This window comes from Rhizobacter sp., from assembly GCF_035702065.1.
Classification (GTDB): domain Bacteria; phylum Pseudomonadota; class Gammaproteobacteria; order Burkholderiales; family Burkholderiaceae_C; genus Rhizobacter.
The window spans coordinates 1-44,074 of the sequence record NZ_DASSRA010000258.1 but is presented as its reverse complement, the minus strand read 5'-3'; the positions used below and the strand labels follow the sequence as shown (position 1 = coordinate 44,074).

Annotated in this window: 35 protein-coding genes and 3 tRNA genes; 17 read left to right on the top strand and 21 right to left on the bottom strand. The window is 65.9% G+C overall.

The window, feature by feature from the left end:
- A partial coding sequence (locus tag VFL64_RS11965) for a PAS domain S-box protein (RefSeq protein WP_489540601.1) occupies positions 1-3,269 on the bottom strand: 3,269 nt, incomplete at its 3' end.
- 104 nt (positions 3,270-3,373) lie between these two features.
- Here VFL64_RS11965 and VFL64_RS11960 point away from each other — a divergent pair.
- Complete coding sequence (locus tag VFL64_RS11960) at positions 3,374-4,054, top strand: HAD family hydrolase (RefSeq protein WP_489540600.1); 681 nt, start codon at positions 3,374-3,376, stop codon at positions 4,052-4,054.
- On the opposite strand, the gene VFL64_RS11955 is transcribed toward VFL64_RS11960, so the two are convergent.
- The 6 genes from VFL64_RS11955 to argA all read right to left on the bottom strand — a co-directional run bounded on the left by VFL64_RS11955 (position 4,051) and on the right by argA (position 11,527).
- A complete protein-coding gene (locus tag VFL64_RS11955) occupies positions 4,051-4,995 on the bottom strand; it encodes an adenylate/guanylate cyclase domain-containing protein (RefSeq protein ID WP_489540599.1) in 945 nt (314 codons plus the stop codon). The two genes, VFL64_RS11960 and VFL64_RS11955, sit on opposite strands and share 4 nt — an antisense overlap.
- A gap of 74 nt (positions 4,996-5,069) precedes the next feature.
- The gene (gene rpoD / locus VFL64_RS11950; RefSeq protein WP_489540598.1) at positions 5,070-7,280 is read right to left on the bottom strand and encodes an RNA polymerase sigma factor RpoD; all 2,211 of its coding nucleotides are present in this window, start codon (positions 7,278-7,280) and stop codon (positions 5,070-5,072) included.
- Between the two features lie 247 nt (positions 7,281-7,527).
- Positions 7,528-9,363: a DNA primase gene (gene dnaG / locus VFL64_RS11945; RefSeq protein ID WP_489540597.1), complete on the bottom strand. Its 1,836-nt coding sequence runs from the start codon at positions 9,361-9,363 to the stop codon at positions 7,528-7,530.
- A gap of 71 nt (positions 9,364-9,434) precedes the next feature.
- Positions 9,435-9,743, bottom strand: coding sequence for an H-NS histone family protein (locus VFL64_RS11940; RefSeq protein WP_489540596.1), 309 nt, complete (start codon positions 9,741-9,743; stop codon positions 9,435-9,437).
- A 124-nt stretch (positions 9,744-9,867) separates the two neighbouring features.
- The gene (locus tag VFL64_RS11935) at positions 9,868-10,143 is read right to left on the bottom strand and encodes an oxidative damage protection protein (RefSeq protein ID WP_480313756.1); all 276 of its coding nucleotides are present in this window, start codon (positions 10,141-10,143) and stop codon (positions 9,868-9,870) included.
- A 43-nt stretch (positions 10,144-10,186) separates the two neighbouring features.
- Positions 10,187-11,527 (bottom strand): amino-acid N-acetyltransferase, encoded by a 1,341-nt coding sequence (gene argA, locus VFL64_RS11930; RefSeq protein ID WP_489540595.1) that lies wholly within the window; start codon positions 11,525-11,527, stop codon positions 10,187-10,189.
- 54 nt (positions 11,528-11,581) lie between these two features.
- Between argA and hrpA the strand changes: the two genes are divergently transcribed.
- The 3 genes from hrpA to VFL64_RS11915 all read left to right on the top strand — a co-directional run bounded on the left by hrpA (position 11,582) and on the right by VFL64_RS11915 (position 15,638).
- Positions 11,582-15,415: an ATP-dependent RNA helicase HrpA gene (gene hrpA / locus VFL64_RS11925; protein WP_489540594.1), complete on the top strand. Its 3,834-nt coding sequence runs from the start codon at positions 11,582-11,584 to the stop codon at positions 15,413-15,415.
- 47 nt (positions 15,416-15,462) lie between these two features.
- Positions 15,463-15,539: transfer RNA gene (locus tag VFL64_RS11920), tRNA-Pro, on the top strand.
- 22 nt (positions 15,540-15,561) lie between these two features.
- Positions 15,562-15,638, top strand: a tRNA-Arg gene (locus VFL64_RS11915).
- 14 nt (positions 15,639-15,652) lie between these two features.
- Here the strand turns inward: VFL64_RS11915 and VFL64_RS11910 are convergent.
- Positions 15,653-16,957 carry a protein kinase domain-containing protein gene (locus VFL64_RS11910; RefSeq protein ID WP_489540593.1) on the bottom strand — a complete coding sequence of 435 codons (1,305 nt, stop codon included), beginning with the start codon at positions 16,955-16,957 and terminating at the stop codon, positions 15,653-15,655.
- 190 nt (positions 16,958-17,147) lie between these two features.
- Positions 17,148-17,840, bottom strand: a complete 693-nt coding sequence (locus tag VFL64_RS11905; protein WP_489540602.1) for a glutathione binding-like protein — start codon at positions 17,838-17,840, stop codon at positions 17,148-17,150.
- A 62-nt stretch (positions 17,841-17,902) separates the two neighbouring features.
- On the opposite strand from VFL64_RS11905, the gene VFL64_RS11900 reads away from it, so the two are divergent.
- Positions 17,903-18,646: a hypothetical protein gene (locus VFL64_RS11900; RefSeq protein WP_489540592.1), complete on the top strand. Its 744-nt coding sequence runs from the start codon at positions 17,903-17,905 to the stop codon at positions 18,644-18,646.
- Positions 18,647-18,668: 22 nt separating this feature from the next.
- On the opposite strand, the gene VFL64_RS11895 is transcribed toward VFL64_RS11900, so the two are convergent.
- From VFL64_RS11895 to VFL64_RS11885, 3 genes are all read right to left on the bottom strand, one after another.
- The gene (locus tag VFL64_RS11895; protein ID WP_489540591.1) at positions 18,669-19,907 is read right to left on the bottom strand and encodes an acyl-CoA dehydrogenase family protein; all 1,239 of its coding nucleotides are present in this window, start codon (positions 19,905-19,907) and stop codon (positions 18,669-18,671) included.
- 98 nt (positions 19,908-20,005) lie between these two features.
- On the bottom strand, positions 20,006-20,710 hold the full coding sequence (locus VFL64_RS11890) for a Crp/Fnr family transcriptional regulator (protein WP_489540590.1): 705 nt from the start codon (positions 20,708-20,710) through the stop codon (positions 20,006-20,008).
- Between the two features lie 40 nt (positions 20,711-20,750).
- On the bottom strand, positions 20,751-21,530 hold the full coding sequence (locus tag VFL64_RS11885) for an oxepin-CoA hydrolase, alternative type (protein ID WP_489540589.1): 780 nt from the start codon (positions 21,528-21,530) through the stop codon (positions 20,751-20,753).
- Positions 21,531-21,668: 138 nt separating this feature from the next.
- On the opposite strand from VFL64_RS11885, the gene VFL64_RS11880 reads away from it, so the two are divergent.
- Positions 21,669-23,540 (top strand): type IV pilus assembly protein FimV, encoded by a 1,872-nt coding sequence (locus VFL64_RS11880; protein ID WP_489540588.1) that lies wholly within the window; start codon positions 21,669-21,671, stop codon positions 23,538-23,540.
- On the opposite strand, the gene VFL64_RS11875 is transcribed toward VFL64_RS11880, so the two are convergent.
- From VFL64_RS11875 to lptF, 5 genes are all read right to left on the bottom strand, one after another.
- A complete protein-coding gene (locus VFL64_RS11875; RefSeq protein WP_489540587.1) occupies positions 23,521-24,690 on the bottom strand; it encodes a pyridoxal phosphate-dependent aminotransferase in 1,170 nt (389 codons plus the stop codon). The genes VFL64_RS11880 and VFL64_RS11875 overlap by 20 nt on opposite strands.
- The gene (locus tag VFL64_RS11870; RefSeq protein WP_489540586.1) at positions 24,687-25,646 is read right to left on the bottom strand and encodes a CysB family HTH-type transcriptional regulator; all 960 of its coding nucleotides are present in this window, start codon (positions 25,644-25,646) and stop codon (positions 24,687-24,689) included. Before VFL64_RS11870 ends, VFL64_RS11875 begins: the two co-directional genes overlap by 4 nt.
- A 34-nt stretch (positions 25,647-25,680) precedes the next feature.
- Positions 25,681-26,082 (bottom strand): sirohydrochlorin chelatase, encoded by a 402-nt coding sequence (locus tag VFL64_RS11865; RefSeq protein WP_489540585.1) that lies wholly within the window; start codon positions 26,080-26,082, stop codon positions 25,681-25,683.
- A gap of 106 nt (positions 26,083-26,188) precedes the next feature.
- Positions 26,189-27,301: an LPS export ABC transporter permease LptG gene (gene lptG, locus VFL64_RS11860; protein ID WP_489540584.1), complete on the bottom strand. Its 1,113-nt coding sequence runs from the start codon at positions 27,299-27,301 to the stop codon at positions 26,189-26,191.
- The gene (gene lptF / locus VFL64_RS11855; protein ID WP_489540583.1) at positions 27,298-28,404 is read right to left on the bottom strand and encodes an LPS export ABC transporter permease LptF; all 1,107 of its coding nucleotides are present in this window, start codon (positions 28,402-28,404) and stop codon (positions 27,298-27,300) included. Before lptF ends, lptG begins: the two co-directional genes overlap by 4 nt.
- Before the next feature lie 26 nt (positions 28,405-28,430).
- Here lptF and VFL64_RS11850 point away from each other — a divergent pair, with 26 nt between their 5' ends.
- The 5 genes from VFL64_RS11850 (at position 28,431) to VFL64_RS11830 (ending at position 32,948) form a co-directional block, all read left to right on the top strand.
- Complete coding sequence (locus VFL64_RS11850; RefSeq protein ID WP_489540582.1) at positions 28,431-29,891, top strand: leucyl aminopeptidase; 1,461 nt, start codon at positions 28,431-28,433, stop codon at positions 29,889-29,891.
- 20 nt (positions 29,892-29,911) lie between these two features.
- Positions 29,912-30,355, top strand: coding sequence for a DNA polymerase III subunit chi (locus VFL64_RS11845; RefSeq protein WP_489540581.1), 444 nt, complete (start codon positions 29,912-29,914; stop codon positions 30,353-30,355).
- Entirely contained in the window at positions 30,352-30,762 is a 411-nt protein-coding gene (locus VFL64_RS11840) for a hypothetical protein (RefSeq protein ID WP_489540580.1), read from the top strand. The genes VFL64_RS11845 and VFL64_RS11840 overlap by 4 nt, the downstream gene beginning before the upstream one ends.
- 136 nt (positions 30,763-30,898) lie before the next feature.
- Positions 30,899-32,104, top strand: coding sequence for a branched-chain amino acid ABC transporter substrate-binding protein (locus VFL64_RS11835; RefSeq protein ID WP_489540579.1), 1,206 nt, complete (start codon positions 30,899-30,901; stop codon positions 32,102-32,104).
- 34 nt (positions 32,105-32,138) lie between these two features.
- On the top strand, positions 32,139-32,948 hold the full coding sequence (locus tag VFL64_RS11830; protein WP_489540578.1) for an META domain-containing protein: 810 nt from the start codon (positions 32,139-32,141) through the stop codon (positions 32,946-32,948).
- A 35-nt stretch (positions 32,949-32,983) separates the two neighbouring features.
- Here the strand turns inward: VFL64_RS11830 and VFL64_RS11825 are convergent.
- The 3 genes from VFL64_RS11825 to VFL64_RS11815 all read right to left on the bottom strand — a co-directional run bounded on the left by VFL64_RS11825 (position 32,984) and on the right by VFL64_RS11815 (position 34,480).
- A tRNA-Ser gene (locus VFL64_RS11825) sits at positions 32,984-33,074 on the bottom strand.
- Between the two features lie 41 nt (positions 33,075-33,115).
- Positions 33,116-34,027: an SPFH domain-containing protein gene (locus VFL64_RS11820; protein ID WP_489540577.1), complete on the bottom strand. Its 912-nt coding sequence runs from the start codon at positions 34,025-34,027 to the stop codon at positions 33,116-33,118.
- Between the two features lie 12 nt (positions 34,028-34,039).
- Complete coding sequence (locus tag VFL64_RS11815; protein WP_489540576.1) at positions 34,040-34,480, bottom strand: NfeD family protein; 441 nt, start codon at positions 34,478-34,480, stop codon at positions 34,040-34,042.
- Positions 34,481-34,655: 175 nt separating this feature from the next.
- Here VFL64_RS11815 and VFL64_RS11810 point away from each other — a divergent pair, with 175 nt between their 5' ends.
- The gene (locus tag VFL64_RS11810; RefSeq protein WP_489540575.1) at positions 34,656-36,917 is read left to right on the top strand and encodes an Orn/Lys/Arg family decarboxylase; all 2,262 of its coding nucleotides are present in this window, start codon (positions 34,656-34,658) and stop codon (positions 36,915-36,917) included.
- A 16-nt stretch (positions 36,918-36,933) separates the two neighbouring features.
- Here the strand turns inward: VFL64_RS11810 and fabI are convergent, their stop codons facing one another.
- Positions 36,934-37,713, bottom strand: coding sequence for an enoyl-ACP reductase FabI (fabI, locus tag VFL64_RS11805; protein ID WP_489540574.1), 780 nt, complete (start codon positions 37,711-37,713; stop codon positions 36,934-36,936).
- 318 nt (positions 37,714-38,031) lie between these two features.
- Here fabI and rimP point away from each other — a divergent pair, with 318 nt between their 5' ends.
- From rimP to truB, 5 genes are all read left to right on the top strand, one after another.
- On the top strand, positions 38,032-38,571 hold the full coding sequence (gene rimP, locus VFL64_RS11800; RefSeq protein ID WP_489540573.1) for a ribosome maturation factor RimP: 540 nt from the start codon (positions 38,032-38,034) through the stop codon (positions 38,569-38,571).
- Complete coding sequence (gene nusA / locus VFL64_RS11795) at positions 38,568-40,046, top strand: transcription termination factor NusA (protein ID WP_489540572.1); 1,479 nt, start codon at positions 38,568-38,570, stop codon at positions 40,044-40,046. The genes rimP and nusA overlap by 4 nt, the downstream gene beginning before the upstream one ends.
- Positions 40,047-40,119: 73 nt before the next feature.
- The gene (gene infB, locus VFL64_RS11790) at positions 40,120-42,966 is read left to right on the top strand and encodes a translation initiation factor IF-2 (RefSeq protein ID WP_489540571.1); all 2,847 of its coding nucleotides are present in this window, start codon (positions 40,120-40,122) and stop codon (positions 42,964-42,966) included.
- Between the two features lie 81 nt (positions 42,967-43,047).
- On the top strand, positions 43,048-43,413 hold the full coding sequence (gene rbfA, locus VFL64_RS11785; protein WP_489540570.1) for a 30S ribosome-binding factor RbfA: 366 nt from the start codon (positions 43,048-43,050) through the stop codon (positions 43,411-43,413).
- 8 nt (positions 43,414-43,421) lie between these two features.
- Positions 43,422-44,074, top strand: a 653-nt coding sequence (truB, locus tag VFL64_RS11780) for a tRNA pseudouridine(55) synthase TruB (protein ID WP_489540569.1), incomplete at its 3' end; no start/stop codon positions are given.

Below are 44,074 nucleotides of genomic sequence, written 5' to 3'. Positions count from 1 at the left end.
GTCAGCCGACCACCTGTCACGTTCTCCACCCGCCAGCGCACCAGGCCGCCCTGGCGGTTGTACTTGACGGCGTTGGAGGCGACGTTCAGCAGCACCTGGCGCAGACGCTGCATGTCGGCATGCACCCAGGTGCCCGGCATGACCTGGTTGTCGAACTGCACCTGCCGCGCCTGCGCGGTGGGCGTCAGCAGCTCCATCGAACGCGTCACGGCCTCGCACAGATCCACCGCACCGACGTTCAGGGAGAGCGCGCCGTCTTCAATCTTCTGCAGGTCGAGCACGTCGTTGATCAGGCTCAGCAGGTGTTCGCCGGCATCCAGCACGTGGTTGGAGTACTCGTGCACGACCTTGGCGTCGAGCGTGCCCTGGTTCAGGCCCAGCAGCTGCGAGAAGCCGATCACCGCGTTGAGCGGCGTGCGCATCTCGTGGCTCATGCGGGAGAGGAACTCGCTCTTGGCCTGGCTGGCCAGCTCGGCGGCCTGCTTGTCGCGCAGCATCTGTTCGGCCTGCTTGTTGCGGGTGATGTCGGTCTGCGTACCGACCATGCGCAATGCCCGCCCGTCCGGGCCGTAGCTCACGACCTTGCCGCGGTCGCGTATCCATATGTCGTGGCCCTGGCGATGGCGCACGCGGTATTCGATGTCGTAGAGGGGCGTCTGCCCGCGCAGGTGACGCCGGACTTCGGTCGCGATGCGGGACAGGTCGTCAGGGTGGGTCCGCGAGCGCCACTCATGCTCGGCGTCGCCGATCTCGTGCTCGGCGTAGCCGCGCATCTCCTTCCAGCGGGTCGAGTAGAAGAAGCGGTTGCTGCGAATGTCCCAATCCCAGACGCCGTCGCCGGGGCCGTCGAGGGCGAGCTTCCAGCGTTCCTCGGCCACCGCGAGCGCCTGCTCGGCGGCGCGTTGCTGCGTGATGTCGCGGAAGGTCAGCACCACCGAGAAGGTGCTGCCCTCGGGCCGCAGCTGGAGCGGGTGGGCGTTCAGCGCCACCCAGCGCAACTCGCCGTCGGGCCGGCGCAGCGCATGGAGCTGGTTCATCAGCGGCCGGTTGCCGTGCACGACCCGCAGGACCGGGTGCTGCTCCAGCGACAGGGGTTTCTCGTCGGGGCCGAGAAACTCGAAGGGCCAGGCCCCTGACTGGTTCACCACCGCGGCTTGGTCGATGCCGAGGATGTCGCAACCAGCCGGGTTGACGGCACTGATGGACAAGCCCGGCGTGACCACCAGCAGGCCGTCGCTGATGGCCGAAGCGACCGAGCGGTAGAGCTCTTCGCTCAGGCGCAACTTGTCGGCAGAGCGGCTTTGCTCGGTCACGTCGCGCTGGACGCCGATGTAGTGGGTGAGATGGCCCGAGGCATCGCGCACCGGTGCCACGTGCAAGGCGTTGCTGAACACCGTGCCGTCCTTGCGCACGTTGTGCAAGGTGACGGTGGCCGCACGGCCTTCGCTCAGCGCCTCGCGCAGCGAATTGGCCACGGGCTGGTCGCGCAGGTGGCCTTGCAGGAAGCGGCAGTTCCGGCCTATCACTTCGCTGCGGGTGTAGCCGGTGAGTCGCTCGAACGCCGGGTTGACGTAGATCAGCGGCATGTCGGGCTGGGTGGCGTCGGCCACGCTGATGGGCAGCGAGGCATCGGCTTCGAGCGCGCGCTGCATGATGAGCACATCGCGCTCCAGGTGGCGCAGTTCCGTGAGGTCGCGCGTGACGTAAAGCACCTGCGCGTTGGGCATGGGCGAGATGCGCGCCTCGAAGATGCGGCTCACCCCATCGGGCATGGTGAGGTCGTAGTCGATGCGTTGCACTTGTCCGCTGGCGAGGGCACGCTTGATGGTGGCCACGGCCCGCTCGGCCAGCGCCTGGGGCACACCGGCCGCGAACGGCTTGCCACGCACATCCTCCCATCGCTGGACCAGTAACGGATGCGTTTCAGAGCTGCACTTGAGGTAGTGGCCCTCGGCATCGAGCACGAACCACAGGTCGGGCACGGCCTCGAGCACGGCGCTGAGCTGGGCGCGCGACTCGCGCAGCTGCAGCTGCTGCTCCGCGAGGGCCAGCTCGGCCCGCTTGCGGTCGGTGATGTCGACCGAAAGGTGCACCACGCTGCCGTCGGGCAGCAGGCGGTCGCTGACGATCACCCAGCGGTCGCGCCAGCGCATCTCGTGCCGCTCGCCGCGCGGAGTGGGCAGGCTCAAGCGCCAGCGCACGAAGGCGTCGCGGTCGGGCCAATCGGGGTAGAAGCCCGCCGTTGCCATCTGCTCTACGAGCTGGGGCCAGGTCTTCAGGTTGTCGAGGTAAGGGCCGATGCTGCGACGCCACAGCGTGTTGGCCAGCACGATGCGGCCTTCGGCGTCGCTGATCATCACGCCTGCCGTGATGCTGTTGAGCGCGTCGCGCAGCAGGGCCTCGGCCTTGCGGGCGGCCTGCTGGGCCTGCATGCGTTCGGTGATGTTGCTGGTGGTGCCACGGTAGCCACAGAAGCGCCCATCGGCATCGAACACCGGGGTGCCGCTGATGCTTACGGTGATGCGGCCGGTGGTGGTTTCGCGGTCGAAGATCACGTCGCGGAAGGGCTCCCGCCGGGCGCGCGCCTCCTTGTAGCGCTGCAAGGAGGCGGTGGTGTCGTCTTCGCGGGGGATGTTGATCTCGGCCAGCGTGTGGCCCAGCACCCGGTCCGATGGCAGCCCGGTGTGCGCCTCGACGCCCGACGAGACCCAGCGCACGCGGCCGGTCTCGTCGCTTTCCCACAGCCAGTCGCTGCTCGACAGGCTGGCCACGCGCACGCGTTCGGCATGCAGGCGCCAGCGCTCTTCCTTGAGGCCGGCTTCAAGCAGCGAGGCAGCCATCTGCGCCACGTCGCGCAGGCTGCGCAGTTGTGCTGCATCGAACGCTCGGGCGGTGGCGTCCATCGCGCAGACCAGGCCGATGACGTGCCCATCGACCACGATGCGCATGGCGGCCAGCGCCTGGACATGGCCGGCTTCGGTGAGCCATCGGTGATCGGCCAAGGCCTGCGTCCCGGCGCCGAGAACGAAGCCTTCGGGGGCGAGCAGGGCGTCCAGAAAGGCCGGCGAAGGACGAGACAGCTCGCGGTGCTGCAGGCCGATCCAGGCCTTCAGCTGCAACGCGGTGTCGTCCAGCAAGCCGAGCCAGGCAATGGGGCAGTGCAGGTGCTCGGCCAGCAGGCGCACCAGCGACTCGAAGGTCGTCTGGGGCGGGGAGGAAAGCGCGCGCAGCGCGCTCAGCGTTTGCTGCCGGCCGGCGTCATCGGACACGGGATTCATCCATCACTACCGAAATTGCGCCCTCAGTGTGCGAAGCACTGTAGCGGAGAGAATGCTCGGTGACGACCCTGGTTCCCCCGCAACAACGACAACTGATGCACACACTTCCGCTCGCGTTGACCCTGGATCTGGACGACACGCTGTGGCCGATCTGGCCAACGATCGATCGCGCCGAGGGGGTGCTTCACGCCTGGCTGACCGAACACGCACCGGCGACGGCGGCGCGCTTCGACCGGGCTGCGCTGCGAACCCTGCGCAACGAGGTGGCCGTGGAAAGCCCAGATCGCCTGCACGACCTGAGCGCGCTGCGGCAAGAGAGCCTGCGCCGCGCACTGCAGCACGCGGGCGATGACGAGGCGCTCGCTGCGCCGGCCTTCGAGGTCTTCTTCGCGGCGCGGCAGGACGTCGTGCTCTACGACGAGGTGCTGGCCGTGCTCGAACGCCTTTCGCAGCGTTTTCCGCTGATGGCCTTGACCAATGGCAATGCCGATCTCGATCGGATCGGCTTGTCGCGCTTCTTTCGCGGCAGCGTCACTGCGCGCAACCTGGGTGTGGCCAAGCCCGACCAGCGCATCTTCCACCATGCCTGCGAGCGACTGGGCTGCGCTCCGGGCCAGGTGCTGCACATCGGCGACGACTACGAGCTCGACGTGGTGGGCGCTGTGAATGCCGGTCTGCAGGCCGTGTGGCTGCGGCGCGAAGGCGAGTTGCTCGCGGGGGACGGCTACCGGGTGTTCAGCACCCTCACGGCACTGGCCGACGAGTTGCTGGCCTAGAAGTCCTCTTGCGGCTGCGTGTCGGAGAACTTCAGGATCTCGAAGCGCACGCAGGGCGCGGTGGGGTCGGTGAGGGTGGCACCCAGGCCGATCAGTCCCGAGCCGTGCAGCGTGCAGGTACCGCGGCGCAACGCGACGATCTCCGAGTCGTTGGAGAAGCGCACATAAGTGCCGTTGAAGCTCAGGTCGGTGAGCTGGAAGGCGCCGCCATGCCAGTCGATGCGGGCGTGCGAACGCGAGACGCGGGAGTCGTCGATGCAGTACGTGACCTGCGGGCTGCGCCCCAGCACCACGGGCAGGCTGGGCCCGGCATAGACGCGGTTCATGTCCAACCAGATCAGGCGGATGCCTTCGGGCTCCAACTGTGGCATCAATTCGCCGTAGGCGGTGGCGGCGGTGTCGCCGAATCGGCGGCCTTCGAGCAGGTGCACGTGGACGGGCTCGACGCGGCCACGCAGCTGCACCTTGTCGAGGCTGCGAAAGCGCTGCCGCAGGTCGCTCGCCAGCCCGGTGACCACACTGGCGGTGGCCAAGGTCTCGTTGTCGCCTGCGTGGTCGAGCAGGCGGGCGGCGACGTTCACGGCATCACCAAAGCAATCGCCCGACATCTCCACCACTTCGCCATGCGCCAGCCCCACCTGCAGCTTGAGCACGGGCATGTGCCGCTGCGGGCTGCTGGCGTTGGGCGGGATGATGCGGTCGAGCGAGTCGTGCATCTCATCGGCCGCGGCCACGGCGGCGGCCGGCTCGGCGAATACCGCCATCAAGCCATCACCCAGGGTCTTGACCACCACACCGCCGGAAGTGGAGACGATTTGTGCGATCAGCGAAACGCTGCGTGTGACCACCGTCGTGGCTTCGGCATTGCCAAGGGTCTCGTACAGCGCCGTGCTGCCGCGCAGGTCGGCAAACAGCACGGTCCGCTGAAGAATCTGCGTCATCCGTGAAGTTTATGGCAACCCACATGAAAAAAGCCCCGGCAAAAAGGGCCGGGGCTTGGGGGTTTCTCTGAGGATCAGAGGTTGTCGAGGTAGGTTCTCAGCTTGTCCGAACGGCTCGGGTGCTTGAGCTTGCGGATGGCCTTCGCTTCGATCTGGCGGATGCGCTCGCGCGTCACGTCGAACTGCTTGCCGACTTCTTCCAGCGTGTGGTCCGTGCTCATCTCGATGCCGAAGCGCATGCGCAGCACCTTGGCTTCGCGCGGCGTCAGCGAGTCGAGGATGTCCTTCACCACGTCGCGCAGGCCGGCCTGCATGGCGGCTTCGATCGGCGCGGTGTTGTTGGTGTCCTCGATGAAGTCGCCCAGGTGCGAATCGTCGTCGTCGCCGATGGGGGTTTCCATCGAGATCGGCTCCTTCGCGATCTTCATGATCTTGCGGATCTTGTCCTCGGGGATCTCCATCTTCTCGGCCAGCGTCGGAGCATCCGGCTCGAAGCCGAACTCCTGCAGGTGCTGGCGCGACAGGCGGTTCATCTTGTTGATCGTCTCGATCATGTGCACCGGGATGCGGATGGTGCGCGCCTGGTCGGCAATCGACCGGGTGATGGCCTGCCTGATCCACCACGTGGCGTAGGTCGAGAACTTGTAGCCGCGGCGGTATTCGAACTTGTCCACCGCCTTCATCAGGCCGATGTTGCCTTCCTGGATGAGGTCGAGGAACTGCAGGCCCCGGTTGGTGTACTTCTTCGCGATGGAGATCACGAGGCGCAGGTTGGCCTCGATCATCTCCTTCTTGGCATCGCGCGACGACTTCTCGCCTTCGTTCATGCGCTTGTTGATGCCCTTCAGGTCTTCAAGCGGCACCACGGCGCGTGCCTGCTGGTCGGTCAGCTTCTTCTGCAGCTCTTGAATGGCGGGCAGGTTGCGCGACAGGATGGCGCTGTAGGGCTTGCCGGCAGCTGCTTCCTTCTCGGCCCACTTCAGGTTGAGCAGGTTGGGCGGGAAGTGCTTGATGAAGTATTCCTGCGGCATGCCGCACTTGTCGACCAGGATCTTGCGCAGTTCGCGCTCGTAGCGGCGCACGTCGTCCACCTGCGAGCGCAGGATGCCGCACAGCTTCTCGATGGTCTTGACGGTGAAGCGGATGGTCATCAGCTCGGCGCTGATGGCCTGCTGCGACTTGTCGTACGAGGCGGACTGGTAGCCGTCCTTCTCGAAGGACTTGCGCATCTTGTCGAAGTTGCCGCGCAGGCTCTCGAACTTGGTCAGCGCGGCGGCCTTCAGCTCTTCGAGCTTCTTGGTGAGTGCCTTGCTGCCGCCCTGGCCGTCGTCGTCGTCTTCTTCGTCGAAGAAGTCAACGTCTTCTTCAGCCACGTAGTCGTCGGCCTCGTCTTCGGAGACGAAGCCATCGACCACCTCGGAGATCTGCATCTCGCCCGCGCCAATCTTGTCGGCGTAGACGAGGATCTCGGCGATGGTGGTGGGCGAGGCGCTGATGGCAAGCATCATGGCCTGCAGACCACCTTCGATGCGCTTGGCGATCTCGATTTCGCCTTCGCGCGTGAGCAGTTCGACCGTGCCCATCTCGCGCATGTACATGCGCACCGGGTCGGTCGTGCGGCCGAACTCGGAGTCGACCGTGGAGAGCGCCGCTTCGGCAGCTTCTTCGGCTTCTTCTTCGGTGGCCGTCGTGGTGCCGCCGCCCGCGATCAGCAGCGTGGCGGCATCGGGTGCCTGCTCGTACACGGCGATGCCCATGTCGTTCAACATGGACACGATGGCTTCGAGGATTTCGGCGTCGACCAGCTTTTCGGGCAGGTGGTCGTTGATTTCCTGGTGCGTCAGGAAACCACGCGTCTTGCCCATCTTGATGAGCGTCTTGAGCTCCTGGCGGCGCTTGGCGACTTCTTCTTCGGTGAGTGCGGTTTCATCTAGGCCGAACTCACGCATTAGCGCGCGTTCTTTCGCGCGCGACACCTTCATGCGCAGCGGCTTGGCCTTGGCGGCCTTTTCCTCGCCGCCATCGGCTTCAGCTTCGGGCTCGCCCTGGAGGTCGGCCTCGATGTCGGAGAAGTCCTCTTCGGGCACTTCTTCCTTCTTGGCCGCACCGGCCTTGGGCTTGCGGCCCGGCTTGCCCTTGGGCTCGGCGGCGGCCTTGGCAGCCGGCTTGGCTGGGGCTGCAGCTGCCTTGGCCGGCTTCTTCTTGTCTTCGGCTTCGGCCTTGCCGGCTTTGGCGGGCGCAGCGGCTGGGGCTGCCTTGGCGGGAGCGCTCTTCTTCGCGGTCATGCAAATCCTCGAATGGTGGTGGGGTCGGCACTGAATCGGCTCGACAAGCCAACGCCGAAATGGACCGGTTCGTCACCGGTCAAATGGCATGCGGACAAGCATGGGCGAACATTTGGGGTGCAGTCCTTGCGGGAAAGGTGGCCTGTGATCCGCAATGGGAACCCCGTATCAGAGGGTGGCCGGGCCCGGAGGTGCTGCTGTCGCTCTTGCCGCGTAACAAACCCTTGATTATCGTCGAAGGGGCGGCTTACGTCAAAGTCGGCTGCTGCGCAAGGCTCAGGAGCTGCTTTCTGCGGGTTTCCAGCTCCCGCCAGCGGGTGAGCGCCTGGGGGTCGCTGGTCGCCCGTTGCATCCGCGCTTCCTGCTGAAGCTGGAGGGAACGGATCCACATGCCGTCGACGACCCGGCGCAGGTCGGCGAACTGAAGCTCGTCGGCCAGCGCGCTCTGCGGGACCAAGCGAGGGGCGGAATCGGCCCATTCGGTTTCCAGCAGGGCCTGCTCCAGCACCGCCCAAGGCGTTGCGCCATGGTCGTTGAGCTGGCGCTCCAGCCAGGCGCACAAGGGCCCGTGGGGCGGGGGCAGATCGGCCAGCAGCTCGTGGTCGTCGGCGTCGAGCTGCTGCCACCACTCGCTGTGCAAGAGAAGCATGCGCAGGGCGGTGTCGGCCGGGCTGGCGGGGGCCGCGCGGCTGCTCATGCGGCTGGGGCGTGCGGGCCGAGGACGGTCGCCGCCTGGCGCGTCGCGGGTGGGTTGCGCCTCGGAAGACCGTTTGGGAGCAGCGCTGCCTTGCCACAGGTGGGCCAGGTCGGCAGCTGCCAGCCCCCCTGACTGGGCCAGTTCGCCGAGCAGCTGAAGCTTCAACGCGCCTTCCGGCAAGGCCGACCACAGCGGCTTGGCGTTGGCCAGGAGCTTGGCCCGGCCCTCGGCGCTGTCGAGGTCCATGCCATCGCGGGCCGCCTCGATGAGCTGGCGCGACAAGGGGACGGCCTGTGCGACGCACCGCTCGAAGGCCTCGGCGCCGTGTTCGCGCACGTAGGAGTCCGGGTCGTGCTCGGGCGGCAGGAACAGGAAGCGCACGGTGCGCGTGTCGCTGGCGTGGGGGAGGGACGCTTCCAGCGCCCGCCCGGCGGCGCGGCGGCCGGCGGCGTCGCCGTCAAAGCTGAACACGACGGAGTCGGTGAAGCGGAAGAGCTTCTGCACGTGCTCGGCCGTGCAGGCCGTTCCCAGCGTGGCCACCGCGTTCGGGAAGCCGAGCTGGGCCAGCGCCACCACATCCATGTAGCCCTCGACCACCAGCACGTAGCCGCGCTGGCGCATGGCCGCACGCGCCTCGTGCAGGCCGTAGAGCTCGCGGCCTTTGACGAAAACCGGGGTTTCCGGTGAGTTGAGGTACTTGGGCTCGCCCTTGTCGAGCACGCGACCTCCGAAGCCGATCACGTCGCCCTGGACGGAGCGGATGGGGAACATGATGCGGTCGCGAAAGCGGTCGTAGCGCTTGCGGTCGGCCTCGTCTTCGCCGGTGGCGATCACCAGGCCGCTTTCTTCGAGCAGCGGGTCGTCGTACTTTGGGAAGACGCTGGCCAGGCCGCGCCAGCCGTCGGGGGCGAAACCCAGCCCGAAGGCCGCCGCAATCTCCCCGGTGAGGCCGCGGCCTTTCAGGTAGTCGATTGCCCGGGGATTCGCCTTCAGCTGCTTGCGGTAGTGGTCCGCGGCCTTGGACAGCACGTCGCTCAGCGTGGCCTGGCGCTCCTTCAGCTCGGCCGCGCGCTCGCGTTCCTGGGGCGAGCGGTCATCCTCGGGAACGGTCAGGCCGACTTGCTGGGCCAGATCGCGCACCGCATCGAGAAACCCCATGCCGGAGTACTCCATGAGGAAACCTATGGCGTTGCCGTGCACGCCGCAGCCGAAGCAGTGGTAGGTCTGGCGGGTGGCGCTGACGGTGAAGCTGGGCGTCTTCTCGCCATGGAATGGGCACAGTCCCTTGTGGTTGATGCCGGCCTTCTTGAGCTGCACATGGCGGCCCACGATCTCGACGATGTCGGCGCGCGAGAGCAGTTCTTGGACGAAGGTGGGCGGGATCACTGGGGAAGTCTAACGAAGGCCCCAAAGCGAAACGCCGCCCTCGGGCGGCGTTCACAGGGTTGTCAGGCGGATCAGATCGCGAAATCGCTGATTTTCTTGCCGGAAGCGAGGGCGGCTTTCAGCCACTTGGGCTGCAGGCCGCGACCGCTCCAGGTGTCGCCGGTGTCGGCATTGCGGTATTTGGGGGCGACCTTGGAGCCCTTGCTGACGCCGGCTTTGCTCGCCGGGCTCTTGCTTGTGAGGTCGGCCACCGTCAAACCATATTCAGACATCAATGCCCTGACTTTGCTGATGGCGTCTTGACGCTCACGCTTCTGAGTGGCTTCGATTTCCTGCTCGAGAGCCGCACGTTTTGCCAGCAAATCCTGAAGTGATGACATGTTGTATCTCCTTGAATATGCAGCTTGTGCTGCTGCTGTGGCGCATATTCTAGGGCAGGGGATAAACAATATGTCGTGATGTATTTGTTATCGGCGCCTCGCTATATAGGGGTACTTGACATATTCAGGAATTGCTGGGCGGTACATAACCTGCGGGTTGTTCGGCACCTTCGCCGAAGAAGAACCGCTCCATCTGGCGTGCCAGATACTGCCGAGCGCGCTGGTCGGCCAGATTCAGGCGGTTTTCATTGACGAGCATGGTCTGGTGCTTCATCCACAGCTGCCAGGCCTCCTTGCTGACTTCGTTGTAGATGCGTTTGCCGAGCTCGCCCGGGTAAGGGGCGAAATCGAGGCCTTCGCCCTCTTTCTTGAGGTGAACGCATTGAACGGTACGGGCCATGGGGTACTCCTTGGAAATGAATCGAGAGGCGGTTTGTGGTGCTTCAGGCGAGTTTCTTCACCAGCACCTGGGAGCGCCGGTCCCAGTTGTATTTGCGCTTGCGCGCTTCGGGAAGCCAGTCGGGATCGACCTGCGCAAAACCCCGCTTGAGAAACCAGTGCATGGTTTGCGTGGTGAGCACGAAGATGCTGTCGAGCCCGCTGGCCTTGGCGCGCTGTTCCACGCGCTTGAGAATGCGCTCCCCGTCTCCCTGGCCTTGCACGTCGGGCGACACCGTCAGCGCCGACATCTCGGCCGTGCGGCCTTCCGGGTAGGGGTAGAGCGCCGCGCAGCCGAAGATCACGCCGTCGTGCTCGATCACGGTGTAGTGGTCAATGTCGCGCTCGATCTCTGTGCGATCGCGCTTGACCAGCGTGCCGTTGCGCTCGAAGGGTTCGATCAGCTGCAGGATGCCGCCGATGTCGTCGGCCGTCGCCTCGCGCAGGCTTTCGAGCTTTTCGTCGACGATCATGGTGCCCACCCCATCGTGGGTGAACGACTCCATCAACACCGAGCCGTCGACCGAGAAGGGCACGATGTGCACCCGCTCCACGCCTGCTTCGCAGGCCTTCACGGCGTGCTGAAGGTAGAAGGCGGTGTCGGTGGGCTGCACCGGGTTGGGCAGGTTGGCGAGCAGCTTCTTGGCGTCGGCCAGAGCCAGCTCGGTGTCGATCTCGCTGTTGGGGTCTGACGGGTCGAGCGGAATGCCCTTGACCTCAGTGACGTAGATCAGCTTGTCGGCCTGCAGGGCATCGGCTGCGCTAGCGGCCACATCTTCCATGCTGAGGTTGAACGCTTCGCCAGTGGGCGAGAAGCCGAAGGGCGAGAGCATCACCAGGGCGCCGAAATCAACCGCACGCCGGATGCCCGCCGCGTCGATCTTGCGCACCAGGCCGGTGTGCTGGAAGTCCACACCGTCGAGAATCCCCACCGGCCGGGCGGTGATGAAGTTGCCCGACACCACCCGGATCTGCGCATGGGCCATCGGCGTGTTGGGCAGACCTTGCGAGAAGGCGGCCTCGATCTCGTACCGCATCTGGCCGGCGGCTTCTTGCGCGCAGTCGAGCGCGATGGCGTCGGTGATGCGCATGCCGTGGCTGAAACGCGAGCTGTGCCCCTTGGCCTTCAATTGCTCCTCGACCTGCGGTCGAAAGCCATGCACGAGCACCAGCTTGATGCCCATGGCGTGCAGGATCGCCAGGTCTTGCGCAAAGGTGGCCAGCTTGCCCGCGGCCACCAGTTCGCCGGCGATCGCCACCACGAAGGTCTTGCCTCGGTGCGCGTGGATGTACGGCGCGACGGCGCGGAACCACGGAACGAAGGTGTGAGGGAAGACAAGACTCATGGCGGCACTTTGAAATAATCAACGATTTTGCACGAAGGCCCTTCGGTTCCTCTGATGACTTCTCCCCCGCGCCGCAATGCGCCCCCGGTGGCCAACCCCATCCCGCCGATCACGTTTCCCGAATCGTTGCCCGTCTCGGGCCGGCGTGACGAGATCGCGCGGGCGATCGAAACCCATCAGGTGGTGATCGTCTGCGGCGAGACGGGCTCGGGCAAGACCACCCAGCTGCCTAAGATCGCGCTGTCGCTTGGGCGTGGCAAGGGCGCGGGCGGCAAGGGGTTGATCGGCCACACCCAGCCGAGGCGCATTGCCGCATCCAGCGTCGCCAAGCGTATTGCCGAGGAGCTGAAGACGCCTCTGGGCGAGCACGTCGGCTTCAAGGTGCGCTTCCAGGACCGCCTATCCGCCGGCGCCAGCGTCAAGCTGATGACCGACGGCATCCTGCTGGCCGAGACGCAGACCGACCCGCTGTTGAAGGCCTACGACACGCTGATCATTGACGAGGCCCATGAGCGCAGCCTGAACATCGACTTCCTGCTCGGCTACCTGCGGCAGATCCTGCCGCGCCGCCCGGATCTGAAGATCATCGTCACGTCGGCCACCATCGACGCCGACCGCTTTGCGCAGCACTTCGCGTCGCGCCACGGGCCGGCGCCGGTGATCCAGGTGTCGGGGCGGCTTTATCCCGTCGAGCAACGCTACCGCCCGTTCGAGGACAGCCGCGAGTACGGCCTGAACGATGCCATCGGCGATGCCGTCGACGAACTGTGGCGCGAAGGTGCTGGCGATGTGCTCGTCTTCCTGCCCGGCGAGCGCGAGATCCGCGAGGCGGCCGAGCACTTGCGCCGCCACCACCCGCCTGGCGTGGAAGTGGTGCCGCTGTTCGCTCGCTTGAGCCAGCAAGAGCAGGACATGGTGTTCGAGCCTCACAGCGCGCGCCGCATCGTGCTGGCCACCAACGTGGCCGAGACCTCGCTGACCGTGCCCGGCATCCAGTACGTGATTGACGCCGGCACCGCGCGCGTCAAGCGCTACAGCTACCGCAACAAGGTCGAGCAACTGCAGATCGAGCCGGTGAGCCAGGCCGCCGCCAATCAACGCGCCGGCCGCTGTGGCCGGGTGAGCAACGGCATCTGCATCCGCCTCTACGACGAGAAGGATTTCTCCGAGCGCACGCGTTTCACCGACCCGGAGATCCTGCGTTCCTCGCTGGCCGGGGTGATCCTGCGCATGAAGTCTCTGGGCCTGGGGCTGGTCGAGGACTTTCCCTTCATCGAACCACCGCCACGCCGCGCCATCGCCGACGGCTACCAGTTGCTGAACGAACTGGGCGCCGTCGACGACCAGAACGAACTCACCCCCATCGGCCGCGAACTGGCCAAGCTGCCGCTCGACCCGCGCGTGGGCCGCATGATCCTGGAGGCGCGCAGCCGGCAGGCGCTGGCCGAGGTGCTGGTGATTGCGTCGGCCTTGAGCGTGCAGGACGTGCGAGATCGACCGCTGGAGCAGCAGCAGGCGGCCGACAACGCGCACAAGAAGTTCGACGACGAGAAGTCTGAGTTCATGGGCACGCTCAAGCTCTGGAAGTGGCTGGAAGACGCGAAAGGAGGCCAGGGCGAACACAAGCTCTCGCACCGCAAGCAGGAGCAGCTGCTGCGCGAGCACTTCATCTCGCCGCGCCGCGTGCGCGAGTGGCGCGACATCCACTCGCAGCTGCACACCGTGGTGGCCGAGCACGGCTGGCGCCTCAACGGGTCGGCCGCGACTTACGAGCAGCTCCATCTGTCGATGCTGGCCGGCTTGTTGGGCAACATCGGCCTCAAGAGCGACGAGGACGACTGGTACCTGGGCGCGCGCGGCATCAAGTTCTACAAGCACCCCGGCGCCAACCTGAGCAAGAAGCCGGGTCGCTGGATCGTGGCCGCCGAACTGGTGGAGACGACGCGCCTCTTTGGCCGCGGCATTGCGGGCATCGAGCCGCAATGGTTGCCCACGATCGCCGGCCACCTGATCAAGACGCAGCTGCTGGAGCCGCACTGGGAGAAGAAGGCCGGTGAGGTGGTCGCGCTGGAGCGCGCCACCCTCTACGGCATCGTGATCTACAGCAACCGGCGGGTGAACTTCGGCAATGTCGACCCGGCTGCGGCACGCGAGATCTTCATCCGCGAGGCGCTGGTCAACGGCGAATGGGACACCCGGCTGCCGTTCCTCGCGGCCAACCGCAAGCTCATCGCGCAGGTCGAGGAGCTGGAACACAAGTCGCGGCGGCAGGACGTGCTGGTCGACGATGAGTTGATCTACGCCTTCTACGACCAGCAACTGCCCGCCGAGGTGTGCAGCGGTTCGAGCCTGGAGCGCTGGTACCGCGACGAGGTGAAGCGGCAGCCCAAACTGCTGCAGCTGACGCGCGAGGAGTTGATGCGCCACGAGGCGGCGGGTATCACCACGGCGGCGTTCCCCAAGACCTTGCGCCTGGGCGGCATCGACTGCGTTGCCAGCTACCTGCATGAACCCGGCGACCCCAAGGATGGCGTGACCGTGACCGTGCCGCTCTTCGCGCTCAACCAGGTCAACGACGAGCGCTGCGAATGGCTGGTGCCGGGCATGCTCAAGGACAAGGTGCTGGCGCTGGTGAAGAGCCTGCACCAGCGCCCGCGTTCACGCCTGGTGCCGCTGCCCGACTACGCTGAAGAGTTCTGCGAACTCACGCCCTTTGCCCAGGGGGCGCTGATGGATGTGTTGCTCAAGGCGGTGCGCGATCGCACGCAGATCGCCGTGCAGCGCAACGACTTCAAGCTGGAGCAGCTGCCGCCGCACCTCTTCATGAATTTCCGCGTGGTCGACGAGCACGGGCGGCAGTTGGGCACGGGCCGCAACCTGGCCAGCCTGAAGGCCGAGCTTGGGGGGCAGGCGCGGTCCGCCTTCCAGGCCTTGGCGGCATTGCGGCCGCAGGCCCAGCAGCCGGCTTCGGCACCAGTTGCTGCAGTGCCTTCGAAGGCTTCCGTCGTGGACGTGGCCAAAGCCGAAGCGGCTCCGGCCGAGAAGCAATACACCGACTGGAGTTTCGGCGAGCTGCCTGAGCTGATGGAAGTCCGGCGCGGCAACCAGACGCTGATCGGCTTTCCGGCGCTCATCGACCGCGGCAACCACGTGCTGATCGAGGTGTTCGACGAGCCCGACATCGCAGCCACCAAGCACCGCGCCGGCCTGCGCCGGCTGGTCGCGCTGCAGATCCGCGATGCGCTCAAGTACCTGGAGAAGAACATCCCCGACCTGCAGAAGATGGCGATGCTCTACACGCCGCTGGGCACGGCCGACGAGCTGCGCGAACAGATCGTCGACCTGGCGCTGGACCGGGCCTTCCTGGCGGACCCCTTGCCCACCGACGCCGCCGCCTTCAAGCGCCGCATCGACGAAGGGCGAGGGCGCCTGACGCTCATCGCGAACGAGGTGGCGCGCAGTGCCTTGCTGGTGCTGACCGAGTACGCCGCGGCAGCGCGCAAGCTCAAGGACGCGCGTGCCCCCAAGGACGTGGCAGACGACATCCAGGCTCAGCTGGGCCGGCTGGTGCCCAAGCGCTTCGTGCTGGGCACGAGCTGGGCGCAGCTGGCACACCTGCCGCGCTACCTGAAGGGCATTGCGATGCGCCTCGACAAGCTGCGTGCCGACCCCGCGCGGGACGCGTCACGCCTGAGCGAGCTTCGGCCGCTCGAGCAGCGCTACCTGCGCCTCGTGGCCGAGCGGCGCGGTGTGCACGATGCCCGGCTCGACGAGTTCCGCTGGCTGATTGAGGAATTGCGCATCAGCCTCTTCGCCCAGGAGCTGCGCACACCCCAGCCGGTGAGCGTGAAGCGGCTTGAAAAGAGCTGGCAGCAGATCAATGCGTGAGGCTCGGGAAGAAACGGCGAATTGACTGGGTACAATGCGCGCTTGTTCGGAGCGTAGCGCAGCCTGGTAGCGCAACTGGTTTGGGACCAGTAGGTCGCGAGTTCGAATCCCGCCGCTCCGACCATCCATCTTCCCGCATCCCCGCGCTGCCCGTAGCTCAACTGGATAGAGCAGCTGCCTTCTAAGCAGCAGGTCGGGGGTTCGAGTCCCTCCGGGCAGGCCAACCCCGCCGGGCGATCAAGCAAACAGCAGCCAGCCCAGCGCACCCAGGCATGCCAGCACCACGGCGCACAGCCCGGCGATCAGCTTGAGGCGCTGCCAGCGGTTCACCGGTACCCGAGGCATCGGGGTGTATGCCAAAGGGATGTAGCCCGTCGCGTTCTGCGGCAATTGCTCGTCGGCCGACTCCATGGCGTCGAACGGGTTCTCGCGCAGGGGTGGCAGGCTCGGCTCGGCTTCTTCGGTCAGCGTGGGCAGCACCGGGGCTTGGAAGGGTTCGATGTCGTCAATCCAGTCGGACGGCCGGTTGTCGAACTTTGCAAGAAGCGCCAGCACGCTCTCGGATGAATTCAACGGGTACTCGCTCTGCGGGGCTTGCACGGGCGCGCGCTTGGGCGCTCGGGTGGGCTTGGCCGCGGGGGTGGGCGGCTCTGGCTCCTCGGGCTCGGCCGCGGCGGCGTGGGGCTTCTCTTCGGCGGTGGGCGGCACCGGCTGAGGCTTGGGCTCGAAAAGGGCACGGAACTCCGCCTCGGTGCGCGGTCGATCCTTTGGCGCCGCGGCAAGGGCCGCATCGATGCCACCGAGGAAGTCGGGGTGATACCCCAAGGCCGAGGCACTGTCCTTGAGCCGGGTCAGCACGTCGGCCAGCGGCTCGTAGCGCGTCGAGGCTGTAGGAGCCGCCCAGTGGGCGCTGATCGCAAAGTGCAGCACCGCCGCGACGGCGTGCAGGTCGTCGACCATCGTTTGCTGGATCTTGGCCGGGTCGGCATAGGCGTCGATGTAGGGGAAGCGCACGTCGCTCATCACCGCGTGGTGAACGGCGTCGAAGTCCATCAGCACCGGGTGGCCGTCGTCGGGCACGAAGATGTTGATGGGTTCGATCTGTCCGTGCGCAAGGCCGGAGCCATTGAGCACGCGCAGCGCGTTCAGCAGGCCATCGAGCAAGACCTGCAGCTCAGCCTGGCTGGCCGGCGCGCTGGCGCTGGAGCGCCTGGCCAGCAGGGTGCTTCCCACCAGATACGGCATGGCGCGGTAGATGGTGCCGTTTGCTTCCCAGACGCAGCTCACGCGCAGCAGGTTGGGGTGGTCGTACTGCGAGAGCGTGAGGGCTTCGGCAGCAAACGCCTCCAGTCCGCGCTGGAAGGCTGTGGCGTGCGAAGGGTCGAGCAGTTCGACGACACCATCGACCTGGCGGGTCGCGATGGCAGAGGGCAGGTACTCCTTGATGGCGACCGTGTTGCCGTCGTTCACGTTCGTGGCAAGGTACAGCGCGCCGAAGCTCGTGAGACCGAGAAGCTGCGTGATCTGAAAGTCTTCCAGCATGGCGCCCGGCGCGAGCGCATGCCCAGCTCCTACGGGAAACTGGCCAGGCGGCTGAAGCGGTTCAGACAGGTTCATCGCGGCAAGCGGGCAAACGCAGCACCCAGACGGGCGAAAGTGTGTATTTTGCCGCGCTTCGCGGGCTTTCCGGCCCGGACTGCCTACCTTGGTTCAGGGGTGTCCCGGGGCGGGATCAGTGTCTTTTGTACTGCTGCGCCCCGAAAAGAGCCTCGCGCGCCTGCGTGTCGACCAGGGGTTTTCGCAGGTCGGCCAGCACCTCGACGCCCCGCTGCACGGCCGGCCGGCCGGCGATCTCGTCGAACCAGCCCTTGAGGTGGGGGTAGTCGGCCCAGTCGATGCCCTGGTTCTTCCACGATCGCAACCAGGGGAAGACGGCGATGTCGGCAATGGTGTAGTCCGGGCCGGCGATGTACTTGCTCTTGGACAGGCGTTTGTCCATCACACCGTAGAGCCGCTTCGCCTCGTTCGTGTAGCGGTTGATCGCGTACTCGATCTTCTCCGGCGCGTAGATGCGGAAGTGGTGCGCCTGGCCCAGCATGGGGCCGACGCCACCCATCTGGAACATCAGCCACTGCAGCACCTCGTAGCGGGCCGTCACGGACTCCGGCAGGAACTTGCCCGTCTTGCCGGCCAGGTACAGAAGAATCGCGCCGGATTCGAAGAGGGAGATTGGCTTGCCCTCGGGCCCGTCGGGGTCGGTGATCGCGGGGATCTTGTTGTTGGGGCTGATGGCCAGAAACTCGGGCTTGAACTGGTCGCCGGCCCCGATGTTCACGGGGTGGGCGCGGTAGGCGAGCCCACATTCTTCGAGCATGATGTGAACCTTGTGGCCATTGGGTGTGGGCCACGAATACACTTCGATCATCGCCATGCTCCTCTCATCGCGGCACGCGCCGTGTGTGCCACTCTAGTTGATGCCACCTCATCATGCTTGACGCTTTCAAGAAGCTGATCTCGCGCCCCCCTCCCGGGCCCGAATGGCGTGAAGTGTCTGAATGGGCCAAGCGCAACAAGCTGGCGTTCAAGCGCGAAAGCGAAGGCACCGGCTTTGCCCTGGTCGGGGGCATGGAAAGCAAGCCCTGGCGCTTGGAATGGGGCCCGCCGCAGCGCAACTACATCGAAGGCAACGAGTTGCGCCTGCGCATGGAACTCGGCCTCTCGCCCAATCTGCAGATGTTGCTGATCTCGCAACCATTGCTCGAAACGCTGGAGCGGCAGACTTTCGAGCGTTTCACCGAAAGCACGCAGACGGTGATCGACTCGAACACCCCCGAAGAGATGCGCTGGCTCGCCATGTTTTCCAAGGTGCCGTACAAGGCCTCGAAAGAGGTTCGCATGCGGTTCGCGCTCGTAGGCAACGTGTCGGCCGAGGCGGAGAGCTGGGTCGAGGGTGCGCTGGCGCATCAGATGGAAGAGGCGGCTGCCGGCTTCCTGAAGGGCGAGCCGCCTTTCGTGCTGATGCTGCTGCGTGGCCGCGCCTATCTGCGCATGCAGATGCCCGAGCCCGATGTCGCGCACATCGGGCAATCGATTGGCGTCTTCGAAACGGCGGTGCTGCAGGCTCTGCGAGTGGCGGGCCTGGGGGCAGAGAAGGGGAGCGATTGGTCGTCCACCGGCTCCACTGCCTGGCAGACCCAACTCGGCCTCGAAGACGACCCCAAGAGGCGCTGAGCCTCCGGGGTTTTTGCCGGGCTCAGGCGTAGCGCCCGAGCTCCATCTTGGCGATGGCGTTGCGGTGCACTTCGTCTGGGCCGTCGGCGTAGCGCAGCGTGCGTGCCATGGCGTAGAAGTAGGCGAGCGGGAAGTCGTCCGACACGCCGCCGCCGCCGTGGACCTGCATCGCCCAGTCGATCACCTGGCAGGCCATGCTGGGCGCCACCACCTTGATCATGGCGATCTCGGCCTTGGCCGTCTTGTTGCCAGCCACGTCCATCATCCAGGCCGACTTGAGCGTGAGCAATCGGGCCTGCTCGATCATGCAGCGCGCTTCGGCGATGCGCTCGCGCGTCACGCCCTGCTCGGCGACGGTGCGGCCGAAGGCCACGCGCTTGCTGGCGCGCTTGCACATCAGCTCGAGGGCGCGCTCGGCCAGGCCGATCAGGCGCATGCAGTGGTGGATGCGGCCTGGGCCGAGGCGGCCCTGGGCGATCTCAAAGCCACGGCCCTCGCCGAGCAGGATGTTGCTGGCCGGCACGCGCACGTTCTCGAACAGGATCTCGCAATGGCCGTGCGGCGCATCGTCGTAGCCGAAGACGGGCAGGGGGCGGATCACGGTGATGCCCTTGGTGTCGGCCGGCACCAGGATCATCGACTGCTGGCTGTGGCGCGGCGCCGTCAGGTCGGTCTTGCCCATGAAGATGTAGACCGCGCAGCGCGGGTCGCCGGCGCCCGAGATCCACCATTTGCGCCCGTTGATGACGTAGTCATCGCCTTGCCGCTCGATGCGTGATTCGATGTTGGTTGCGTCGGACGAAGCCACCGCGGGTTCGGTCATGGCAAAGGCGCTGCGGATCTTGCCGTCGAGCAGCGGTTCGGCCCAGCGCTTCTTGTGCTCGGCCGAGCCGTAGCGAATGATGGTCTCCATGTTGCCGGTGTCGGGCGCCGAGCAGTTGAAGACCTCGCTCGACCACATCACACGGCCCATGATCTCGGCCAGAGGCGCGTATTCCTGGTTCGACAGGCCGGGGCCGTATTCGGCTTCGCGCACCGAGCCGTCGGCGCTGGGCGGGAGGAAGAGGTTCCACAGGCCTTGCTCGCGCGCCTTGAGCTTGAGCTCCTCGATCAGCTTGAGCGGCGTCCAGCGCTTGCCGGCTTTCGTGTTGGCTTCGATCTCTGCTTCGTAGCGCGACTCGGCCGGGTAGATGTAGTCGTCCATGAAGCGCAGAAGCTTCGCCTGGAGTTCCTGGGTGCGGGGGGAGTAACCAAAGTCCATGCCGGTCTCCTAGTAGGTTGTGTGAGGGCGCGTTTGCCCCGCGCTGTGCGCCATGCGGCGCGCAACGCTGTGCAGACGAAACGCTGGGAAAGGGGGAGTCAGCGCTCGGCGAGTGCGAGCAGCTTGTCTTTGGAGATCACCACAAGCCGGGTCGGCTCGATGCGCACGGCGCCATCGCGCTCGAAGCCTTTCAGCTCCTGGTTCACGCGCTGGCGCGAGGCGCCCAGCAGCTGGGCCAGGTCTTCCTGGGCGAGCTGCAGGCCGATCCGCGTCTCGTCGCCCTGCTTGACGCCGTAGCCGCGTGCCAGCAGCAGGATCTGCTTGGCCAGGCGTGCCGACAAGGGGCGGGTGTTGAGGTCTTCGATCATGTCGAACATCAGGCGCAGGCGCCGGCAGTTCAGGCGCAGCAGAGCTTCGTAGAGTTCGGGGTGCTGCGACAGCAGTTCGTGGAAGTCGGCCTTGCGCACCACCAGCAGCGTGGTCTCGCCATGCGCATTGGAGTCGTGCGTGCGCGGGAAGTTGTCGAACAGCGAGATGTCGCCGAACCACACGCCGGGTTCCACATAGGTGAGCACGATCTCCTTGCCCGAGAGCGATACCGAGCTCACGCGCACCGCACCCTTGGCCACGCCGCACCACGAGTCGGGTGCTGCGCCGCGCGACGACAGCATCGCGCCGTCTGCCAGACGCCGCACATGCGACCTCGAAAGGATGGCTTCGCGCAAAGGCTGTGAAAGTTTGGAGAACCACGAGCCAGACTCGATGTTGGACTGCTCTTCGATTGTAAGAACGGGGTTGCTCATGTTGGGTCTCTGACGCGACAGACGAATGGGCACTCAGCTGTCAGCTAAAACGCGCGGGCCGCTTGTCCAGAAAGGACTGGATGCCTTCGCCGCCATTGGCGTGGAAGAAGTTGTCGAGGAAGTGCGCGCGCTCGGCATCGAGCTGCTGCGCGAGGCTGCGCTCGGGCCACTGGTTGACGAGGTCCTTGGCGCTGGCGATGGCGTTCGGCGCGCATTGCGCCAGGCGCTCGGCTACCTCCAGCGCTTGGGTCAAGGCATGGCCGCTCGGTGTCACCCAGTTGACGATGCCGTGTGCGTGAAGCAGTTGCGCGGTGACGGGTTCCGAGAGCCACAGCAGTTGCAACACCAGGCTGCGCGGCATGCGCTGCATGAGGTGCCAGCTGCCGCCGCCATCGGGCGAGAGGCCGATGCGGCCATAGGCCATGACGAACTTCGCGTTCTCTGCGGCGACGATGAGGTCGCAGGCCAACGCCAGCGAGAAGCCACCGCCCGCGGCCGCACCTTCGACGGCGGCGATCACCGGCTTCGGGAAGACGCGGATCACCTCGATGAAGTCGTGGAAGCCCTGCAGCATGCCGTCTTGCGCCGAGGGTTCGGCGGCTCGGTTGGCCTTGAGGTCATGCAGGTCGCCACCGGCGCTGAAGTGCGCGCCGTCGCCCCGCAAGACCACGCAGCGCACGGTGTCGTCGGCCTCGGCCACTTCGAGTGCTTCGACGCCGGCTGCGAACACCTGCTCCGACAGTGCATTGCGCGAAGCCGGGTCGCTGATGCTCAGGACCAGGGTGCCGTCGCGTCGTTCGGCGTGCAATTCGGAGGGCATGGATGGATGGTGGAGAGGCGCGCGAAACGCGTGCCAGCGATTGTGTCACGCGGCATGCCTGCGCGTTTCCGAGGCCCGTTTTGCCTCTGAAGAGACGGGACTTCATGCTAGAGTCAAAACGCTATCCGCCCCCAACGAATGCAGAGACTTCTGACCTCGCTCGCGCTGTTCCTTGCTCTTGGGTTGAGCGCAGGTGCGGCGACGGCGCTGGGGTTCGGCAAGGTCAGTTCTGCCACCACGCTGGGTCAAGCGTTGAACTTCTCGATCGGCCTGCGCCTCGACCCCAACGAGGCCATCGAGTCGCGCTGCATCAAGGCCGAAGTCACGCTGGGCGACCGCACATTGCCCGATGCCGTGGTCCGCACACGGCTGGAAACCGCAGCGGCCAGTGGCGAGCGCCGGGTTCGGGTCACCACCACCATTCCCATCGACGAGCCGGTGGTGAACATCCAGCTGCAGGTCGGTTGCCCCTCCAGCCTGTCGCGCAGCTTCATGGTCTTTGCTGATCCGCCGGTGCGTGGTGCCGAGGCATCTGGCAGCGCGCAGGCCGAAGAGGGCTGGACCGCCGAGCGCGCCGAGTCGTCGGTGAGCCCGGTGCTGGCGGCCGTGCCCCCGTCGGCCCAGGCCAGCGAGGCAGGTCGTTCAAATCCTCGCGCGCGCAAGCGGTCCAGCGACTCTGGGGAGCCGAGCAGCCGCGCCGAAGCGGCCGCCTCGACGCGCACGGCCGCTGCGGGTTCGGGCGCGCGTTCGCGTGCGCGCCCCGCCGAACCGAAGCCCTCGGGTGGCGCGGTGCTGCGCCTCGATCCGGTGGAAGCCGATGCGCTGATCTTTCCTTCGCTGCAGATGGCCACCAAGCTGAGCGAGCCGGCCGACCCCTCGGCATCGGGTGCAGCGCCGCAGTTCGTGGACCCAGAACAGCAGCAGCGCCTGCGCGAGCAGGAGCGGCTGAAGGCCATGGAGGCCACGCTGCTCAAGCTGCGCACCGACAGCGAGGCGACGCAAAAGAGTCTGTTCGAGATGCAGCAGCGCGTGCGTGCCGCCGAAGCTTCCCGCTACGCCAACCCCCTGGTCTACCTGCTGCTCTTCTTGTGCACTCTGCTGGCTGCGGGCCTGGCGGGCATGTGGTGGTTGCGGCGGCGCGACCGTCTGGCCGGGGCGTGGTGGACACCGCCGGCCGATGGGGCGGTTGCGGCCGAACCGGTGGTCGCAGCGGCGGTCGCAGAAGAGGTGGACCTGGCTCCGTTGCCGCCCCCCGAGTCGGCCCCCATGCCCGCGCCGCGGCCCGAGCCCGTGCCGCCGATGTTCGCGCCCTTGTCACCGTCCACGCCGGCGCCCTTGCGCAGCGCCGAACCCGAGGCGGCCGAGCCGCGCCGGCCGATGTCGGCCGAGGAACTGATCGACCTCGAACAGCAGGCCGAGTTCTTCGTGGTGCTGGGTCAGGACGACGCGGCCATCGACCTGCTGATGGGCCATGTGCGCAGCACCGGTGGCGTGAGCCCCTTGCCCTACCTCAAGCTGCTCGAGATCTACCGTCGCCGCGGTGAACGCGAACCCTACGACCGGATGCGCGAGCGCTTCAACCGCCGCTTCAATGCCTACGCACCCGAGTGGGATGTCGACCCCGAGATGGGGCTCAGCCTCGAAGGCTACCCGGAGGTGATGAGCCGCCTGCAACGCGCCTGGGCCTCGCCGTCACAAGCGATGGAACTGCTCGATGCATCGCTGTTCCGCCGCGATGCCGGGCCGACCTTCGACGTGCCTGCGTACCGTGAACTTCTGTTCCTGTACGGGATGTCTCGCGACCTGGCCGAGCGTGACACCGGCCCGGACGGCGTCGACCTGCTGCTGCCCTTCGACGACTCCCAGCCGGCATCCACCTTCACCAGCGTGCCGTCCACGCCGTATCAGCCGCCGGTGCCACCGTCCTTCTCTCTCGACCTCGATGTGTCGACCGATCAGCCGCCGCTGCTCTCGCTGGACGACACCGACTTCAAGAAAAGCAAGCTCTGAGGCGGGCGAGGGCGAGCTCCAGCGTCTCGTCTTTCTTCGCAAAGCAGAAGCGCGCGAGCTTTTGCTCGAACCCGCCGGGGTAGAAGGCCGAGAGCGGTATCGCCGCGACGCCCACCTCGGTGATGAGCCAGCGGCAAAAGTTTTCTTCCGACAGGTCGCTCACGGCGGAGTAGTCCACGCTCTGGAAATAGCTGCCGGTGCTGGGCAGCAGTTTCAGCTTCGTCGACGCCAAGCCGGCGCGGAAGAGGTCGCGCTTGCGTTGGTAGAAGGCGCTCAGGCCCTCATAGGGCTGCGGGTCGGCCATGTAGTCGGCCAGGCCGTGCTGAACCGGGGTGTTGACGGTGAACACGTTGAACTGGTGCACCTTGCGGAACTCGGCCATCAACGACGCCGGGGCGGCCACGTAGCCCACCTTCCAGCCGGTCACGTGGTAGGTCTTGCCGAAGCTCGAGATCACGAAGCTGCGCGCCGCGAGTTCGGGGTGGCGCGAGACGCTTTCGTGCCGCAGCCCGTCGTAGACCATGTGCTCGTAGACCTCGTCGGCGATCACCATCACGTTGGTGGGGCGCAGCAGCGCGGTCAGACGCTGCATGTCGTTGGCGCTCCAAATGGTGGCGCTCGGGTTGTGCGGCGTGTTGATCAGGATGGCTCGGGTGCGCGGGCTGAGCGCAGCGGCGATGCGGTCGAAGTCAGGCCGGAAGGTGCGCGGCGTGAGCGGCACGTGCACGGCCTTGCCGCCGGCCAGTTCGATGTTGGGCTCGTAGCTGTCGTAGCACGGGTCGAGCACGATGACCTCGTCGCCCGGGTGAACGATCGCCAGGATGGTGGTCAGGATGGCTTGCGTGGCGCCGGCCGTGATGGTGATCTCGGTGCCGGGGTCGTAGCTGTGGCCGTAGATCCGGGCGATCTTCGCGGCCACCGCCTCGCGCAGCGGGATCACGCCGGCCATCGGCGGGTACTGGTTGAGGCCGCGCCGCATGGCGGCGTTCACGGCGTCGAGCAGGCGCGGGTCGCAGTCGAAGTCGGGGAACCCCTGGCCGAGGTTGACCGCGTTGTGTTGCTGGGCCAGTGCCGACATCACGGTGAAGATGGTCGTGCCCACCTGGGGCAGGCGGCTGGTCAGGGCAGGAGGAGTGAAGACGGTGCTCATAACTGGTAGTCCTGCGAGTCGGCGCCGCCTTGCTGCGAAGAGAGCGCGCGGGTGATGAGCGCGCGGGTCAGGCGGTCCGACAGCATCTCGGCGAAGGAGTAGACGAAGTTGCGCAGGTAAGCGCCGCGCTTGAAGGCCACGCGCGTGATGCTCTGGCCGAAGAGGTGGCCTACGGGCCGGGCAACCAGGTCGCCTCCAGGCGGATCGTCGCGTACCGCGATCTCCGCCACGATCCCCACGCCCAGGCCCAGGCGCACGTAGGTCTTGATCACGTCGGCGTCGATGGCTTCGAGCACGATGTTGGGCTTGAGGTGCCGGGCCGCAAAGGCCTGGTCGACGCGCGTGCGGCCGCTGAACGACGGGTGGTAGGTCACGATCGGCTCGCGCGCCAGGTCTTCGAGCGAGATGCGTTCCACCTGCGCCAGCGGGTGGCCGGCCGGCATCACCAAGGCGTGCTGCCATTCATAGCAGGGCAGGGAGACGAGATCGTCGGCGTCGCCGAGCGCCTCGGTCGCAATGCCGATGTCGGCCACTTCTTCCAGCAGCATCTGCGCCACCTGGGCCGGAGAGCCCTGGTGCAGGCTGATGTTGACCTTGGGGAAACGGCGCCGCAGCTGCGCCAGCGGCTCGGGCAGGAAGTAGCGCGCCTGGCTGTGCGTGGTGGCGATGGAGAGGGTGCCGCTGTCCTGCTTGGAGAACTCTTCGCCGATGCGCTTGAGGTTGCCGACCTCGCGCATGATGATCTCGATCGACTTGAGCACGTGCATGCCCGGCTCGGTGACGCGCCGCAGGCGCTTGCCGTGGCGCGCGAAGATGTCGACGCCCAACTCGCCTTCGAGTTCGAGGATGGCCTTGGAGATGCCCGGCTGGGAGGTGAACAGGGCCTTGGCGGTCTCGGTGAGGTTCAGGTCGCGCCGGACCGCCTCTTGGACAAACCGGAACTGGTGAAGGTTCATATTCCAAAGCAGTATGTTGACTGCCCGGATTAAATCACTTTGGGTCTGATGGAGTGTGGCTGTCGGCCAATGTGAGGGCGGCCTGGGCCATGGCCTGCACCACGGTGCTGACCTCGCCGACGGCCATCTGCAGATGCCAAGTGACGCGAGGGTGCGTGTGCGCCAGATCGGCGAGGAGAACAGGCAGGTCGCGGCGCACATGGCCACCGGCACCGAGGAAGAGCGGCACCACGTCGACCCGCGTGCAGCCCTGGGCTGCGAGCCGGTGGCCGGCGTCGGCGAGGGTGGGGGCCATGAACTCCAGGAAGGCCAGTTCCACCGGCATCTCCGGCCGCCGTTGGCGCACGATGGCCGCCACCGCGTCAAACGGCAGGGCCCAGTTCGGGTCGCGGGCCCCGTGTGCAAAGAGCAAGAGCCCAGGCTTGGCGGACTTCATGAAGAAGCGAGCGAAGCGAAGTGCCCATCAAGCAGCACCCTTGGGACGGGTTTCCCGGCCCGACGGGTGGCGCCCCGTGGGGGCAGGAGCGTAGCGACTGAGGGGCTCATCTGTACCTCACCAGCCAGCTGAAAGCGGCGAACGAGAGCAGCAGGTAGATCAGGCTGGGCGTGGCCGCCACCATCCAGGGCGTCCAGTCCTTCAGCAGGCCCACGTGCGCCGCCACGTTGTTGAGCAGCACGAAGCTGATGCCCAGCATGATGCCGCCGAAGACCTTCAGGCTCACGCCGCCCGCGCGCCCGTGCAGGTAGGCGAAGGGCAAGGCCAGGCCCACCATCACCAGGCAGGCCAGCGGGTAGAGCGCGCGCTTCCAGAACCTGATCTCGTAGCGCTGGGCTGCCTGTTCGTTGTCGGACAGGTGCGAGATGTAGCGGAACAGCTCCAGTGTCGACATCGAGTTCTCGGGCAGCACGGCGGCAGCCACCACGCTCGGCCTGAGTGAACTGGGCCAGGCGTAGGTCGCGAGTTTCTCTTCGGCCACGTTCACGCGTGTGGTGGAGCTGTCAGCGGCGCTCCAGTCGGTGATGGTCACGTCGGTCAAGGTCCACACGTCGTCGGCGCCCACCCGCCCGGTCACGGCCCCGATGCGTCGCAGCAGCCGGCTGTTGCTGTCGAACTCGAACACGCGGATGCCCTGCAGTTCGCCGTCGGCGGCGGCGCGCTCGACATTGATGGAATAGGAGCGCTCGCCCTGCGGCGTGATGCTGCGGTCCTTGAGCCAGGCTCCCGAATCACCCAGGCTGAACCCTCCCTTGAAGCGTGCCTGTAGGTGAGCTGCGGTGCGCTCGCTCAGTGGTGCGATGTAGTCGCCGGTGACGAAGGTGATCACCCCGAAGGCCACGCCCAGGCCGGCCAGCAGACCGAGTGCGCGCCCAGGCGCCAGGCCGCCGGTGCGCAGGATGGTGAACTCGGACGATTGCGCCAGGCGCGAGAGCGCATAGATGGTGCCGATCAGCACGGCGATGGGCGACAACTCGTACAGGTGACCCGGCAGCTCGAGCAGCGAATACAGCGCGGCGTGAACGGCGGTGTAGCCCTTGCCCACGTCGGCCAGCTCGTCGACGAAGTCGATGAAGAAGAAGAGCGACAGGAAGGCCAGCGCCACGAAGGCCACCGACGACACGATGTCGGCATACAGCAACCGCCGTACGGTCTTCATGCAGCCGCCTTTGGTGCACGATGCCAGCGCGGCCGCAACGCCAGGTTGGTACCGTGATCGCGCCACCACAGCACGGCCAGGCCGAGCAGCAGGGCGCTGCCGTGCGTCATCACCAGCGCGACGCCCATGCTCATCTTGGAGTTGGCCACCCAGGCCTGCGAGAGGTTGATCAGGTTGTAGTAGATGACGAAGGCCAGCAGCGCGAACAGCAGGTTCCAGTTGCTCGCCCGCCGCGGCTGGCTCGCAGACAGGCCGATGCCCAGCAGCAGCAAGTTGCAGGCGCCGAGCGTGAGACCGAGCCGCCAGGTGAGCTCTCCCTGGGCCCGAGGTTCGGCACCACGCAGCAACTCGATCGTGCGTTGCGCCTTGGGCGGCAGCTTCTCCACGCTGCTCAGGGCACGCTCGCCGGCCTGCACACGGTAGGTCTCGAAACGCGCCACGGTCTTCTCGTCGGTCTTGAGGTTCTGCTCATTGCGCTGGCCTCGATCGAGCACCAGGAAGCTCGCGTTGGGCGTGTTCTCGATGTGCCCGCTGCGGGCGGAGGTGACCGATTCGGAGTCGCCCTGCTTGGTGAGGATGAACACGTTGCGGCCCTCGCGCCCGTCTTCGCTGGAGCGCTCGATGAAGAACACCCGCTGCCCGTCGCGCGAGGTCTGGAACTGGCCCGGTGCGACGCGCGACAGGTCGGAGCGTTGCTCGAAGCGCTCGCGCATCTCGGTGCTGCGCTTGTTGACCCAGGGCCAGACGAAGAGGGCGAGCAGCGCAATCACCAGCAGCACCGGCCAGCTCACGCGCAGCACCGGACGCACGAAGCGCGACAACCCCACGCCGCTTGCAAACCAGATCGACATTTCGCTGTCCCGGTACATGCGGCCCAGGGTGGCCACCACTGAAATGAAGAGCGAGAGCGTCAGCATCGTGGGGAGGTGGCCGAGCGCGAAGTAGCCGAGCAGCAGCACCACGTCTTGCGGCGAGATGCGGCCAAGCGCAGCCTGGCCCAGCGTGCGGATCAGCATCATCGTCAACACGATGGTCAGGATGACGACCAGCGTGGCGCCGAATGTCCGCGACAGGTCTCGCCTCAGAGAGGAATCGAATAACATCGTTGGATTCTTGAATGGGCCGCATTATGGACTTTCGACACCAGATTTCTTCCCTCGGCACCATCTCCACATTGTCCGCAGACGCGCTGCTTCTCGTGCTGGCCGGCGAAGGGGTCGACGCTTCGCTCGATGCCAAGCTTGCTGCACCTCTCAACGATGCCGTGGCTCATGGCGACCTCGCACTGAAGGCTGGACGCAGCCTCTATCTTCATCGCCCGACTGGCGTAAAGGCGCCGCGTGTGCTGGCCGCAGCCGCGGGCGGGACGGGTGTCAAGGCCTTCAAGGCAGCCGTGGCGCACGGGCTCAACCAGCTCAAGGGCCTGGGTGCCCAGCATGTGGCCGTGGCCCTGGTGGGCAGCGGCGAACTCGATGACCGTTATGCCGAAGCCGCCGCCACTGCGGCTGCGGAAGCGACCTACCAGTACCGCCACACCAAGCCCAGTGCACCGCCGGCTTCCAGCCTCAACAAGCTGACCCTGGTCTGCAACAAGACGCAGGCCAAGTCGGTGCAGGTTGGCCTCACGCGTGGGCAGGCCGTGGCCGCAGGCGTGACACTCGCGCGCGAGTGCGGCAATCGCCCCGGCAACCACTGCACGCCGACCTACCTGGCCGAGCAGGCCAGGAAGCTCGGCAAGACCTACGACCTCAAGGTCGAGGTGCTCGATCGCAAGGAGGTCGAGAAGCTCGGCATGGGCGCATTTCTCGCCGTGGCCCAGGGCTCGCACGAGCCGTTGCGCTTCATCGTGGCGCGCTACAACGGCGCGGCCAAGACGCAGGCACCTGTTGTACTGGTGGGCAAGGGCATCACCTTCGACACTGGTGGCATCTCGCTCAAGCCGGGCGCCGAGATGGACGAGATGAAGTTCGACATGGGCGGCGCTGCCAGCGTGCTGGGCACCCTGCGCGCCGTGGCCGAGCTCAAGCCCAAGCTGAACCTGATCTGCGTGATCCCCACCTGCGAGAACATGCCCGACGGCCGTGCCATCAAGCCGGGCGACGTGGTCACGAGCATGTCGGGCCAGACCATCGAGATCCTCAACACCGATGCCGAAGGCCGCCTGATCCTGTGCGATGCGCTCACCTACGTCGAGCGCTTCAAGCCGGCGGTCGTGGTCGACGTGGCCACGCTCACCGGCGCTTGCGTGGTGGCGCTTGGTCATCACAACTCCGGCCTGTTCTCTCCGGACGATGCGTTGGCCAACGAGCTGCTGGCTGCCAGCCAGACCGCGCTTGACCCGTTGTGGCGTTTGCCACTCGACGACGAATACGCCGAAGGCCTGAAGAGCAACTTCGCCGACGTCGGCAATGTCGGTCCGCGGCCGGGCGGCGCCATCACCGCGGCGATCTTCCTCAAGCGTTTCACGGCCAAGTACCGCTGGGCGCACATCGACATCGCTGGCACGGCCTGGAAGTCGGGCGGCGCCAAGGGCGCCACCGGCCGACCGGTGCCGTTGCTCACGCACTTCGTGCTGTCTCAGGCCGGTTGAGCGGCGTTGCGCGGCCACCCATGACCGAGGTCAGCTTCCACTTCAACGTGCCCGACCGCATGAGCTACGCCTGCCGCCTGCTGCGCAAGGCGGTGCGTCGCGGTGCACGGGTGGTGGTGGCTGCACCAAACCAGATCCTGGGTGCGCTGGACCGCCAGCTCTGGGTTTTCGAGCCGCTTGACTTCGTGCCCCATGTGCATGCCAAGCCCGGGCAGCCGCTCGCGCCACGCCTGCAGGCCACCCCGGTGTGGCTGACCGAGCGGGTGACCGAGGCGCCGCACCACGAGGTGCTGCTCAACATGGGCGATGAGCTGGTAGAAGGCTTCGAGACCTTCGAGCGAGTGATCGAACTCGTCTCCGCCGACGGCCCCGATCGCCAGGCCGGCCGCGCGCGCTGGAAGCACTACAGTGACCGCGGTTACGTGATCGCCCGGCACGACGTGGCGCAGGAACCGGCGGCATGAAACCCAGCTCGCAGCCGCCGCGCAGCGTGCCGGTGCTGACCGAGGTGGTGGTGCTGCCCAAGGCCGCACCCGAAGTGGTGGAAGACTATCCGCCGCTGACCCCGGACCCGGCCTACGCCGCCACCGCACCTGCGCCCTTGGGCGGGTGGCCAGCCGGCCAGAAGGATGCGGTGGTCGTTCCCCCAGCCGCGGTCGATGAAGCCATGCTGACACAGCGCGTGCTGGCCGACCTGGATCGGCAGCTCGACCTGATGTTCGAGCAGCGCCTGCGGGAAACCCTGGCCCCGGTGCTCGCCCGCATGACCGATACCCTGGTGCGCGAGATGCGAAACCAGCTCGCCAGCAGCCTGCGCGAGCTCGTGGCCAAGGCGGTGTCGGCCGAGCTCGACAGGCTCCACAAACGCTGAGCCAGAGCCTGCACCAATTGAGCAACACCTCTTATTGCTTTCTAGACGCGCATTCGGGATCATGGCGGCCTGTCTGAGACAGCAAGCATCGGCACAAGCTTTGCTAATCAGTTTTCCCAACCCTTAAGGAAACGAAATGAAGAGATCGATCTACGCGCTCTCCGCAGTGGCATCCGTCGCTCTGGCGTTGTCGGCATGCGGAAAGAAGGAAGAACCGGCAGCCGCCGCACCGGCCGCCTCTGCGGCTCCCGCCGCCGCCGCCGCTGACTCCACCGTCATCAAGATCGGCCACGTCGCTCCCACCAGTGGCGCCATTGCCCACCTGGGCAAGGACAACGAATACGGTGCCCGCATGGCCATCGACGAGCTCAACGCCAAGGGCGTGACGATCGGTGGCAAGAAGGTCACCTTTGAGCTGGTTGCCGAAGACGATGCCGGTGACCCCAAGCAAGGCACTGCCGCTGCTCAGAAGCTGGTCGACTCCAAGGTCAACGGCGTGATCGGCCACCTGAACTCAGGCACCTCGATTCCCGCTTCCAAGATCTACAGTGATGCGGGCATCCCCCAAATCTCGCCGTCGGCCACCAACCCCAAGTACACCCGCCAGGGCTTCAAGACCACCTTCCGTGTGGTGGCCGATGACGTGCACCTGGGCGGCACGCTGGGCAAGTACTCCATCGCCGAACTCAAGGGCAAGTCGATCGCCGTGATCGACGACCGTACGGCTTACGGCCAGGGCGTCGCCGAAGAGTTCGAGAAGGGCGTCGTTGCCTCCGGCGGCAAGGTCGCTGCCCGTCAGTTCACCACCGACAAGGCCACGGACTTCACCGCCATCCTGACTGCCGTCAAGGCGGCCAAGCCTGACGTCGTGTTCTACGGCGGCATGGACGCGGTGGCTGGCCCGATGATCCGCCAGGCCAAGCAACTCGGCATCAAGGCCAAGTTCATGGGTGGTGACGGCATCTGCACCGGCGAGTTGCCCAAGCTGGCTGGTGGCGCCATGGCCGACGGCCAGGTGGTGTGCGCTGAAGCCGGTGGCGTGGAAGGCGAACAGAAGGCTGGCCTGGAAGAGTTCAAGACCAAGTTCAAGGCCAAGTTCAACACCGACGTGCAGATCTACGCACCGTACGTGTATGACGCCGTGAACGTGATGGTTGCCGCCATGGTCAAGGCCGACTCCGCCGACCCGGCCAAGTACCTGCCGGAGCTGGCCAAGACCGCTGACTTCAAGGGCGTGACTGGCACGATCTCGTTCGACGAGAAGGGTGACGTCAAGAACGGCGCCCTGACGCTCTACACCTACAAGGGTGAGAAGCGCGAGCAGATTGCCGTGGTCCGCTGAGCGAAAGCCAGAAACCCCAGCAAAAGGGCGCCCAATGGGCGCCCTTTCTCATTGCATCGCATCCTGGCTACGATCGACCGACGCGTATCGCGTCAAGTTGAGGCACGAAGGGGCGTTCATGGGGCAGCACAAGCATCTCTGTGGGAACACCGGCCTGCGCAACCTCGTTGGGGTCGGCATCTTGGGTTTGGCTGCGTGTGCGACACCGCGCGATACGGGCTGGCCTCTTGAAGGCACCTATTGGCGACTGAGCAGCCTGCAGGGGAAGGTTGTGACTGGCCCGGCCGGAGGCCGTGAAGCCAACCTCGTGCTGGAGCCGGCATCCCGCCGCGCTGCAGGCTACTCCGGTTGCAACCGCTTTACCGGTTCCTACGAGCTGAGAGGTTCGGCGCTGCGCATCGGACAGGTGGCGGGCACACGGATGGCGTGTCTCGACGGCATGGAGCAGGAACAGGCGTTCCTGAAAGTGCTTGGCAGTGCGTCTTCATGGCGAGTGGACGCGGGCCGTTTGCAACTGATGGATGAGGGGGGCAACGCCCTGGCCGAATTCACCTCGGGCTCCGAGCGTTTTTCCTGCGATGGTGGCAAGCCGGTACTCGTGCACTACGACAACACGAATCCCCAGCAGCCGCAAGCCATGCTCGTGTTCGAAGGCAAGAGCTACCAGATGCGCTCAGCACCAACGGCCTCGGGCGCGCGCTACGTGGTAGAGAAGGGCCGCAGCCCCGACATGTCGCTGGAGTGGGTCAGCAAAGGCGCCGAAGGCCTGCTGATGGAAGCTCCGCTGAGCGACGCCCGCAAGCCCGAGGACCTGAAAACGCTGGCGCGCTGCACGCGTCAATAGACGGTGGGACTCAGCGGCTGATCAAGGGGTGGGGGTGGCGGAGAGAGCGGGATTCGAACCCGCGGGGGGCTATTAACCCCCACACGCTTTCCAGGCGTGCGACTTAAACCGCTCATCCATCTCTCCGGAAGCGTCGGATTCTAGCCGACGCCGCGAAGGTGCTCGACTCAGCCTGGCGCCTTGTTTTTGATCAGGGCCATCGAGGTCGCGATGAGCGAGGAGACCTCGCTCATGTTGGCCGGCACGATCATGGTGTTGTTCTTCTGGGCCAGCTGGGCGAAGGCCTCGACCGCCTTTTCAGCCACTTTCAGCTGCACCGCCTGCTCGCCGCCGGGCGAGCGGATCGCCTCGGCGACCTTGCGGATGGCGTCGGCCGTGGCCTCGGCCACTGCCACGATGGCAGCGGCTTCGCCCTGGGCGTTGTTGATCTCGGCCTGGCGCTGGCCTTCGGAGCGGGCGATGAAGGCTTCGCGTTCACCCGTGGCAATGTTGATCTGCTCCTGCTTGCGTCCTTCGGAGGCGGCGATCAGGGCACGCTTCTCGCGCTCGGCGGTGATCTGCGCCTGCATGGCGCGCAGGATCTCGGCGGGCGGGGTGAGGTCCTTGATCTCGTAGCGCAGCACCTTCACCCCCCAGTTGGCGGCAGCCTCGTCGAGGGCGTTCACAACCGAGGAGTTGATGGCGTCGCGCTCCTCGAAGGTCTTGTCGAGTTCCATCTTGCCGATCACCGAGCGCAACAACGTTTGCGCGAGCTGGGTGATGGCCATGATGTAGTTGCTCGAGCCGTAGCTCGCGCGCATGGGGTCGGTCACCTGGAAGTAGATGATCCCGTCCACCTGCAGTTGCGTGTTGTCGCGTGTGATGCAGACCTGGCTGGGCACGTCGAGGGGCACTTCCTTCAGCGAGTGCTTGTAGGCCACGCGCTCGATGAAGGGAACGACGAACTTGAGGCCGGGCGTCAGGGTTCGGTCGTATCGTCCCAGGCGTTCGACCACCCAGGCGTTCTGCTGCGGCACGATCTTGAAGGTCTGGAAGATGAAGATGGCGGCAATGACTGCCAGAACGAGTGCGACTTGCATGGAAGGGTGCCTTCAGTGAGAGGAAAGAGGGGCCAGGATCAGCCAGTTGCCTTCGACGGCCTTGACCACGTGCTCGCCGGCCTGCGCGGGTGACTCGGGTTGCAGCCGCGCCGTCCAGGTCGAGCCGCGGTACATCACGCGCGCGGTGCGATCGCTCTCCCAGGCGAGGACGTGCACGCGCTCGCCGATGTCGAGGTTGACGTCACGGTTCTCGGCCGCGGGCGCCGAGCGCGGGTTGTGGGCGCGGCGCCAGTGCCAGATGGCGGTCGCACCGCCACCGACCAGCGCAGCCGTGGTGATCTGCAAGGCGGACGACAAGCCCAGGTGGGCAGCCAGTGCCGCCGCAGCCATTCCCAGGGCCAGCATCAAGAGATAGAAGGTGCCGGTGGCCAGCTCGGCTGCCACGGCCAACCCGGCCAGCACCCACCAGAATGTCGACTGCGAGAGGTCCATCCCGTCTCCTCGTGTTTGCGCGGTGCGGGCAGTGTATGTCCGTCACGGATCGGCTCTACACTTCGCGCTCTTTCCGTTCTAGCGGGTCATTTCGGCCCCAGGTCTCGGCATGCCGAGCCCGCCCCCGAGGGGTCAAGAAACTCGGGAGCGGCCCTTCGTTTCTTGAGAGGTTGCCATGCTTCGCTTCAGTTTTCCGATCGTGATCATCGACGAGGACTACAGGTCCGAGAACACATCGGGGCTGGGCATCCGGGCGCTCGCGCAGGCCATCGAGAAGGAAGGTTTCGAGGTGCTGGGCGCCACCAGCTACGGTGACCTGGCGCAGTTCGCCCAGCAGCAAAGCCGCGCGAGCGCGTTCATCCTGTCCATCGACGACGAAGAGTTTGCCGGCGGCCCCGAGCTCGACCCCGCCGTGCTGAACTTGCGCAAGTTCATCCAGGAGATCCGCTTCAAGAACGCCGAGATCCCGATCTACCTCTACGGTGAGACGCGCACCTCGCAGCACCTGCCCAACGATGTGCTGCGCGAGTTGCACGGCTTCATTCACATGTTCGAGGACACGCCCGAGTTCGTGGCGCGCCACATCATCCGCGAGGCCAAGGCCTACCTCGATTCACTGGCGCCGCCGTTCTTCCGTGCGTTGGTCGATTACGCGCAGGACGGCTCCTACTCCTGGCACTGCCCCGGCCATTCGGGCGGCGTGGCCTTCCTCAAGAGCCCGGTGGGTCGCATGTTCCACCAGTTCTTCGGCGAGAACATGTTGCGCGCAGACGTGTGCAATGCCGTCGACGAGCTCGGCCAACTGCTCGACCACACCGGCCCGGTGGCCGCGTCTGAGCGCAATGCGGCGCGCATCTTCAATGCCGACCACTGCTTCTTCGTCACCAACGGCACCAGCACCAGCAACAAGATGGTCTGGCACCACGCGGTGGCGCCGGGCGACGTGGTGGTGGTGGATCGCAACTGCCACAAGTCGATCCTGCACTCGATCATCATGACCGGCGCGGTGCCGGTTTTCCTGCGGCCCACGCGCAACCACTACGGCATCATCGGCCCCATTCCCGAGAGCGAGTTCTCGCCCGAGGCCATCAGGAAGAAGATCGCCGCCAACCCGCTCCTCGCCGGTGTCGACGCGAAGACGGTCAAGCCCCGCATCCTGACGCTCACCCAGAGCACCTATGACGGTGTGCTCTACAACACCGAGACCATCAAGCACTCGCTCGACGGCTACATCGACACGCTGCACTTCGACGAGGCCTGGCTGCCGCACGCGGCCTTCCACCCGTTCTACAGCTACTACCACTCGATGGGCCGCTATCGCACGCGCCCCAAAGATCAGCTGGTCTTTGCCACGCAGTCCACCCACAAGTTGCTGGCCGGTATCAGCCAGGCCTCGCAGGTGCTGGTGCAGGACTCGCAGACCCGCAAGCTCGACCGCCACCTCTTCAACGAGGCTTACCTCATGCACAGTTCCACCAGCCCGCAGTACGCGATCATCGCGAGCTGCGACGTGGCGGCCGCCATGATGGAAGCGCCAGGCGGCCAGGCACTGGTGGAAGAGAGCATTGTCGAAGCGCTCGACTTCCGCCGCGCCATGCGCAAGGTCGACAAGGAGTACGGCAAGGACTGGTGGTTCAAGGTCTGGGGCCCGGAGAAGCTAGCCGCCGATGGCATCGGCAAGGCCGAGGACTGGGTGCTCAAGGCGGGCGACAAATGGCACGGCTTCGGCGACCTGGCCGAAGGTTTCAACCTGCTCGACCCCATCAAGAGCACCATCATCACCCCGGGGCTGGACGTGTCGGGCAAGTTCGCCAAGACCGGTATTCCGGCCAGCATCGTCACCAAGTTCCTGGCCGAGCACGGCGTGGTGGTCGAGAAAACCGGGCTGTACTCGTTCTTCATCATGTTCACCATCGGCATCACCAAGGGCCGATGGAACACGCTGCTGACCGCCTTGCAGCAGTTCAAGGACGACTACGACAAGAACGCGCCGCTGTGGCGCGTGCTGCCCGAGTTCGTGGCCCAGCATCCGCGCTATGAACGCATGGGTTTGCGCGACCTGAGCCAGGCCATCCACGAGGCCTATGCCAAGGGCGACATCGCCCGCCTGACGACCGAGATGTACCTGTCGGACCTGCAGCCCGCCATGAAGCCGAGCGACGCCTTTGCGCGCATCGCCCATCGCCAGACCGAGCGGGTAGGCATCGATGACCTGGAAGGCCGCATCACCGCCTCGCTGGTGACGCCTTACCCGCCGGGCATCCCGCTGCTGATCCCGGGCGAGCGCTTCAACAAGAAGATCGTCGACTACCTGCGCTTCACGCGCTCATTCAATGCCCAGTTCCCGGGCTTTGACACCGACGTGCATGGTTTGGTCGAGGAAGACGGTGACGCAGAGACGCACAGCTACTACGTCGACTGCGTCAAGGACGACTGAACCGGCCGTTGGCCGCTCAGCCGGCGGCGCCCATCACCTGGCTGAAGCCGCCGTCGACGTAGGTGATCTCGGCGCTGATGCCGGCGGCCAAATCGGACAACAGGAAGGCCGCGGCGTTGCCCACATCGTCGATGGTGACGTTGCGGCGGATCGGTGCGGCGGCGGCGAACTCGGCCTGCAGCTTGCCGAAGTCCTTGATGCCCGAGGCGGCCAGCGTCTTGATCGGACCGGCCGAGATGCCGTTCACGCGCACGCCCTTGGCGCCCAGGCTCTGGGCCAGGTAACGTACGCTGGCTTCCAGCGAGGCCTTGGCCAGACCCATGGTGTTGTAGTTGGGCACGTAGCGCACGGCGCCCAGGTAGGTCAGGGTGAGAAGGGCGGCGCCAGGGCGCAGCAGGGGCAGGGCCGCTTTGGCCATGGCGGGGAAGCTATAGGCCGAGATGTCGTGTGCGATGCGGAAGTTTTCGCGCGTCATGCCGTCCAAAAAGTCGCCGGCAATCGCCTCGCGCGGGGCGAAGCCGATGGAATGGACAAAGCCGTCGAACTGCGGCCACGCTTCACCCAGCTGTTGGAAGGTGGCGGCAATCTGCTCGTCGTTGCCCACGTCGCAGTCGAACACCAGTTTGGAGCCGAACTCGGCGGCGAATTCGGTGATGCGCTCGCGGAAACGCTCTCCCACATAGCTGAACGCCAGTTCGGCGCCTTCGCGGTGGCAAGCCCGGGCAATGCCGTAGGCGATCGAGCGGTTGTTCAGAACGCCGGTGATCAGAAAACGTTTGCCGGCCAGGAATCCCATGCTGTCTCCGCGCTGTAGTGAAAAGGTAGTCCGCGATTCTGGCACGCGACCTCCGCCACGCCCAGCACAGGCGGCCTTCCGGGCCTTGTCCCCGGGCGTCTTGACAAACTCAGGGCTTGCCGGTACTTCTCACTGACGCTACAATGCGTTTTTCGCAAGAAAACTGCATGGGCGGATTCTTCCAGCCCTTTTTTTTTGCTTGATCGACTTTGCAGAGATGCCTAGACCGGAGCGTTCCGGTTGAGGGAGTCAGCAGGCCTGAGCAAGCTGATCAGGACCGGCGGCGAAAGCCAAGAGCAGAGTAGGCGACAGCAAAGAGTGAACTGGCAAACCGTTGTTGAAAACACCGTGACCGGCCTCGGTTACGACCTGGTGGACTGCGAGCGCAGCGCCAAGGGGCTGCTGCGCGTGTACATCGACCGCGTGGCCAACGACCCTGCCGGCGAGTACATCGTGGTCGAAGATTGCGAGAAGGTGACGCGCCAACTCCAGCACGTGCTCGAGGTCGAAGGTTGTGCCTACGAGCGGCTGGAAGTCTCTTCGCCCGGCCTGGATCGTCCGCTCAAGAAGGTGGCCGACTACCAACGCTTCGCCGGGCAGGAGATCGAACTGAGTTTGAAGCTGGCTTTCCAGGGGCGCAAGCACTACCGCGGCGTTCTGGAGGCCCTGCCCGAAGGCTGGCGGCTCGTCTTCAACGACGGCAAGGCCGACCAGGCGTTGGATTTTTCGCTAGAAGAAGTAAAGGAGGCCCGCTTGGTGCCCGTGGTGGACTTTAAAGGCCGGCGCTTCCAGCCGGCCGAGCAACCCCTAGGCGACCAGGCGATGGCTGGTGAAGTTGACGGAGATCGCAAGCAATGAATCGTGAACTGCTGATGCTGGTGGACGCCATCTCGCGCGAAAAGAGCGTGGATCGCGAAGTCGTGTTCAACGCCGTCGAGGCAGCTCTGGCCTCGGCCAGCAAGAAGCTGCACGGCGGTGAGGTCGACATCCGCGTCACCATCGACCGCGAAAGCGGCGAATACGAAACCTTCCGCCGCTGGCACGTGGTGCCCAACGAGGCCGGCCTGCAGCTGCCCGATTCCGAGATCCTGCTGTTCGAGGCGCAGGAGCAGATCGCCGACATCGAGGTCGACGACTACATCGAAGAGCCCGTCGAGTCGGTCACCATCGGACGCATCGGCGCCCAGGCGGCCAAGCAGGTCATCCTTCAAAAGATCCGCGACGCCGAGCGCGAACAGCTGTTGACCGACTTCCTGTCGCGCGGCGACAAGATCTTTGTCGGCACCGTGAAGCGCCTGGACAAGGGCGACGTGATCGTCGAATCCGGCCGCGTCGAAGGCCGGCTGAAGCGCAGCGAGATGATCCCCAAGGAGAACCTGCGCTCCGGCGACCGCGTGCGTGCCTTCATCGCCGAAGTCGACCCCACGCTGCGTGGCCCGCAGATCGTGCTGTCGCGCAGCGCACCTGGTTTCATGATCGAACTGTTTGCCCAGGAAGTGCCCGAGATCGAGCAAGGCCTGCTGGAGATCAAGTCGTGCGCCCGCGATCCGGGCTCGCGCGCCAAGATCGCCGTGATCTCGCACGACAAACGCGTCGATCCCATCGGCACCTGCGTTGGCGTGCGTGGCTCGCGTGTCAATGCCGTGACCAACGAACTCGCGGGCGAACGTGTCGACATCGTGCTGTGGTCCGAAGACCCGGCCCAGTTCGTGATCGGTGCGCTGGCCCCGGCCAACGTGCAGTCGATCGTGGTCGACGAAGAGCGCCACGCGATGGACGTGGTGGTCGACGAGGAGAACCTCGCCATCGCCATTGGCCGCGGCGGTCAGAACGTGCGCCTGGCCTCCGAGATGACCGGCTGGCGCATCAACATCATGACGGCCGAGGAATCGCAGGCCAAGCAGAGCGAAGAATCCGACAGCGTGCGTAAGCTGTTCGTCGAGAAGCTCGACGTCGACGCCGAAGTGGCCGACATCCTGATCGCCGAAGGCTTCAGCAGCCTGGAAGAAGTGGCCTACGTGCCCATGCAGGAGATGCTGGAGATCGAAGGCTTCGACGAAGACACCGTCAACGAGCTGCGCACCCGTGCCAAGGATGCGCTGCTGACGATGGAAATCGTGCGCGAAGAGAAGGTCGACGACGTCTCGCAAAACCTGCGCGACCTCGAAGGACTGACGCCCGCGCTGATCGCCAAGCTGACCGACGGTGGCGTGCACACGCGCGACGACCTGGCCGATCTGGCAGTCGACGAGCTGACCGACCTCACCGGCCTGGGCGAAGACGAGGCCAAGGCGCTGATCATGAAGGCGCGTGAACACTGGTTCACCACCTGAGCCCCGCCACGAAGCGCACCGAACACCCGTACCGCAGCAGTACCGCAAGCTACACAAGCAAGGAATATCCACAATGGCTGTGACCACCGTCGCCCAGTTAGCCGCCGAGCTCAACCGCTCAGCTGCGGCACTGCTCGAACAGCTCCAGTCGGCCGGCGTCGCCAAGAAGTCGACCGACGACGCGCTGACCGAGTCCGACAAGGAGCGGCTGCTCGACTTCCTGCGCACCGCGCACGGCACGGCTGCCGGCACGGAGCGCAAGAAGATCACGCTGACCCGCAAGTCGACCAGCGAGATCAAGCAAGCTGACTCCAGCGGCAAGGCGCGAACCATTCAGGTCGAAGTGCGCAAGAAGCGCACCTTCGTCAAGCGCGACGAGACGGCGCCGGAAGAACCTGCGGAACCGGTGATCGACGAAGCCGAGCTGCAACGCCGCCAGGCTGAAGCGCAAGCCCAGGCCGAACTGCTGCGCCGCCAGGAAGAAGAGCTGGCCGAGAAGCGCCGCCTGCGTGAAGAGCAGGAACAGCGCGAGCGCGAAGCCGCTGAAGCGCGCCAGCGCGAGGCAGCTGAAGCCGCCGCCAAGGCCGCGGCCGAAGCAGCCGCGGCCGCTGCTGCTGCGCCGAAGGCCACCAAGGCGGCGGCTCCCGCCCCGGCACCGGCAGCCGCTGCACCCGCCGCCGCGCCGGCCGAGGCTCCCAAGCCCGCTCTGCGCGTGATCAAGGCTGCCGACGTCGTGGACGAGGAAAAGCAGCGCGCGGCCGATCTGGCCAAGCGCCGCAAGGCCGCCGAAGACGAAGCCCAGGCCATCCGCGCGATGATGAACGCGCCCAAGAAGGTGCTGCAGGCCAAGAAGGAAGAGCCCGCCAAGCCTGCGGCCGATGCCGCCAAGGAGGGCATCAAGGGCACCATCCACAAGCCGGCCGCCGCTCCGGGCGCGCCTGCCGCGCCGGGCGCCGCCAAGCCAGGCGACAAGAAGTCGATCAAGTCCGAGAAGCTGTCGTCGAGCTGGGCCGATGACGCCGCCAAGAAGCGCGCGGTCAAGGGCCGCACCGATGCACCGGCCGGCGCGAGCGCCCGCCCGGGCTGGCGTGCCCCGCGCGGTGGCCGTCGCGGCGACCGCAACGACTCTTCCACGTCCACCTTTGTGGCTCCGGTCGAGCAGCAGGTGCAGGAAGTGCACGTGCCCGAAACCATCAGCGTGGCCGATCTGGCGCACAAGATGTCGGTCAAGGCCTCCGAGGTCATCAAGCAGTTGATGAAGCTGGGCCAGATGGTCACGATCAACCAGCAGCTCGACCAAGAGACGGCCATGATCCTGGTCGAGGAAATGGGGCACAAGGCGTTCGCTGCCAAGCTGGACGACCCGGAAGCCTTCCTCGAAGACGAGGCCGTCGAGACCAAGCACGAAGAGTTGCCGCGTGCCCCTGTGGTCACCGTCATGGGCCACGTCGACCATGGCAAGACCTCGCTGCTCGACTACATCCGCCGTGCCCGCGTGGCGGCCGGTGAAGCGGGCGGCATCACGCAGCACATCGGTGCATACCACGTCGACACGCCGCGCGGCATGATCACCTTCCTCGACACCCCGGGCCACGCGGCGTTCACCGCCATGCGGGCACGCGGTGCCAAGGCGACCGACATCGTCATCTTGGTGGTAGCGGCCGACGACGGCGTCATGCCGCAGACCAAGGAAGCCATCCACCATGCCAAGGCGGCGGGCGTGCCCATCGTCGTGGCCATGAACAAGATCGACAAGCCCGAAGCCAACCCGGAGCGCGTGAAGAGCGAACTGGTGGCTGAAGAGGTGGTGCCCGAAGAGTTCGGCGGCGACTCGCCTTTCGTGCCCGTGTCGGCCAAGACCGGCCAGGGCATCGACAACCTGCTGGAGCAAGTGCTGCTGCAGGCCGAGGTGCTGGAACTCAAGGCGGCCAAGGAATCGCCGGCCAAGGGCCTGGTCATCGAAGCGCAGCTCGACAAGGGCCGTGGCCCCGTGGCCACCGTGCTGGTTCAGTCGGGCACGCTCAAGCGTGGCGACGTGGTGCTGGCGGGTTCGACCTACGGCCGCGTGCGCGCCATGCTCGACGAGAACGGAAAGAACGCCACCGAAGCGGGGCCGTCGCTGCCGGTCGAGATCCAGGGCCTGACCGATGTGCCGCAAGCCGGTGACGAGTTCATGGTGCTGAGCGACGAGCGCCGCGCCCGCGAGATCGCCACCTTCCGCCAGGGCAAGTACCGCGACGTGAAGCTGGCCAAGCAGCAGGCCGCCAAGCTCGAGAACATGTTCGACAACATGGGCGAAGGCCAGGCGCAGACGCTCGCCTTGATCATCAAGGCCGACGTGCAGGGCTCGCAAGAAGCGCTGGTGCAGTCGCTGCAGAAGCTCAGCACCGACGAGGTCAAGGTGCAGGTCGTGCACGCCGCCGTGGGTGGCATCAGCGAGTCCGACATCAACCTCGCCATCGCCTCCAAGGCCGTCATCATCGGTTTCAACACGCGGGCCGATGCCGGTGCGCGCAAGCTGGCCGAGAACAACGGCGTCGACATCCGCTACTACAACATCATCTACGACGCCGTGGACGAGGTGAAGGCGGCGATGACTGGCATGCTGGCCCCCGAGCAGCGCGAAGAGGTCATCGGCACGGCGGAGATCCGCACCGTGTTCGTCGCTTCCAAGATCGGCACGGTGGCTGGCTCCATGGTCACCGCCGGCGTCGTGCGCCGCAATGCACGCTTCCGCCTGCTGCGCGAGAACGTGGTGGTCTACACCGGCGAAGTGGAATCGGTGCGCCGCCTGAAGGACGATGTGCGCGAGGTCGCTGCCGGCTTCGAGTGCGGTATCAAGCTGAAGAACTACAACGACATCAAGGAAGGTGATCAGTTGGAGTTCTTCGAACTGAAAGAGGTCGCACGAACGCTGTAAGGCGGATTTGCCCTCGGTCGCAAACCCCGCCCTCCAAAAGACGGCGGGGTTTGTGCTTCAGGGCTCGAGAGAGAACACCCCATGCGCCACAAACGATCCATCCCCAATCGCGGCTTCCGTGTCGCCGACCAGATCCAGCGCGATCTGGCTGAGCTGATCCGCGAGCTGAAGGACCCGCGCATCGGCATGATCACGCTGCAGGCGGTGGAGGTCACGCCCGACTACGCGCACGCCAAGGTGTTCTTCTCGGTGCTGGTGGGCGACGTGCAGGAGACGGAAACCGCGCTCAACGAGGCCGCCGGCTTCCTGCGAAACGGCCTCTTCAAGCGCCTGCAGATCCACACCGTGCCGACGTTGCACTTCGAGTTTGACCGTACCACCGAGCGTGCGGCCGAGTTGAGCGCGTTGATCCAGCAGGCCAACGCCACCCGCGCCAAGGACGACTGATCGTGAGCATGGCTCGCCCCCGCCTGCCAAAGCGCGCCGTCCACGGCGTGTTGTTGCTCGACAAGCCGCTGGGCCTGTCGAGCAACGACGCGTTGCAGAAGGCCAAGCGCCTGTACCGCGCCGAGAAGGCCGGACACACCGGCACGCTGGACCCGCTGGCCACCGGTTTGCTGCCGCTTTGCTTTGGTGCGGCGACCAAGTTCTCGCAGGTCAGCCTGGAAGCCGACAAGACCTACCGCGCCACCTTGAAGCTGGGTGTCACCACCCGCACGGCCGATGCCGAAGGCGAGGTGCTGCAAACGCGCGAGGTGCAGGTCACCCGCGAGCAGATCGAAGCCGCCTGCGAGCGATTCACCGGTGAGATCGCCCAGGTGCCGCCCATGCATTCCGCGCTCAAGCGCGACGGCAAGGCGCTTTACGAATACGCCCGCGCCGGCATCGAGGTCGAGCGCGAGGCGCGCCAGGTCACGATTCACGCCATTGCCATCATCGGCTGGCAGCATGACGAGCTGACCCTCGACGTGCGCTGCAGCAAGGGCACCTACATCCGCACGCTCGCCGAAGACATCGGCGAGGCACTGGGCTGTGGTGCACATCTCAGTGCACTGCGTCGTACGGCCAGCGGGCCGCTGACCCTCGATGCAGCCTGCACCCTGGAACA

Excerpts from the sequence above, each read along its gene's own strand:
- VFL64_RS11815 (WP_489540576.1), bottom strand. The coding sequence starts at position 34,480 with ATGGACCTCTCGCAGTCGACATTCTGGTGGGTGCTGGCCGGGTTGGCC.
- VFL64_RS11820 (WP_489540577.1), bottom strand. The coding sequence starts at position 34,027 with ATGCAAGTCGCACTCGTTCTGGCAGTCATTGCCGCCATCTTCATCTTC.
- VFL64_RS11905 (WP_489540602.1), bottom strand. The coding sequence starts at position 17,840 with ATGATCGAAGTGTATTCGTGGCCCACACCCAATGGCCACAAGGTTCAC.
- hrpA (WP_489540594.1), top strand. The coding sequence starts at position 11,582 with ATGACTTCTCCCCCGCGCCGCAATGCGCCCCCGGTGGCCAACCCCATC.
- VFL64_RS11960 (WP_489540600.1), top strand. The coding sequence starts at position 3,374 with ATGCACACACTTCCGCTCGCGTTGACCCTGGATCTGGACGACACGCTG.
- infB (WP_489540571.1), top strand. The coding sequence starts at position 40,120 with ATGGCTGTGACCACCGTCGCCCAGTTAGCCGCCGAGCTCAACCGCTCA.
- argA (WP_489540595.1), bottom strand. The coding sequence starts at position 11,527 with ATGAGTCTTGTCTTCCCTCACACCTTCGTTCCGTGGTTCCGCGCCGTC.
- VFL64_RS11840 (WP_489540580.1), top strand. The coding sequence starts at position 30,352 with ATGAAACCCAGCTCGCAGCCGCCGCGCAGCGTGCCGGTGCTGACCGAG.
- VFL64_RS11955 (WP_489540599.1), bottom strand. The coding sequence starts at position 4,995 with ATGACGCAGATTCTTCAGCGGACCGTGCTGTTTGCCGACCTGCGCGGC.
- VFL64_RS11875 (WP_489540587.1), bottom strand. The coding sequence starts at position 24,690 with ATGAGCACCGTCTTCACTCCTCCTGCCCTGACCAGCCGCCTGCCCCAG.
- VFL64_RS11910 (WP_489540593.1), bottom strand. The coding sequence starts at position 16,957 with ATGCTGGAAGACTTTCAGATCACGCAGCTTCTCGGTCTCACGAGCTTC.
- VFL64_RS11810 (WP_489540575.1), top strand. The coding sequence starts at position 34,656 with ATGCTTCGCTTCAGTTTTCCGATCGTGATCATCGACGAGGACTACAGG.
- VFL64_RS11935 (WP_480313756.1), bottom strand. The coding sequence starts at position 10,143 with ATGGCCCGTACCGTTCAATGCGTTCACCTCAAGAAAGAGGGCGAAGGC.
- VFL64_RS11880 (WP_489540588.1), top strand. The coding sequence starts at position 21,669 with ATGCAGAGACTTCTGACCTCGCTCGCGCTGTTCCTTGCTCTTGGGTTG.
- lptF (WP_489540583.1), bottom strand. The coding sequence starts at position 28,404 with ATGTTATTCGATTCCTCTCTGAGGCGAGACCTGTCGCGGACATTCGGC.
- fabI (WP_489540574.1), bottom strand. The coding sequence starts at position 37,713 with ATGGGATTCCTGGCCGGCAAACGTTTTCTGATCACCGGCGTTCTGAAC.
- VFL64_RS11900 (WP_489540592.1), top strand. The coding sequence starts at position 17,903 with ATGCTTGACGCTTTCAAGAAGCTGATCTCGCGCCCCCCTCCCGGGCCC.
- rpoD (WP_489540598.1), bottom strand. The coding sequence starts at position 7,280 with ATGACCGCGAAGAAGAGCGCTCCCGCCAAGGCAGCCCCAGCCGCTGCG.
- nusA (WP_489540572.1), top strand. The coding sequence starts at position 38,568 with ATGAATCGTGAACTGCTGATGCTGGTGGACGCCATCTCGCGCGAAAAG.
- VFL64_RS11890 (WP_489540590.1), bottom strand. The coding sequence starts at position 20,710 with ATGAGCAACCCCGTTCTTACAATCGAAGAGCAGTCCAACATCGAGTCT.
- VFL64_RS11885 (WP_489540589.1), bottom strand. The coding sequence starts at position 21,530 with ATGCCCTCCGAATTGCACGCCGAACGACGCGACGGCACCCTGGTCCTG.
- VFL64_RS11850 (WP_489540582.1), top strand. The coding sequence starts at position 28,431 with ATGGACTTTCGACACCAGATTTCTTCCCTCGGCACCATCTCCACATTG.
- VFL64_RS11830 (WP_489540578.1), top strand. The coding sequence starts at position 32,139 with ATGGGCGCCCTTTCTCATTGCATCGCATCCTGGCTACGATCGACCGAC.
- VFL64_RS11835 (WP_489540579.1), top strand. The coding sequence starts at position 30,899 with ATGAAGAGATCGATCTACGCGCTCTCCGCAGTGGCATCCGTCGCTCTG.
- VFL64_RS11895 (WP_489540591.1), bottom strand. The coding sequence starts at position 19,907 with ATGGACTTTGGTTACTCCCCCCGCACCCAGGAACTCCAGGCGAAGCTT.
- VFL64_RS11865 (WP_489540585.1), bottom strand. The coding sequence starts at position 26,082 with ATGAAGTCCGCCAAGCCTGGGCTCTTGCTCTTTGCACACGGGGCCCGC.
- VFL64_RS11845 (WP_489540581.1), top strand. The coding sequence starts at position 29,912 with ATGACCGAGGTCAGCTTCCACTTCAACGTGCCCGACCGCATGAGCTAC.
- VFL64_RS11870 (WP_489540586.1), bottom strand. The coding sequence starts at position 25,646 with ATGAACCTTCACCAGTTCCGGTTTGTCCAAGAGGCGGTCCGGCGCGAC.
- lptG (WP_489540584.1), bottom strand. The coding sequence starts at position 27,301 with ATGAAGACCGTACGGCGGTTGCTGTATGCCGACATCGTGTCGTCGGTG.
- rbfA (WP_489540570.1), top strand. The coding sequence starts at position 43,048 with ATGCGCCACAAACGATCCATCCCCAATCGCGGCTTCCGTGTCGCCGAC.
- VFL64_RS11940 (WP_489540596.1), bottom strand. The coding sequence starts at position 9,743 with ATGTCATCACTTCAGGATTTGCTGGCAAAACGTGCGGCTCTCGAGCAG.